Here is a 56,487-nt window from a genome sequence, read left to right on the forward strand (position 1 = left end):
CTCGTGCCCGTCGGCGACCAGGGACCGCACCAGAGCGCTGCCGATGAGACCGGACGCACCGGCCACCGCGATTCGCGAACGTTCCATGAACCCATCCTGCCTTGCCGCGTTTAAGGTGGCCGTCATGCCGGATCCGTACATACGCACCGCCCTGCCGGACGACGACGAGGAATTGAGGCTCCTGGACAAGGCCACCTGGTCGTATCTGCACGCGGTGATGCCCGAGCCGCAGCCGCCCTACGACTCGTTCTTCAACGAGCGCCACGCCCCCGACGACACGCTGGTCGCCGAGCTCGACCGGCGCATCGTCGGCTACATCCGCCTCGGCTTTTCGACCCCGCTCGCCTCGAACGTGCACGTACGGCAGATCCAGGGGCTGGCCGTCCACGACGACGCCCGCGGCAGGGGTGTCGGCCGCGCGCTGCTCCGGGCCGCCCTCGACGAGGCCCGCCGCCGCGGCGCCCGGCGTGTCACGCTGCGCGTCCTCGGGCACAACATCCCCGCCCGCAAGCTCTACGAGTCGGAGGGGTTCGTGGTCGAGGGCGTGCTGCCGGAGGAGTTCCTGCTGGCGGGGGAGTACGTGGACGACGTGTTCATGGGACGTTCCCTCTGACCGTGCTGACCGTGCTGACCGTGCTGACCGTGCCGGCCCCGCTGCCGACCGCTACGAAGTGACCAGGTCCCCCGTGCCCACCGGTGCCGTCGCCGTGGCCGCGCGTCGCGCGTCGGGGGCCACCTCGTTTGCCGTCAGGACGTAGCCCGTCTCGTCGTCGGAGGTGGAGCGGGCGAAGACCACGCCGTACACCCGGCCGTCCGTGGTCAGCAGCGGCCCGCCGGAGTTGCCGGGGCGGACCGTCGAGCGGATCGCGTAGATCTCGCGGGTCACCGTGGCGTCGTTGTAGATGGTGCGGCCGTTCGCCCGCACCCGGTTCGCCACGGTCGCCGCCTGCAGATTCAGATCGCCGTCCTGCGGATAGCCCGCGACCACCGCCGAGTCCCCGCGCCCGGCATGGTCGTCGAACCGCAGCACGGGCGCGCGGAGCCCGGGAACGTACAGCACCGCCACGTCCCGGTTCGGGTCGAAGAGCACCACCCGGGCCTCGTACGACCGCCCGACACCGCCGATCCGCACGCTCGGGCGGTCGATGCCGGCCACCACATGGGCGTTGGTCATCACATGCTCGCGCGCGTACACGAAGCCGCTGCCCTCGCGGCCCTGGTTGCCGGCGGCGCCCTCGATCTTCACCGTGCTCGTCCTCGCGGCCTCGGTGGCGCGCGCCGTGACGCTGTCGCCGGAGGGCTTGGCGACCTCCGCCGTCGACTCGTTCTCGAACGGGTTGAAGACCTGCGGGAAGCCCGCCTCCGTGAGCGCGGACGTGGCGCGCGAGAACCACGAGGGCGTGGTGTCCGGCATCGCGTTCTGCACCGCACCCAGCAGCGCCGAGTCCCGTATCGCCGTCGTCACCACCGTGGACGAGGAGGCGCCCAGCACGCTCGCCGCCACCCAGGCCACGATCAGAACCGCGAGCGAGTTGGCCGCCGCCCCGCCTATCCCGTCCGCCACCCGCAGCCCGTCCCGGCCCGTACGGTCCAGTTCACGCCGTAGCCGCAGTGCGAGGCGCCCCGCCAGCTCGTGTCCCGCCACCGCCGGGACCAGCACCGTCAGCACCGCGGTCACCGTGGCCGCCGTCGACCCCCGCGTGACCAGGTTCATCATCCACGGCAGCACCCACACCCCGAGCACCGCGCCGCCCACGAACCCGGCCAGCGACACGCATCCGGCCAGCAGTCCGCGCCGGTAGCCGGACCCCGCGTACACGAGGATCACCAGCGCAAGAAGGAGGTCGAGCAGGTCCACGGAGCGGCCTTTCTCTCGGAACCCCTAGTACGAGCGGGACGGGCCCAGTGATCAGTCGGGCGAGCGTGGCTCGGGAACCGGCCACGCACGCATGTACCTCCAAAAACGCCTCGGACCGGGACGATGGTTCCACCAGGTGGCACACCACACATCGCGGACGGAGTGGATCACACCCACAGTGGAGCCCATGCGTTTCCTGCGAAGAACGCCTGGGCCGGGAAAACGGCGCGCCGTGCGCCTGCCCGGGCCCGTCCTGGTGCTGCTCGGCTGTCTGCCCGGCCTCGCCGCCGTCCTCGCCCTGGCACTGACCGTGCGCGGCCCCGACCGACCGGTCGCCCCGGCCAGGCCCGCACAGCCCGCGGCGGCCAGCCCGGCGCCGGCGCCGCACCCGGCGGCCAGGCCCCGCATCGTGCCGCGCGATGTCTGGCTGGACGGCAGCACGTCGCCCACGCAGCCGCCCCCGCGGTACGACGACAAGGTCCTCGCGGTCTTCGTCCATCACACCGACTCGCCCAACGGCTACGACTGCGCCGACGCGCCCCGCATCATCCGTCACCTCTACGCGGGCCAGACCGGCGCCCGCAGCTGGGACGACATCGGCTACAACTTCCTCGTCGACCGCTGCGGCACGATCTACGAGGGCCGCGCGGGCGGTGTCGAGCGGGCCGTCACCGGCGCCCACGCCCAGGGCTTCAACCACCGCACCACGGGCATCGCGGCCATCGGCACCTTCACCGCGGGGGTGTCCGTGCCGCGGGCGATGACCGACGCGATCGCCGCCGTCGCCGCCTGGAAGCTCGGCTCCGCCGGCATCGACCCGCGCAGCCGGGTGCGGCTGGTCTCCAGCAACGGCCTCAGTCGCTACGAGGCCGGCACCACCGCCACCCTCCCCGCGCTCGCGGGCCACAACGACGGGTACATGACGAGCTGCCCGGGAGCGGCCCTGGCCGCGCGGCTCCCGGAGATGCGGGAGAAGGCGGCCCGCTTGCAGGGCAGGACACTCACAGCGGCACTCACCCCCACAGCCACGTCATAGGCGGCCCGCAGGTCCCTCAGATCCCCGCGTCCTACGGTCAGGGCAACACAAGCCGACTGGAGGTGGGGATCATGAACAGCAGTCGTAGCGGGGACACCACGGAGATCGTCGGCTGGGCGAAGGCCGCGCGCAGCCCCTGGGTGGTCGTCTGCGCGGTCGCGACGGTGATCCTCGGCCCGGCCGCGGTCACCGCATCCGCCCTCGACCAGGCCAACAAGGCACCCCTGCACCACGCCGTGCGGGCCGACCAGGCGCAGGCCTACATCCCGTCGGACACCGGCCGACGGCGCACCGCGGCCTGACGCTCGCCCCGGGAACTCACGCCCTGAACCGGTCCCACAGCTTGGGGTAGCGCTCCGCGAGCACCCGCTCGCTCTCGAAGTCGACGGGCGTACCCTCCGGTTCGGAGGGCGCGGGCGCGAGGCCCAGGTCCGGGGCGACGGTACCGGTGAGCTGTTCGTACGCCTCGTCCGCGGCGTAGCCCAGCTCCTCGCCGTCCCCGTCGATCTCCTCGTCGAACTCGCCGAGCAGGTCGGCCAGCGCGTCCGGGTCGTGCAGGGCGCCCTCGAAGACGTCCCGGCCCTGACCGATCAGCCAGCAGCGGAAGAAGTCGAAGGCGTCGTCGCTGGCACCGTCGAGCAGCACCCAGGCCGCGCCCCACAGGTCCCAGCGGTAGGCCCTGTTGTAGCGGGACTCGAAGTGACGGGCGAAGTCCAGGACCGACTCCGGGTCCAGCTGGAGCAGCCGCTCCACGAGCAGGTCGGCCTGCTCCTCCGGGTCGCCCTCGGCGGCCTCGCGGGCGGCGTCCACCAGCTCCCAGAACTCCGACTCTTCCATCACGGGTCAAGCATCGGGCCTGAGCGGGTGGGGCGCACGTGGAGTGCGGCGGATTGTTATCGGCCGTAGAGCTCCGCCACGCGCGCCGCGTCGCGGGCGAACCGCTCCCGCAGGCCGGCCGGTGCCAGCACCTCCACTTCCGGGCCGAGCGCCATGAGCTGGGTGTGCGCAACCTCCTCGGACTCCACCGGCAGCGTCGCGGTCACCCACCCCTCGCCGTCCGCCTCGCCCGCGCTGTGCAGCGCCTCGCGCGCGGACACGGGATCGACGACATACGCCAGCCTGCGCACACCCTGAGCGGACAGCCGTACGACGACCTCGTCCCGCAGGATCGCCCGCGCAAACCCCTCGGCCTGCGCCGCCCAGAAACCGGGCAGATCGAACGCGTCGTCCCGCACGAAGCGGGTGCCGTGATCGGCGACGGCGGTGATCCGGTCGATCCGATAGGTCCGAAAGCCATCGACGCCAGGCACCCCACTGCGCCCCGGGCTGCCGCTCGCGCCATCGCTCCGGATACCGCCCGCTTCCCGCCCGGCACCGAAGCCGTGGAGCCCCTCCGCGTCACCCGGGCTGCCCGCGTTGCTGGTGTCGCCTGCTTCATCCGGGCCGTTTGCGGTGCCCGTGTTGCCGGGATGGTCTGCGGGGCCCGGGCCGTCCGCATCGCTCAGGTCGTCCGCGCAGCCCGGACTGCCTGCATCGCCCGGGCCGCCCGTGTCGTGCGGGCCATCCAGACCGCTGGCACAGCGCGGGCCGTCCGCGTCGCCGGCGTCGCCGAGGCGGTCCGCTTCGCCCGCGCCGACCGGGCCGTCCGCGTGGTGCGTGCCGTCCGTGTCGCTCGTGCCGCCTGCTTCATCCAGGCCGCCCGCACTGCCCAGACCATCCAGACTGTTCGCATTGCGCGGGCCGTCCGCGTCGCCGGCGTCGCCGAGGCGGTCCGCTTCGCCCGCGTTGCCCGCATCGCCCAAGCCGCTCGCGCCGCCCCCGCCGCTCGCCCCGCGCATCCCCGTCGCCCCGCGCATCCCGGTCTCGCTGTCCGCCGTGTCCGACGGCAGAACCCGTGCGCACAGGTACCAGACGCCCGCTTTCAGTACGAGGCCGTATGGCTCGACGGTTCGTTCCACCTCCCGTTCGCCGCGTCGGTAGTGGGCGGTGAGGCAGCGGTCGTCCCAGACCGCCTCCGCGATCGTGGGGAGCAACGTGGGTGTCCGCGGTTCGCGGAACCAGGCGGGCGCGTCCAGGTGGAAGCGTTGGGACGCCGTGCGGGGCGCGTCGCGCAGGGAGGGGAGGAGGGCCGCCGACACCTTCAGCCGGGCCGCCGAGGCGGCGTCCTCCAAGCCCATCTCCCGCAGCGCCCCCGGCACCCCGCTCAGGAACAGCGCCTCCGCCTCGCTCCGGGCGAGCCCGGTCAGCCGGGTTCGGTATCCGCCGATCAGACGATAGCCGCCGGCCCGGCCCCGGTCCGCGTACACCGGCACGCCCGCCTCCGACAGCGCCTGTGCGTCCCGTGTCACCGTCCGCTCCGACACCTCCAGCTCGCGGGCGAGTTCGGCGGCGGTCATGGAGGGGCGGGACTGGAGCAGCAGCACCATCTTGATCAGGCGGGCAGCGCGCATACCGTCATGATGCCCGGTCCCAGTGACAGCGAGGGGGTGCGGCAGATGGATGCCGTACCCCCTCGCACCACCACGGGACCTACAGCCCGTACTTCTCCCGCGCTTCCTTCACCGCGGCCGCCTTGACCTCGCCCCGCTTCGCGAGCTGGGCCAGGGCCGCGACGACGATCGACTGGGCGTCGACGCCGAAGTGGCGGCGGGCGGCCACACGGGTGTCCGACAGGCCGAAGCCGTCGGCGCCCAGCGAGGACCAGTCCTGCTCGACCCACTGCGCGATCTGGTCCGGGACCTGGCGCATGTAGTCGGAGACCGCGAGCACCGGGCCCTCGGCGCCGTGCAGGGCCTGCCGGACGTACGGCACCCGCTCCTCGCCGCGCAGCAGGGCGGCGTCCGCCTGCAGCGCGTCGCGGCGCAGCTCGGTCCAGGAGGTCGCGGACCACACGTCGGCCGCGACACCCCACTCCTCGGCGAGCAGCCGCTGCGCCTCCAGCGCCCAGTGGATCGCCGTGCCGGAGCCCAGCAGCTGGATGCGGGGGGCGTTGGCCACGGGGGACAGGCCCGCCGACTCCGCCGTGTTGAAGCGGTACAGACCCTTGAGGATGCCCTCGTCGATGCCGGCGCCGGACGGCTTCGCGGGCTGCGGCAGCGGCTCGTTGTAGACGGTCAGGTAGTAGAAGACGTTCGGGTCCTCGCCCGGCGCCGTCTCGCCGTACATCCGGCGCAGGCCGTCCTTGACGATCGTCGCGATCTCGTACGCGAACGCCGGGTCGTACGACAGCGCCGCCGGGTTCGTCGCCGCGATCACCGGCGAGTGGCCGTCGGCGTGCTGCAGGCCCTCGCCCGTCAGCGTCGTACGGCCCGCCGTCGCCCCGACCAGGAAGCCGCGGCCGAGCTGGTCGCCGAGCTGCCACATCTGGTCGGCCGTGCGCTGCCAGCCGAACATCGAGTAGAAGATGTAGAAGGGGATCATCGCCTCGCCGTGCGTCGCGTACGCGGTCGACGCGGCGATGAAGTCGGCCATCGAACCGGCCTCGGTGATCCCCTCGTTGAGGATCTGGCCGTTCTTGGCCTCCTTGTAGTACATCAGCTGGTCACGGTCGACCGGCTCGTACGTCTGGCCCTTGGGGGAGTAGATCCCGAGGGACGGGAACAGCGACTCCATACCGAAGGTGCGCGCCTCGTCGGGGACGATCGGCACCCAGCGCTTTCCGGTCTCCTTGTCGCGGACCAGGTCCTTGATCAGGCGGACGAAGGCCATGGTGGTGGCCACGTTCTGGGAGCCGGAGCCCTTGTCGAAGGAGGCGAACGCCTTCTCGGCCGGGGCCGGCAGCGGGGCGAGCGGGTGGACCCGGCGGGCCGGGGCCGGGCCGCCGAGGGCCGCGCGGCGCTCCTGGAGGTAGCGGACCTCGGGGGAGTCGGCGCCCGGGTGGCCGTAGGGGACCACGCCGTCGGCGAACCGCGCGTCGGAGATCGGCAGCTCCAGCAGGTCGCGCATCGTCTTGAACTCGTCCACCGCCAGCTTCTTCATCTGGTGGTTGGCGTTCTTCGACGCGAAGCCCTGGCCGAGGGTGTGGCCCTTGACCGTCTGGGCCAGGATCACGGTCGGCGCGCCCCTGTGCTCGACGGCTGCCTTGTACGCGGCGTACACCTTGCGGGGCTCGTGACCACCGCGGGAGAGGTGGAAGCACTCCAGGATCTTGTCGTCGCTCAGCAGCTTCGCCATCTCGACGAGCGCCGGGTCGGTGCCGAAGAAGTCCTGGCGGATGTAGGCGGCGTCGCGGGTCTGGTACGTCTGGACCTGGGCGTCCGGCACCTGGCGCAGCCGGCGTACGAGCGCGCCGGTGGTGTCGAGCGCGAACAGCTCGTCCCAGGCGCTGCCCCACAGGCTCTTGACGACGTTCCAGCCGGCGCCGCGGAACTGGGCCTCCAGCTCCTGCACGATCTTGAAGTTGGCGCGGACCGGGCCGTCGAGACGCTGCAGGTTGCAGTTGATGACGAAGGTGAGGTTGTCCAGCTCCTCACGCGCGGCGAGCGCGAGTGCCGCGGTCGACTCGGGCTCGTCCATCTCGCCGTCGCCGAGGAAGGCCCAGACGTGGGACGCGGAGAGGTCCTTGATGCCGCGGTTGGTGAGGTAGCGGTTGAAGCGCGCCTGGTAGATGGCGGAGAGCGGGCCGAGGCCCATCGACACCGTCGGGAACTCCCACAGCCAGGGCAGCCGGCGCGGGTGCGGGTACGACGGGAGGCCGTTGCCGCCGGCCTCCTGGCGGAAGTTGTCGAGGTGCGCCTCGTCCAGGCGGCCGTCGAGGAAGGCGCGGGCGTAGATGCCGGGGGAGGCGTGGCCCTGGATGTAGAGCTGGTCGCCGGAGCCGTCGGCCTCCTTGCCCTTGAAGAAGTGGTTGAAGCCGGTCTCGTACAGCCAGGCCGCGGAGGCGAAGGTGGCGATGTGGCCGCCGACGCCGTGCTTGCTGCCGCGGGTCACCATCGCGGCCGCGTTCCAGCGGTTCCACGCGGTGATCCTGCGCTCCATCTCCTCGTCACCGGGCACGGGCGGCTCGGCGGCGGTGGGGATGGTGTTGACGTAGTCGGTCTCGGTCAGCCTGGGCAGCGAGATGCCGTTGCCCTCCGCGCGCTCCAGGGTGCGGCGCATCAGATACGCGGCACGGTGCGGCCCGGCTTCCCTGGCCACGGCGTCCAGTGAGGCCCGCCATTCGGCGGTCTCCTCCGGGTCGCGGTCCGGGAGCTGGTCGAGCTCGCTCGGCTGGATGGCGTAGGGGTCGGTCATGTCGCCGCCTTCCTCAGTCGAAGGGGGTTCCCTCATCGGTAAGGGTTCGGGGTGCCCTTGGTCTTTGGCAGGACAGGGCGTGGACTCGGGTGCGGTGTCGATGTGCGACTCCGTCGCGTGCCCGTCGGCGACTGTAACTCGCTGATCGATGATCGATCAAAGGGTTGCGGGGCAAAACTTCTTGATTTCGAGAAAGTAGGCACCCGGTGCCTTCATCGATGGCACCGGGTGACGTGGAATCGCCTTGTTTTCGCAGGTGGGGCGGCGTGTGAGCGGGGGCGCGCTCTCCTGAATCAAGCGCGCGGCGCGCAGCCGAGGACGTGCGCCTTCACCAGCTCCGCGATCTGCGGATCCCGGCGCTTGAAGGCCTGCACCAGCTCCTCGTGCTCCTCCGCGTACGACTGCTGGACCGTGCCCAGCCAGCGGATGGACAGCGCCGTGAAGACCTCGATGCCGAGCCCTTCCCAGGTGTGCAGCAGCACCGAGTTGTCCGCCGCGCGGACGAGTTCGCGGTGGAAGCCGACCGTGTGCCGGACCTGGGCGGTGCCGTCGGCGGTGCGGTCCGCCTCGTACAGGGCCAGCACATGCGGCTCCAGCGCCGAGCAGTCCACGGCGAGACGCTCGGCCGCCAGCTCCGCCGCGATCGCCTCCAGACCGGCCCGCACGGGGTAGCTCTCCTCCAGGTCGGCCGCCGTCAGGTTCCGCACCCGTACGCCCTTGTTCGGCGCGGACTCGATCAGCCGGAGCGACTCCAGCTCGCGCAGCGCCTCCCGCACCGGGGTCTGGCTGACCTCCAGCTCGGTCGCGATCCGCCGCTCCACGATCCGCTCGCCCGGCTTCCAGCGACCGCTCACGATTCCCTCCACGATGTGCTCGCGGATCTGTTCGCGCAGCGAGTGGACGACGGGCGCGGTCATGAGGGCTCCTTAGGGAGGGGCCACAGGCCCCCGGGGCGTTTGACGTTTAGACAATAAGGCCGGACCGCCTTCAGGGAGGGGCGCACGGGGGCGCTTTCGTGCAGGTGAGACGAGACTTACACGCTCTCAGGGCGGCTTGTTCCGTAAAGCCCCGTACCGGGCGAGCCGCGGAGCCGTCACCGCCGTGTCACCACCGGTACACCGGCAGAACCCGCGGCGCCCGATCCGTGTCGCGGTCGGCAGAGGGGTTCCGGCAGGGGCACCCCTCGGCACCACTGGGGGTCGGAATGGACATCGGGGGACGGGCCGGCTGGGCGGTCGTCGCGGTCGCCCTGGCGGCGGTCATGGGAGTGGGAGTCACGGCGTGCCGGCCGATGAGCACGGGCGCGCACCGGCCGGGGCACACCAAGGCCGGGAAGGTGAAGAGCACGATGACGGCCTCGGCCGCGGGGAGCACCGCGGTCCTGGCCGGACGGGGGCAGCCCGCCGGTCCCGGCGGCGCCTGCGTCTTCGTCAAGCCGGACGGCGCCCAGAAGTTCGGCCACGTCGGCTGGGGCTTCCGGATCACCGGCACGAACACCTGGGAGTACGGCGCGGTCGAGAACCCCACCGACAAGCTCTACACCGCGCCTGGAGGGGATATCGGTGCCTGGCACGCGCGGGGGTCGTACGACCGCATGATCGGCGACATGTCCCGCGACGCGTACTACCCCGGCAAGTCGGCCCATCCGTACAGCCGTTACCGCTGCACCTCGTCCTCGACGAGCGACGTGCGGGCGGCCCGGAAGATGATCCGCACCGTCGAGGGCCGCGGCTTTCTCGTAGGGGTCGATCCGAGGACGGGCGAGCTCACCTCGCGGGACTGCCTCGACGCCACCTACGACGTCCTGAAGGCCTACCGCACCGAGGACCTGACACCCTCGCCCCGCCTCTACATCCCGAACGTGTGGGTGGAGACGCTGATCACCTGGTCCGACGCGCGGCTGACGCCCAGGTGATACGACGGTGCCCCGCCCGGAGAGGCTCCGGGCGGGGCACCGCAGGGCAACTGCGAAGGCCTACAGGCCGAGCTCGACCTCGAACTCGCCCGCCTCCAGGATCGCCTTGACCGCCGTCAGGTAACGGGCCGCGTCGGCGCCGTCCACCAGACGGTGGTCGTAGGAGAGGGTCAGGTAGGTCATGTCGCGGACGCCGATGACCGTGCCCTCCTCGGTCTCGATGACGGCCGGACGCTTGACCGTGGCACCGATGCCGAGGATCGCGACCTGGCCCGGCGGCACGATGATCGTGTCGAAGAGCGCGCCGCGCGAACCGGTGTTGGAGATGGTGAAGGTCGCGCCGGACAGCTCGTCGGGCGTGATCTTGTTGGCGCGGACCTTGCCCGCGAGCTCCGCCGTGGCCTTGGCGATGCCGGCGATGTTCAGGTCGCCCGCGTGCTTGATGACCGGGGTCATCAGGCCCTTCTCGGAGTCCACCGCGATTCCGACGCTCTCGGAGTCGAAGTAGGTGATCGTGCCCTCGGCCTCGTTGATCCGGGCGTTGATGACCGGGTGAGCCTTCAGTGCCTGGGCCGCCGCCTTCACGAAGAACGGCATCGGGGAGAGCTTGACGCCCTCGCGCGCGGCGAACGAGTCCTTCGCCTGGGCGCGCAGCCGCATCAGGCGCGTGACGTCGACCTCGACGACCGAGGACAGCTGGGCCTGCTCGTGCAGCGCCTTGACCATGTTGTCGCCGATGACCTTGCGGATGCGGGGCATCTTGACGGTCTGGCCACGGAGGGGGGAGACCTCCAGGGTCGGCGCCTTCCTGGCCGGGGCGGCAGCGGCGGCCGGGGCCGGAGCAGCAGCGGCGGCGGCCTTCGCGGCCTCGGCGGCGGCGATGACGTCCTGCTTGCGGATACGGCCGCCGACGCCGGTGCCCTTGACGGTGGCCAGGTCGACGCCGTTCTCGGCGGCGAGCTTGCGCACCAGCGGGGTCACGTACGCGCCCTCGTCACCGGCGGTCGCGGCCGGGACGGCCGGGGCGGTCGGAACCGCGGCGACCGGGACGACCGGCGCGGGGGCCGGAGCGGCCGGGGCCGGAGCGGCGGCGACCGGGGCGGGAGCGGCCGGAGCCGGAGCCGGGGCGGCCGGAGCCACGGGAGCGGGCGCCGGGGCGGCCGGAGCCGGAGCCGGGGCAGCGGCGGGCGCCGGAGCCGCGGGAGCCGGGGCCGGGGCGGCGGGAGCCGGAGCCGCGGCCGGAGCCGCACCCGGGGCGCCGATGACGGCCAGCTTGGCGCCGACCTCGGCGGTCTCGTCCTCGCCGACCACGATCTCCAGCAGCACGCCGGAGGCGGGCGCCGGGATCTCGGTGTCGACCTTGTCGGTGGAGACCTCGAGCAGCGGCTCGTCGGCCTCGACGGACTCGCCGACCGCCTTCAGCCAGCGGGTGACGGTGCCCTCGGTGACGGACTCACCGAGCGCGGGCAGGACCACGTCCGTGCCCGTGGCGCCACCGGCAGGGGCGGCCGGAGCCGCGGCCACGGGGGCCGGGGCGGGAGCGGCGGGGGCCTCGGCGACCGGCGCCGGCGCGGGCGCCGGAGCCTCGGCAGCGGCCGGGGCCGGAGCGGCGACGGGCGCGCCCGTGCCGTCGTCGATGACGGCCAGCTCGGCGCCGACCTCGACCGTCTCGTCCTCGGCGACCTTGATGGAGGCCAGGATGCCGGACGCGGGGGAGGGGATCTCGGTGTCGACCTTGTCGGTGGAGACCTCGAGCAGCGGCTCGTCGGCCTCGACGCGCTCGCCCTCGGCCTTCAGCCAGCGGGTGACAGTGCCCTCGGTGACGCTCTCGCCGAGCGCCGGAAGGGTTACGGAAACCGCCATGGTTTCGGTTGCTCCTTACGGAAGTGCGGAAGTCTGTGTCGTCGCGTGCGTCGACCGAGGGTCAGTCGTGCGAGTGGAGGGGCTTGCCGGCCAGGGCCAGGTGGGCCTCGCCGAGCGCCTCGTTCTGCGTCGGGTGGGCGTGGATGAGCTGCGCGACCTCGGCCGGCAGCGCCTCCCAGTTGTAGATCAGCTGCGCCTCGCCGACCTGCTCGCCCATGCGGTCGCCGACCATGTGGACGCCGACCACGGCACCGTCCTTGACCTGGACGAGCTTGATCTCGCCCGCGGTCTTGAGGATCTTGCTCTTGCCGTTGCCCGCCAGGTTGTACTTCAGAGCGACGACCTTGTCCGCGCCGTAGATCTCCTTGGCCTTGGCCTCGGTGATGCCCACGGAGGCGACCTCCGGGTGGCAGTACGTCACCCGCGGCACACCGTCGTAGTCGATCGGAACGGCCTTGAGACCGGCCAGGCGCTCCGCCACCAGGATGCCCTCGGCAAAGCCGACGTGCGCGAGCTGGAGCGTCGGGACCAGGTCACCGACGGCCGAGATGGTCGGGACGTTCGTGCGCATGTACTCGTCGACGAGGACGTAGCCGCGGTCCATCGCGACGCCCTGCTCCTCGTAGCCCAGGCCCTGCGAGACCGGGCCGCGACCGACGGCGACGAGGAGGACCTCGGCCTCGAACTCCTTGCCGTCGGCGAGGGTGACCTTGACGCCGTCCTGGGTGTACTCGGCCTTCGAGAAGAACGTGCCGAGGTTGAACTTGATCCCGCGCTTGCGGAACGCGCGCTCAAGAAGCTTGGAGGAGTTCTCGTCCTCGACCGGGACGAGGTGCTTGAGGCCCTCGATCACCGTGACGTCGGAGCCGAAGGACTTCCACGCCGACGCGAACTCGACGCCGATGACGCCGCCGCCCAGGATGATCGCGGACTTCGGCACGCGGTCCAGGACGAGGGCGTGGTCGGAGGAGATGATGCGGTCGCCGTCGATCTCCAGGCCCGGCAGCGACTTCGGCACGGAGCCGGTCGCGAGGAGGACGTGGCGGCCCTGGACGCGCTGGCCGTTCACGTCCACGGAGGTCGGGGAGGACAGCCGCCCCGTGCCCTCGATGTACGTCACCTTCCGCGAGGCGATGAGCCCCTGCAGACCCTTGTACAGGCCCGAGATGACCTCGTCCTTGTACTTGTGGACGGCCGGTACGTCGATGCCCTCGAACGTGGCCTTCACACCGAACTGCTCGCTCTCGCGGGCCTGGTCGGCGATCTCGCCCGCGTGCAGCAGGGCCTTGGTGGGGATGCAACCCCGGTGCAGGCAGGTGCCGCCGACCTTGTCCTTCTCGATCAGGGCGACGTCCAGGCCCAGCTGAGCCCCGCGCAGGGCCGCGGCGTAACCACCGCTACCACCGCCGAGGATCACTAGGTCGAAAACGGTGCTGGCGTCGTTCGCCACGTCACGTCCTCCATGCATGTGCGCCACGCCGGTCTTCGGTGACCGGTCGGCGGCTGGTGTCCGGCCGCTCATTCTTCGGCCCTGTGATGGGGGCCCTGTCCTGCCGGGCTCCATCTTCGCACTTGTCGCTTGAGTTCGAGACGCGGGGCCACAGTGTGAGGCGTCCCACTTGACCGGAGTGTGAGGCGTCCCACTCGACCGAGCGGACCGCGGCGCCCCCCAGCCGGTGGGCGCCGCGGTCCCCGTCCCCGGGGGAAGGTCAGTCCAGTTCGCCGTCGGCGCTCAGCTCGGCCAGCCGCACCAGCGTGCGCACCGCCGAGCCCGTGCCACCCTTCGGGGTGTAGCCGAAGGGGCCCTGCTCGTTGAAGGCGGGGCCGGCGATGTCCAGGTGGGCCCAGGTGATGCCCTCGCCGACGAACTCGCGCAGGAAGAGACCGGCGACCAGGCCGCCGCCCGCGCGCTCACCCATGTTGGCGATGTCGGCGGTGGGGGAGTCCATGCCCTTGCGCAGGTGCTCGGGCAGCGGCATCGGCCACGAGGGCTCGCCGACCTGCTCGGCGGTCTCGTGCACCGTGCTGCGGAACGCGTCGTCGTTGGCCATGACGCCCATGGTCCGGTTGCCGAGCGCCAGCACCATCGCGCCGGTCAGCGTCGCCACGTCCACGATCGCGTCCGGCTTCTCCGCCGAGGCGGCCCACAGGGCGTCGGCGAGGACCAGCCGGCCCTCGGCGTCCGTGTTGAGCACCTCGACCGTCTTGCCGCTGTACATGCGCAGCACGTCACCCGGGCGTACGGCGGCGCCCGAGGGCATGTTCTCGGCCAGCGCCAGCCAGCCGGTGACATTGACCTCCAGGCCCAGGCGCGCGGCCGCGACGACGGCGGCGAACACGGCGGCCGCGCCGCTCATGTCGCACTTCATCGTCTCGTTGTGACCGGCCGGCTTCAGGGAGATGCCGCCCGAGTCGTAGGTGATGCCCTTGCCGACGAAGGCCAGGTGCTTGTTCGCCTTCGGGTTCGTGTACGACAGCTTCACCAGGCGCGGGGCCGCCGCCGAGCCGCCGCCGACGCCGAGGATGCCGCCGTAGCCGCCCTTGGCCAGGGCCTTCTCGTCGAGCACCTGCACCTTGAGGCCGTGCTCCTTGGCCGCGGTCTGCGCGATCGCGGCGAACTGCGCCGGGTTGAGGTCGTTCGGCGGCATGTTGATCAGGTCGCGGGCGCGGTTGAGCTCCTCGGACACCGCGGTGGCGCGGGCAAGGGCCGCCTTGTGCGCCGCGTCGCGGGGCTTGCCGCCGAGCAGGGAGGCCTCGGCGAGCGGCGACCGGCCGCTCTTGGCGTCCTTGCCGTTCTCCTTGTACGCGTCGAAGGAGTACGCGCCCAGCAGCACGCCCTCGCCGACCGCGCCGACGGCGTCGGCGTCGGCGACGGGCAGCGCGAAGGCGGCCTTCTTGGTCCCGGCGAGCGCGCGGGCGGCGACACCGGCGGCCCGGCGCAGCGTCTCGGCGCCGTAGGACGCGTCCTTCTCCGGCTCCGCGCCCAGGCCCACCGCCACCACGAGCGGTGCCTTGAAGCCGGCCGGGGAGGGCAGCTTCGTCAGCTCGCCCTCGGCACCGGTGGCGCCGAGGGTGTCCAGGACGTCGGCGAGCCGGCCGTCGTACGCCTTGTCCACGGCTTCGGCGCCCGGCGCGACGACGGGTCCCTTGGCGCCCTTGGCGACACCGATCACGATCGCGTCGGCCCGCAGGCCGGGCGCCGCGGCGGTGCTGAGAGTAAGAGCAGTCACTGTGGTGAAACTCGCTTCCGATGTGAAGTTGCTGTGGCCGAGTGGGTGGGTCGACCGGGCCCGGGGGAGCCGACCCCGGGCGGGGCGCGTCTCGAGCGGGGCCTTCACCCTGTCGGCGAACACCCGGGACGAGCCTACGCGCGTGTGTGCGTTCACTCATTCCCGCATGCCGTTCACCGGTGCGTGGCGCCATGGTGGGCTCCGGCGCCGGGCGCCTACCAGGACCGCGTCGGCGCCGCCGGACCCGGCGCCACGGCGGCGGGCGCGCCGAGGCCGAACCCGGTGACCGAGGTGCCGGACAGCCGGTCGGCGAGCGAGCGGCGGCCCGGGAGGAGCACCGGCACGGCGTTGACCAGGAACAGCACCACCGCCAGCACCCACACCAGCACCGACAGCGCGAACTGACCCTCGATCAGCAGGACGCAGGCGACCGCGTACACGGCGACGTCGGCCGCGGTGGTGACGGCGGCCCGGCGGGCGGCGTGCCGGGACAGCCGCGGGGTGACCCGGAGCCCGAGGAGCCCCTTGCCGACGGTGCGGCCGAGGAACGCGAGGCAGGCCCACTGGTAGAGGAACGTGACGACGACGAGTGCCGCGAAGGCCTCCTCCACGTCCAGCACGACCTTGTCCCACAGCGAAAGGCCCAGGTCGGTGGAGGCGTCGAGGACGTCACCGCGGGAGGTCAGCAGGTCGAACCCGCCGCGGGTCGCCAGCTCCGGAACGTCGGTGACGAGCGCGGATATCCGGTGGAAGGTGAGCACGGCGAGCAGCGAGGCCGCCGCGATCACCAGCCCGAAGTCGATGAACCAGGCCACGGCACGGCGCAGCTTCGGCATGGAAGTCCCCCGATCACACGTACTTGTCCATGTCGGCGGACGAGCCTAGCGCCCCAGCGAGAGAACCACGAGAGCCGTCGTGGCGGCCGTCTCCGCGAGCCCGCCGAACACATCACCGGTGACCCCGCCGAGGCGGCGCGTGCAGTGGCGCAGCAGGAGTTCGGCCACGACGACGGCGGCGACGACCGCGAGGGCGGTACGGGCGATGTCGTACGGCCCGAAGAAGGCGCCCCCGGCCGCGGCGAGCGCGACGACGGCGAGCGCGACGGCCGCCGCGCCGCCGCGCGGCACCACCCCGGCGACCGCCGCCCCCAGTCCGTCCGGCCGGGCGGCCGGTATCCCGGCGCGGGCCGCGAGGGTCAGCGCCAGCCGGGCGGCGGCCGCCGAGACGATCGCGGCGAGCGCGCCCCGGGCCCACGAGCCGCCGTACGCCTGGGCCAGCGCGGCCACCTGGGTCAGCAGGGCGAAGAGGAGGGTGATGACCCCGAACGGGCCGATGTCCGACTGCTTCATGATCCTGAGCGCGTCCTCGGCGGGCTTGCCGCTGCCCAGCGCGTCCGCGGTGTCGGCGAGACCGTCGAGGTGCAGGCCCCGGGTGAGGGCGGCGGGTACGGCGGCGGTGGCGACGGCCGCGAGCAGGGGCCCGGCGCCGAGGAACAGCAGCAGGCCGCCGAGCGCCGCCGCGCAGCCGCCGACCACGAGCCCGGCCAGCGGGGCGCAGAGCATGCCGCCGCGTGCGGCCTCCCGGTCCCAGCGGGTGACACGCACCGGGAGCACGGTGAGGGTGCCGAAGGCGAAGCGCAGGCCGTCCGGCCAGGGGATCTTGGACACCGGCGCAGGTTACCCGGCGGCCGGACCGACCCGTACGGCCGCCGGGGAGACCGGGCGGGATCGCCGGGACACTCAGCGATAGACCTGACATCCAGGGATAAAGTGCGCACATGGGGCACTGGTTGGAGCGGAACATCATCGAACCCGGCAAGCTTCCGCTGCTCCTCGCGCTGGCCGCCTTCGTCCTGACCTTTCTGATCACCCGGGTCATCACCCGTCTGATCCGGGCGGGCAGAGGCCCGTTCGGCAATGTGAAGGCGGGCGGGCTGCACATCCACCACGTCGTGCCCGGTGTCATTCTCACCGTCGTCGGGGGGTTCGGGGCCGTCGCCGCCGCCGACCGGCACGGCGTCGGGGCGGCCTTCGCCGCGGTCGTCTTCGGTGTCGGCGCCGGGCTGGTCCTCGACGAGTTCGCGCTGATCCTGCACCTCGCGGACGTCTACTGGACCGAGGAGGGCCGCAAGAGCATCGAGGTCGTCGTCGTCACCGCCGCCCTCGTCGGGCTGCTTCTCGCGGGCTTCGTGCCGTTCGGCGTCAACGACCTCTCGCAGGAGGAACTCCAGGACCGCGGCACGGTCATCGTGACCATCACGGTCAACTTCGTCTGCGCCCTCGTCGCGCTCTCCAAGGGCAAGTTGCGCACCGCGCTGTTCGGCGTGATCGTGCCGGTGGTCGCCCTCGTCGGCGCGATCCGCCTGGCCCGCCCCGCCTCCTCCTGGGCCAGACGCTTCTACCGCAACCGCCCCCGGGCGCGGGCCAGGGCCACCCTGCGCGCCTACCGCCACGACCGCCGCTGGGCCGGTCCCAGCCGCACCCTGCAGAACTGGATCGCCGGCAAACCCGACTCGAACCCGCCGAGCCTTCCCGGCCGCCGCTGAGGACACGGCGGACACGGCCGTCGGCTCGGGCTCAGGTGCTCAGCGGCGGCAATTCCCGGTCGGATCCCGCTCGTCTCCTCAGGCGTACCAGGGCGTGGCGGTGGCGGTGCAGCAGGGCCGTCGCCCCGCACAGTGCCGTGACGCCCACGATCGCGGCCAGATGCTCCTTGCCCGCGAGGTTCTCCCTCACCACGACCTCGGCGATCATCGCCATGGCCACTCCGGCGGCCGTGACATGGGCGCCGTAGCGCCACCCCACGTACACGGCGAGCCCCACCACGGCCGCCGACGGACCGGCGTCCACTACCAGCGCGTCCGAGGCCGGCAGGCCCAGCGGGGCATGCGGGCCCAGGGCGATGCCGAGGCGGGCGTACAGGGTTCCGGCGAGTGTGGCGACGTATGCGATGGCCAGCGTCCGCCACCAGCCGAGGCAGATCTCGGCGATCCCGAACACGAACAGGATCTGGGCGAGCGCACCCCACACCGGCAGGTCCAGGGCCGGCACGAACAGCGACAGCGGAGTCCGCAGGAGCCCTAGCCACAGCGGGTCCTCGGCGCGCACGGCCCCGATGTTCTGCACGAACCGGTAGCCCCACGACTGGTTCTGCACGAACTGCAGCGCCGCGGTCAGACAGACCGCCGCGAGCGTCATCGGGAGCGCCCTCCCCCAAGCTCTCAACTCCGTTCGAGCAGGGAGGTACCCCCATCGCCGTTTGAGCAGCGGCTCGCGCACGGTGACCCAGAGCAGTCCCCATTCGGCGCGGACCCAGCGGGCGAGTGTCCTCATCTGTATGTCTCCAGGTGCTTGCGGTGCAGCCACTTCGGCAGTCCCGGCGCCGTGGGGCCTGTCGTCGGATTCCCGCCTGCCTCGCGGCGACTGGCACGCACGCTCGCCGCGTTGCCGAACCGCCCACGTGGCTCCGCCACGAAGGCGCTCCGGCGCCTTGCGATCGCACGCACCAGTCGCCGCGAGGCCCGCCCTCCGGGCGGACGACGGGAATCCGACGACAGGCCCCCCAGGAACCCCTCCGCGCGCGCCGACGCCAGGCCGATGCGCGGCAGGTCCGCGCTCTTCTCGAAGAGCAGGAACCGGGGCTCCCAGATGGGCCGGTACTTCGCGTTGGCGCGGTACAGCGACTCGATCTGCCACCAGCGTGAGAAGAAGCTGAGCAGCGACCGCCACAGCCTCAGTACCGGCCCGGCACCGAGGCGTGCGCCACGCTCGAAGACCGAACGGAACATCGCGAAGTTCAGCGAGACCTGAGTGATCTTGATCTCCCGGGCCCGCCGCAGCAGTTCGATGACCATGAACTCCATCAGCCCGTTGTCGGAGTCCCGGTCCCGCCGCATGAGGTCGAGCGACAGCCCGTGCGGACCCCAGGGGACGAACGACAGCAGCGCCTTCAGCTCGCCGTTCGCGTCCGTGCACTCCAGCATCACGCACTGCCCGTCGGCGGGGTCCCCGAGCCGCCCGAGCGCCATGCTGAAGCCGCGCTCGGTCGCCCCGTCCCGCCAGTCGTCGGCCCGGCCGACGAGGTACGCCATCTCGTCGGCCGGAATGTCCGCGTGCCGCCGGATGCGCACCTCGTACCCGGCCCGCTTCACCCGGTTGAACGCCTGTCGGACGGTGCGCATCGCCCGCCCCTCCAGCGTGAACTCGGCCACCTCCACGATCGCCTCGTCGCCGAGCTCCAGCGCGTCGAGCCCGTGCCGTGCGTACACGGTCCCGGCCTCCTCGCTCGCCCCCATCACGGCCGGGATCCACCCGTGCTCGCGTGCCTGGGCCAGCCACGGCACGATCGCCCCGGGCCAGGCCTCCGGGTCGCCGATCGGATCCCCGGAGGCCAGCGACACCCCGCCCACCACCCGGTAGGCCACGGCGGCCTTCCCGGTCGGCGACCACACCGCGCTCTTCTCCCGGCGCAGCGCGAAGTACCCGAGCGAGTCCCGCTCGCCGTGCCGGTCGAGCAGCGTCCGCAGCCGCTTCTCGTCGTCCTCGGTGAGCGGGTCGACCGCGCGCCGGGAGCGGAAGGCGGCGTAGAGGACGGCGAGGACGAGGATCGTGCTGAGCACGTTGATGACGACGTTGACCCAGTTGGGCGTGGAGATCCCGGGGAAGCGCGACTCGTCGGCGGCGACCGAGATCAGCCGCAGCGTGCCGTAGTGCCAGCGCTCCGTGAACGTCGAACGGGCCGCGTCCGGCGCCTGGTTGGTGACCGTCACCAGGAGCGCGGCCAGCAGGGAGGCGAGCAGCCCGCCGCCGACCGCGACGGTGGCGGCGAGCTTGGGGTTGGACCGGTCGCCCTTGGCGTAGAACTCCCGCCGCCCCACGAGCAGCGCGCCGACGAAGGCGGCCGTGAGGACGAGGGAGATCCAGTTCTGCGCGTACTGCCGGATCTCCGGGAACGCCATGGCGAGGACGAACAGGGCCAGGAACACCCCGCTCAGCACCAGGTTCAGGATCCACGCGGCCCGCTTGCGGCGCCGCATGGTGATCGCCAGGAACGCGGTGAACACACCGGAGGCGAAGCCGGCCGTCAGCAGATACGGGGTGAAGAAGTTCTCCTGGTTGTGCCGCCGCACGTCCTGCCCCAGGGACACCCACACCGCGCTGAGGAAGTTGATGAAGGCGACGGCACGCAAGTACCAGACGGCGAGGGCGGCGGCCCGCCGGGAGGCCCCGGTGGACCGCCGCTCCGTGTCACCCGGGCGCCCCGGGCCGGCTTCCTGTTCCGCGGCAATTCGGGCATCTCCCATGGGGGAGGATCATATGGGCGCGGACACGGCGAACCGCGTCATTCAGGCCGGACCGCGCTCTTCGGAGTCCTCTTCGACGCCCTTCTCGGCGTCCTTCGCGGCGTCCGCGTCGGAGCCCCCGGTGTCCCCCTCGGCGTCCTTCTCCGGCTCCTTCTCGGGAAGCTCCGCCGCCAGCGCCGCCGCGGCCTGCACGAGCGGCAGCGCGAGCAGCGCCCCGGCGCCCTCCCCGACGGTCACCCCCTGGTCGAGCAGCGGCTCCAGGGCCATCCGGTCCAGCGCCTTCGCCTGCCCCGGCTCCCCGCTGCCGTGCCCGGCCAGCCACCAGTCCGGCGCCCGGAATGCGACGCGCTGCGCGACCAGCGCACACGCGGCCGCCACGACCCCGTCCAGGATCACCGGCAGCTTCCGTACGGCGGCCTGCAGCAGGAACCCGGTCATCGCGGCGAGGTCGGCCCCGCCCACGGTGGCGAGCAGTTCCAACTGGTCACCGAGCACCGGCCGGGCCCGGCGCAGCGCGTCACGGACGGCCGCGCACTTGCGCATCCAGGTCAGGTCGTCGATCGCGAGCCCGCCCCGCCCGGTGACCACCGACGCGTCGGTCCCGCACAGCGCCGCGACCAGCACGGCCGCCGCCGTGGTCCCGCCCACGCTCACATCGCCGAGCACCACCAGATCCGTACCGGAGTCGGCCTCCTCGTCGGCCACCGCGACCCCCGCCCGGAAGGCGGCCTCCGCCTCCTCCGCGGTGAGCGCGTCCTCGATGTCGATACGACCGCTGCCGCGCCGCACCCGGTGCCGTACGACGTCCTGCGGCAGCGCGTCCGGCTCGCAGTCCAGCGCCATGTCCACGACCCGCACCGGCACACCGAGCCGCCGCGCGAGCACCGACACCGGGCTGGCGCCCTCCAGCACGGACCGCACCAGCAGCTCGGCGCTGCCCGCGGGCCGCGCGGAGACGCCCAGTTCGGCGATTCCGTGGTCACCGGCGAAGAGAACGACCCGCGGCCGTTCGACCGGTCGTACCGGCACCGCGCCCTGCGCGGCCGCCAGCCACTCACCCAGTTCGTCCAGGCGCCCCAGCGACCCGGGCGGCACGACCAGACGTTCCCGTCGCGCCTCGGCGTCACGGCGCACGCCCCCGTCCGGGCGCTCGATCAGATCGGTGAAGTCGTCGAGATTAAGCGAGCTCATTCGCCGAACAGTACCGGCAGAGAACCAACGGTTCCGCGCCACATCGCCACCCCACCCGGACGGCGTCTTGGCACCCAAGATCGGAATCCCATACGTTCCGTTTTGCAGCGGATTGTCGTACAGGGAGCCGCCCATGCCGCCCTTGCCCCCCACCCCGCAGTCCACCGACGGATTCCACGAGCCGCGCCGCGAGGACTGCCCCTGGTGCGGTTCGAGACGCCTGCGCACCCGGCTGCGCGCGCCCGACTTCACCCGGCACAGGCCCGGCACGTTCGTCGTCGACGAGTGCCGCGACTGCGCCCACGCCTTCCAGAACCCACCGCTCACCTCCGAGGGACTCGCCCTCTACCACCGGGACTTCTACGAAGGGCACTTGGAGGACTTCGCCGAGCGCGTCCTGGCCGGTCGGCGGCGCCACCGGGCCGCGGCCCGCGCGATGCTCGCCCTGCCCGAGCCGGAGAGCTGGCTGGACGTCGGCACGGGCCACGCCCGCTTCCCGGAGACGGCGAGGGAACTCTTCGCCTACACGTCCTTCGACGGCCTGGACCCGACTCCCCGTGTGGAGCGGGCCCGTGCGGCCGGCCGTATCGAGGAGGCCCACCAGGGCCACCTCACCACCCCCGCCGTCCTCGCCCGGCTGCGCTCCCGCTACGACGTGGTCAGCATGTTCCACCACCTGGAGCACACCCCCGACCCGCGCGCCGAACTCCGCGCCGCCCTCACCGCCCTGCGCCCCGGCGGCCATCTCCTCGTCGAAGTCCCCGACCCCCACAGCGCGTTCGCCACACTGCTGGGCAAGTGGTGGCTCCCCTACAGCCAGCCCCGACATCTCCATCTGATGCCCCTGGACAACCTGCGCGCGGAACTGGAGTCCCAGGGCTGCACCATCGTCACCACGGACCGCAGAGCCCCGCACATCCCCTACGACCTGTCAGCGGCCCTCTCCCTGGCCCTGACCCACGTCCTGCCCAGGGCATGGCGGCCGGCGACCACCCCCCTGGTGACCGCCGCGACAGCCCTCGACCACACCCTGGCCCCGCTCCTGCGCCGCACCCGCTTCTCGAACGCCTACCGCATCATCGCCCGCAAGGACCCGGCACAACTCCCGTAGCCTCACGGCCGCAGCACCAGAGCCTGCCCCGCCACCACCAGCAGCACCTGCTCGCACTCGGCCGCGAACGCCGCGTTCAGCCGACCCAGTTCATCCCGGTAGCGCCGCCCGGACGCGGTGGCCGGCACGATCCCCGAACCCACCTCGTTCGACACGGCGACCACGGTCCGCCGGGCGGCCCGCACCGCGGCCGCCAGCTCCCGCACCCGCTCCCGCAACGCCCGTTCACCCCCGGCCGCCCACTCCGCGTCGTCCCACGCCCCGACCGAGTCCATCGCATCCGTCAGCCACAACGACAGACAGTCGATCAGCAGCGGCGGCCCGTCCTCCGCCAGCAGGGGCACGAGGTCGCAGGTCTCCGTCGTACGCCACGACCCCGGCCGCCGCTCCCGGTGCGCGGCCACCCGGGCCGCCCACTCGGTGTCCCCGTTGCGCGAACCACCCGTCGCCACGTACAGCACATCAGGAAATGCCTCCAGCCGCCGCTCGGCCTCCACGGACTTCCCCGACCGAGCGCCACCGAGGACCAGCGTGCGCCGCGGCACGTCGGGGACCTCCTCGTACGCCCCCACCACCAAGGTCGCCCCGTCGGGCACCGCCCGCGCCCCCGCGGCGGCCAGCCTGCGCCGCAACTCCGCGCCCGGCGGCACATCGTGGTCCAGATGCACGGCGACCACATCGGTCGTCGGCCCCACGGCCCCCACCGCCCGCAGCTTGGCCAGCGCGTCCGGCCGCCCCACGACGTCCGCGAGGACCAGGTCGTACACCTCGGCGGGAACCGTCCCCTCCTCCAGCCCTGCGGGCGCGGACCCGGGCGGCAGATACAGCAGCCGCTGCCCCGCCGGCCCGGTCACCGCATACCCCGTGCCGCCCGCGTCCATCGCCAGCGCCCGCACCCGATGCCCCGTCAGCAGCGCCAACTCCCGCCCGTCAGGCACCCGCACCGGCTGCGGCAGCCCGGCCGGCACCTCCACGGCGGGCCCGTCGTGCGGATGCGACAGCAGCACCTGCCGCACACCCCCCAGCGAACGCCCGGCCCGAGCGGCCGCGAACGCCGCCCCGGGCGTGAGATCGAGCAACAGCGCCCCGTCCACGAGCAGCGCGGCAGCCGCCCGCGCATCCGGCCCCAACGCGGTCGCACAGACGGCACAGGGACATGCGGGGCGGGGCAGTCCCGCGGGGGCACCGGTTCCGAGCAAGGTCACTTCCACGGACCGATTTTCGCTTGTAGCCGCAGGTATCGCGCATCCGCAGCCCCGACAGGGGCGCGGGGCTGTGACATCAGCGGCTCCGCCGCGGGGCGCGACAAGCCCCCACCGGCCGCCAGATCATCGACAACCCGCGCCCTCTCACCGCCAACCCAGCGGAGCGAATAGGCTGGCGCGCGCAGGAGCCGATCAAGATTCCGGCCCCTGATCTGCACGTGCCGACACCTTGGAGGCGTACATGGCGGCATGGACGTGGCGGTTCGAGAAGGCCGACGGGACGGAGGTCCAGCCCGCGGTGCAGCCCGAGGAATTCACCACGCAGGGGGATGCCGAGTCATGGATCGGTGAGCACTGGAAGGCCCTTGTCGAGGGCGGCGCGGACCAGGTGCGGCTCTTCGAGGACACCACGGAGATCTACGGGCCGATGAACCTGCACGCCGAAGAGTCGTAGGACCGCCAGGTCGGCTCTCACGGGGCGGTCCCGCCGACGCGGCCGCCCCGTTCCGTTTCGCCCCGGCGGCTCAGCCCCGCACGCCGCACAAATGCAGCAGCGCCGCGACCCCCCGGTAGGGATCCGTCCGCCCGGCCCGCTCCTCGGCGGCCAGCAGCGTGTCCAGGTCGGCCGGGATCTCCGTGCCGTCCGCGGCCGTGTCGGTGAAGACCCGTACGCCGTACCAGGAGTGCAGCGGGGCGCCGATCCCGGCCAGCGTGGCCGTCAGCGTCTCCAGCCGGTCGGCCCGTACGTCGAGCCCCAGCCGGTTCCGGTAGGCCGTCGTGTCGAACGCGCCCAGCGCCCCGGCCCAGTCGCCGGCCAGCCCCGGCCGCATGGCCAGCGCGTCCCCGTTGCGCACCAGCAGCGACAGCAGTCCGCCCGGGGCGAGCATCCGGGCCAGCCCGGCCACCAGCGGGTCAGGCTCCTCGACGTACATGAGCACGCCATGGCAGAGCACCACGTCGAAGCTGCCCGGCAGGAAGTGGACGCCGGTGTCCCGCCCGTCGCCCTGGACGATCCGCATCCGCTCGCGGATCCCCTCCGGCTGCCCGGACAGGACCTCACGGGCGGCCGCGATCATGGTGGCGTCCTGCTCGACGCCGGTCACATGATGCCCGGCCCGGGCCAGCCGCAGGGCCTGCGTGCCCTGGCCCATCCCCACGTCGAGCACCCGCAGCCGCTGCCCGACCGGGAACCGCCCGGCTATCTGCTCGTCGAGCTGCCGGGCCACCAGCTCCTGTCGTACGACATCACGCAGACCGCCCAACCTGCTCAGCCAGGCATCGGCCGCACCCCCGGAGAAAGCCTCTGCGCTCAGGGCCGCTCTCCGCGCTTGACCTGCGGCTTCGGCAGCCGGAGCCGACGCATCTGGAGGGAGCGCATCAGGGCGTAGGCGACCGCGCCCCGACGGTTCTGGTCCGGGAAGCGCTCGCCCAGCCGCTTCCGCAGCCGGAACGCCGAGACGATCGAGTCGAGCACGATCAGCACGATCACCACGAGCCAGAGCAGCAACGCGATGTTCTGCAGCGAGGCCACCCGCACGACGCTCAGCACGAGGATGACCACGGCCAGTGGCAGGAAGAACTCCGCCACGTTGAAGCGCGAGTCGACCCAGTCGCGGGCGAACTTGCGGACCGGGCCCCTGTCGCGGGCGGGCAGATAGCGCTCGTCGCCGCCGGCCAGCGCCTGACGCTGCCGCTCCATCTGGGCGCGGCGCTCGTCGCGCTGTCGCTTGGCGGCCTCCTTGCGGGTCGTCGGCGTGTTGGCGACGCTGCGGCGCTGGGACTGGGCCTCACTGCGCTTGGGCGTGGGCCTGCCCTTGGGGGCCTGCGGGTCACGGGGCTGCGTGGAGTCGGTCACCGGCACCTTGTCGGTGGGCGCCTTCTCGTCCTTTGAACGGCTACGAAACACAAAACCCAAGGGTACGGGGTGGCGGGGCATGGACCCCAGCGGAGCGGGGAACGATCCGGCAACACCAGTCGTCTGTAGGGGGACAGAGGGGACGTTGCAGGCGGTTCACCCGGGGGTCACCTCGGGGGCCACCTACTCCCTACGCCGGAGCGGGACCGTCCGTAGTCGTCCTTGGGGATGAGCGCATCCGTCCCCGAACAGTGCGGTAATGGAGTCAGGGCCCGTACTGTGGGTTCTGTCGCAGATCTGTGAGCTGGAGTCCGTCAGAAGGGGGCGCGCGAAGCCCATGAGCGGTGTCATGAAGCGTATGGGGATGATCTTCCGCGCGAAGGCGAACAAGGCCCTTGACCGGGCCGAGGACCCGCGCGAGACCCTCGATTACTCGTACCAGAAACAGCTGGAACTGCTCCAGAAGGTCCGCCGCGGCGTCGCGGACGTGGCGACCTCGCGCAAGCGTCTGGAACTCCAGCTCAACCAGCTCCAGCAGCAGTCCACCAAGCTGGAGGACCAGGGCCGAAAGGCGCTCGCGCTGGGCCGGGAGGACCTGGCCCGCGAGGCGCTGTCCCGCCGCGCCGCCCTCCAGCAGCAGGTCACGGACCTGGACACGCAGCACACCACGCTCCAGGGCGAGGAGGAGAAGCTCACCCTCGCGGCCCAGCGCCTCCAGGCCAAGGTCGACGCCTTCCGCACCAAGAAGGAGACGATCAAGGCGACCTACACCGCGGCCCAGGCCCAGACCCGCATCGGCGAGGCCTTCTCCGGCATCTCCGAGGAGATGGGCGACGTCGGCCTGGCCATCCAGCGCGCCGAGGACAAGACGGCCCAGCTCCAGGCCCGCGCCGGCGCCATCGACGAACTCCTCGCCTCCGGCGCCCTGGACGACCCCTCCGGCATGGCCAAGGACGACATCCAGGCCGAGCTGGACCGGCTCTCCGGTGGTACGGATGTAGAGCTGGAACTGCAGCGCATGAAGGCGGAGCTGGCCGGCGGCTCGCCCCAGCAGGCGATCGAGGGCGGCACCGGCCAGTCGCAGTCCCAGCAGCAGCCGCAGGACACCCCGCGCTTCGACAAGCAGTAGCCACAAGCCTGGAGGGCCGAGATGGCGGACATGATCGTACGGATCATGGGGGAGGGTCAGGTGAGGCTGGCCGGCAGCCACCTCGCCGAACTCGACAAGCTGGACGACGAGCTCCTGTCCGAGATGGAGAACGGCGACGGCCCGGCCTTCCGCCGCACCCTCCAGGCGCTCCTCACCAAGGTCCGCGACCTGGGCGAACCGGTACCCGACGACTCCCTGGCCCCCTCCGACCTGATCCTCCCGTCACCCGACGCGACGCTGGAGGAGGTCCGGGAACTGCTGAGCGACGACGGTCTGATCCCGGGGTGACGGGGCTGGGGGCGGCGGCATCCCGCGACGTACTGTTCACCCCGTGAGCACCCTGGAACGCGCCCGCAGCCGGCTGAAAGCGCACCCCCTCGCGCTCGACGCGGCGATCGCGGCGGGCGCTCTGGTGTGCATGGTCGTCGGCTCCTTCGTGGACCCCCACGGGGAGGCCGACGTCATCTGGGGCATCCGCAGCCCGGACCTGCTCAGCCTCGTCCTCATGACCGTCGGTGCCGCCGCGCTCGTCTTCCGCCGCAGCGCCCCCAAGACGGTCCTCGCGATCACCGGCACCGTCGCCTTGGTCGAGTGTGTCACCGGTGACCCCCGCGCACCGGTCGCGATGGCCGCCGTGGTCGCCCTCTACACCGTCGCCTCCACCACCGACCGGCCCACCACCTGGCGCATCGGCCTGCTCACCATGACCGTGCTGACCGGCGCCGCCATGCTCGCCGGCCCGCTGCCCTGGTACGCCCAGGAGAACCTCGCCATCTTCGCCTGGACCGGCATCGGCGCCACCGCCGGAGACGCCGTCCGCAGCCGCCGTACGGTCGTCCGGGCCATGCGGGAGCGCGCCGAGCGCGCGGAGCGCACCCGGGAGGAGGAGGCCCGGCGGCGCGTCGCCGAGGAGCGGCTGCGCATCGCCCGCGATCTGCACGACGTCGTCGCCCATCACATCGCCCTGGTCAACGTGCAGGCCGGGGTCGCCGCCCATGTCATGGACAAGCGCCCCGACCAGGCCAAGGAGGCCCTCGCGCATGTGCGCGAGGCCAGCCGCTCCGCGCTCAACGAGCTCCGCGCCACCGTCGGTCTGCTCCGCCAGTCCGGCGACCCCGAGGCCCCCACCGAGCCGGCCCCCGGCCTCAGCCGGCTCGACGAACTCGCCGGCACCTTCCGCAGCGCCGGCCTCCCGGTCCAGGTCGCCCGCGCCGACCAGGGCACCGCACTGCCCGCCGCCGTCGACCTGGCCGCGTACCGGATCATCCAGGAGGCCCTGACCAATGTGCAGAAGCACGCGGGCCCCGAAGCCAGGGCCGAGGTCAGCGTCGTACGCGTGGGACCGAACGTCGAGGTCACCGTCCTCGACGACGGCTCCGGGGACGACGCCACCGTCGAGGTGGGCGGCGGCCACGGACTGCTCGGCATGCGGGAACGCGTCACGGCCCTGCGCGGCACCCTCACCACGGGTCCCCGCTACGGAGGCGGCTTTCGCGTGCATGCGATCCTTCCGGTCAAGACCCGCACCGCCGCGACGGGGGAGACCGCATGACGATCCGTGTCCTGCTCGCCGACGACCAGGCACTGCTCCGCAGCGCGTTCCGGGTGCTCGTCGACTCCGAGCCCGACATGGAGGTCGTGGGCGAGGCGTCCGACGGCGCGGAGGCGGTACGGCTGACCCGGGAGCGGCAGGCCGACGTCGTCCTGATGGACATCCGGATGCCGGGCACCGACGGCCTCGCGGCCACCCGCCTGATCAGCACCGACCCTTCTCTCACGGAGGTCCGTGTGGTGATCCTGACGACCTTCGAGGTCGACGACTACGTGGTGCAGGCGCTGCGCGCGGGCGCTTCCGGCTTCCTCGGCAAGGGGTCGGAGCCCGAGGAGCTCCTCAGCGCCATCCGGATCGCCGCGGGCGGCGAGGCCCTGCTCTCGCCGACGGCGACCAAGGGCCTGATCGCCCGCTTCCTCGCCCAGGGCGACGCGGGGGGCGACGGCCGTGACCCCGCCCGCTCCGACCGGCTGAACGCCCTCACGGGCCGGGAGCGGGAGGTGCTGGTCCAGGTCGCCGGCGGCCACTCCAACGACGAGATCGCCGAGCGTCTGCAGGTCAGCCCGCTGACGGTGAAGACGCACGTCAACCGGGCCATGGCCAAACTGGGCGCCCGCGACCGGGCGCAGCTCGTGGTGATCGCGTACGAGTCGGGCCTGGTGCGCCCCAGAACGGACTGACTCCGCCGTCTCGCGGGCCGGAAAAAGCGGTGCCCCTCGTCATGAGGGGCACCGCTCCGGTCTATGCGGGGTGCTTCTTTTACGGCAGCGCCAGCATGCGCTCCAGCGCCAGCTTGGCGAACGCCTCGGTCTCCTTGTCGACCTCGATGCGGTTGACCAGGTTGCCGTCGGCCAGGGACTCCAGGGCCCAGACCAGGTGGGGCAGGTCGATGCGGTTCATGGTCGAGCAGAAGCAGACCGTCTTGTCGAGGAAGACGATCTCCTTGCCCTCGGGCGCGTAGCGGTTCGCCAGCCGGCGGACCAGGTTCAGCTCCGTGCCGATGGCCCACTTGGACCCGGCCGGGGCGGCCTCCAGGGTCTTGATGATGTACTCCGTGGAGCCGACGTAGTCGGCGGCGGCCACGACCTCGTGCGTGCACTCGGGGTGGACCAGGACGTTCACACCGGGGATCCGGGCGCGCACCTCGTTGACCGAGTCCATGTTGAAGCGGCCGTGGACCGAGCAGTGGCCCCGCCACAGGATCATCTTCGCCGCGCGCAGCTCGTCGGCGGTCAGGCCGCCGTTCGGCTTGTGCGGGTTGTAGACGACGCAGTCCGCGAGGGACAGGCCCATGTCGCGGACGGCGGTGTTGCGGCCCAGGTGCTGGTCCGGCAGGAACAGGACCTTCTCGCCCTGCTCGAAGGCCCACTCAAGGGCCCGCTTGGCGTTCGAGGAGGTGCAGATCGTGCCGCCGTGCTTGCCCGTGAACGCCTTGATGTCCGCGGAGGAGTTCATGTACGAGACGGGCACGACCTGCTCGGCTACGCCGGCCTCCGTCAGCACGTCCCAGCACTCCGCCACCTGCTCGGCCGTGGCCATGTCGGCCATGGAGCAGCCGGCGGCCAGGTCGGGCAGGACGACCTTCTGGTCGTCGGACGTCAGGATGTCGGCCGACTCGGCCATGAAGTGAACGCCGCAGAAGACGATGTACTCGGCCTCCGGGCGCGCCGCCGCGTCCCGCGCCAGCTTGAAGGAGTCGCCCGTGACGTCGGCGAACTGGATGACCTCGTCGCGCTGGTAGTGATGGCCGAGCACGAAGACCTTGTCACCGAGCTTTTCCTTGGCCGCGCGGGCGCGCTCGACCAGGTCCGGGTCGGACGGCGCGGGCAGGTCGCCGGGGCATTCGACGCCGCGCTCGCTCTTGGGGTCGGCCTCACGGCCGAGGAGCAGCAGGGCGAGGGGAGTCGGCTGTACGTCGAGCTCCTGGGTCTGGGCGGTGGTCACGACACGCACCCTTTCTTCTTTTCGTCTAACTGACGCTATCTATCATAACCGGTTCACGTCAGTTTGACGATGGCGATAGCGTCGATGTGACGTGAATCCCGCCGGGCCGGACCCGGGTTCACTGTTCGCTCCACGACGCGTGTGCGAGCATGAAGAGGAACCGAAAACGCAAGTGCTCGGCCTGGAATGAATTCGTGGGCCCCGCCGGTTGCACTGTCGGCAAGCAGTCTCCGTACAACCCGGGAGAGATAGATGTCCGTATCGGACGAGACCACCACCGTCACCGACGGCATCGTTCTGACCGACGCCGCGGCGTCCAAGGTCAGGGCCCTGCTCGACCAGGAAGGCCGTGACGACCTCGCGCTGCGCGTCGCCGTCCAGCCCGGCGGCTGCTCCGGCCTGCGCTACCAGCTGTTCTTCGACGAGCGTTCGCTCGACGGCGACGTCGAGAAGGACTTCGACGGGGTCAAGGTCGTCACCGACCGCATGAGCGCCCCGTACCTGGGCGGCGCCACCGTCGACTTCGTGGACACGATCGAGAAGCAGGGCTTCACGATCGACAACCCGAACGCGACCGGCTCCTGCGCCTGCGGCGACTCCTTCAGCTGAACCGCACCCCGAACACCGCGAAGGCGGCGGCCCCCTCCGACGGGGCCGCCGCCTTCGCGCATCCCCGCGCCGCGGCTAGCGCGTCGCCGAGGACGGCTGTGGCAGCCGTGCTCCCGGCTTCCGCAGCGGGATCTCCTTGTCGTCCGAGCCGACGACCTTGCGGGTGCCGAGAGGTTCGTCCAGTTGGACGGTCTGCTGGAACTGCTTGGCGATCATGATGCAGATCTTGTTGGGCCACGGCTTCTCGGTCACGGTGACCGTCACCCGGTCCGCGCTCTCGTCCGCGGAGGCCGTGTAGTCGGCGCACACCCCGCCCATGAAGCTCACGGTCAGTTCCTTGTCGTCGGCCGTGTAGCCGTCGACGTGGACGTCCCTCGTCTTCGGCGCCGAGCTCGGCTCACCGCCCGGTGCGGTCGGTTCCGTGGCCGGCGCCGACGAGGTCAGATACTTCGGGTCGACCGCCGGGTACGTCACCGTGAAGGAGCCCCGCGCCTGCGACCCCGCCACCTCGAACAGCCAGGACGGCACCAGCGCCTGCCGCCCCTCGACCGAGTGCGAGGCCAGCCCGAACACCGCGCGGTCCACCATGACCGTGGACGGGTCCTGCGCCGGGGTGGGAGTCGCCGACAGCGGCGAGGTCGGTGCCGACGTCGACGCGCTGCAGGGCTGTTCGAGCCGGTCCTTCAGCGGTACGGGGGTGGCACAGCCGCCGATGCCCATGCGCGCGTCGGTCCGCGGTGCCGAGTTCATCAGGTCCAGCGTCTTCCGCGCGCTCAGCACGGGATACGTGTCGCCCTTGACCGGCGTCTTCAGCAGCCCGTAGCCGCCGATCACCTCACCCTGCCTGCCGACGGTCAGACCGGTCGTCCAGCCGTAGGTGGGCAGGCCGCCGACCACCGGATCGGCGTTCACCACCCGCTGGGCGCCCATCACCTGGCTCGCGTCGGCCTTCGCGTCGTCCTGGCCCAGCGCCTTCAGGATCGGTGCCGCGGCCTTCTGCGCGGCCGCCACGCTCACCGGGTCGCCGGCCGGGGCCCCGGGGTCCTGGGCGCAGACCAGGGTGCTCTTGCAGTTGTCGGTGCCCGGCGCGTACCGGCTGAAGGTCCAGCTGCCCGGCGCCTGCCTGTTCACCTGCAGACTCGGCCCCGAGCCGTCCTTGTCCGGCCCGACCCGCCAGGTCTGCCCCTCGGCCACCGGCGTCCCGTCGATCCCGAACGGCTCGGCCAGCCGGGCCACCTCGTCCTTGGTGACCTCCCCGGCCGGCCGGTACACGGCCGCCGAGCCGGGCCCGTCGGGCAGCTTGCCGCTCGCCTCGTACGTCACGCCGTACGGATTGGGCTCACCGGGCGCGATGCCGTTCGTACCGCCCGACGCGGAGGCATAGCCGTCAAGGGCGAGCGGCGGGGGAGTCCCTTCCCCCCCGGGCGCCCCCGACCCGCTGCTCCCTCCCGGGCCACCACCGGCATGCGCGGCCAGATACGCCCCACCACCACCGACCAGCAACACGGCGGCCGCAACAGAAGCAACGAGCGCCACCGACCGCCGCCGCCCGCTCCGCTCATCCCCGCCGCCGAAGCCGTGTGCGACCTCGGGAACCTCACGGCCCGCCCCGAAACCGACACGCTCCGCCCCAGCGACTTCAGTCCCCGCGTCGACCGACGGCACGCCGTCGGCGCCGACGGCGCTGTCCGCGCCCGTGCGCCCGGCCTCCGGCCCGGCGGGCTCGTCGTCCGCCGTCCTGTGCCCGGCTGCGGCCTCGGTGGCGTCGGTGCCTGGAGCCTGGGCTTCGGTCGTCGGCGCAAGGGCGGCGCTGTCCGAATCCGTGCGCCCGGCCTCCGGCCCGGTGGCCTCCGCGCCCGCTGTTCCGCGTGCGGCCCGGGGCCCGGCGGCCTCGGGCTCGGCGTCTTCACCGTCACCGGGCGCTTCGCGCGTGGCCTCCGGTCCCGTGGCTTCGCCGTCCTGCGCCCCCGGGGCAGCGGACGTACCGGCGGACGCCTCCGCGACCTCGCCGGCCGTTGCTTCGAGGGCCGTGCCCGGCGCCTGCGTCGTCTCCGAGTCGCCCGTGGGAGTTCCGTCGCCGGGCTCCGTGTTCCGCGGCCCGCCGGAGGCCTCCGCGTCGTCGTGGTCGGGTCGCTCGGTGTTCACCGCATCGCTCCTCGCTGGGTCGTATCCCGCATCCCCTTCACGGGGGACGGCAATGGGACGCAGCGGGGGAGCGCGCGGTTCCCTGAAAGGCGCCGGGGCGGATCAGGGGGCGTACTTCACTTGGGGCACCACTCAGTCGCCGTAGTCGGACATCGCGTCCAGCAGCCGGGCGGACCTGGCCGGGACCTTCACGCCGTGGATGAGTGACGGGGAGACCGGACGGGCATCGATGTGCTCGGGAGCGGCCCAGTGGGGAGCCATCCGCGCACAGTCCCCGCGCAGCGACGCCAGGTCGCCGTCGAGGTCGGCCGGAGCGGAGGCATGGACCTTCAGGTTCGTCATGGCGGAACCGTAAGCACGTCGAGCCGCGCGAAGAAAGATCTACTATCGGGTAGTTTTGCCAACTTCAGAGCCCAGCCCGAACCCGGTAGCGTGAACTGTCAACCCGCCTCCCTCCAGGAGAGTCCCCGCCGTGCGCATCGCAGTCACCGGCTCCATCGCCACCGACCACCTCATGACCTTTCCCGGCCGCTTCGCCGACCAGTTCGTCGCGGACCAGCTGCACACGGTCTCGCTCTCCTTCCTGGTCGACAACCTGGACGTACGCCGGGGCGGCGTAGCCGCGAACATCGCCTTCGGCATGGGACAGCTCGGCTCGAAGCCGATCCTGGTCGGCGCCGCGGGCTTCGACTTCGACGACTACCGTGCGTGGCTCGACCGGCACGGTGTCGACACCGAGTCGGTCCGTATCTCCGAGACCCTGCACACCGCCCGCTTCGTGTGCACCACCGACGCGGACCACAACCAGATCGGCTCCTTCTACACGGGCGCGATGAGCGAGGCCCGCCTCATCGAGCTGAAGACCGTCGCGGACCGCGTCGACGGCCTCGACCTGGTCCTGATCGGCGCCGACGACCCGGAGGCGATGCTCCGCCACACGGAGGAGTGCCGCTCCCGTTCCATCGCGTTCGCCGCCGACTTCTCCCAGCAGATCGCCCGCATGGACGGCGAAGAGATCCGGATACTGCTGGACGGCGCGAGGTACCTCTTCTCCAACGAGTACGAGAAGGGCCTCATCGAGTCCAAGACCGGCTGGACCGACGAGGAGATCCTCGGCAAGGTCGGCCACCGCGTCACCACCCTCGGCTCCCGCGGCGTCCGCATCGAGCGGGCCGGCGAGGACCCGATCGAGGTCGGCTGCCCGGAGGAGGAGCGCAAGGCCGACCCCACCGGCGTCGGCGACGCCTTCCGCGCCGGCTTCCTCTCCGGCCTCGCGTGGGGTGTCTCCCTGGAGCGCGCCGCCCAGGTCGGCTGCATGCTCGCCACCCTCGTCATCGAGACGGTCGGCACCCAGGAGTACCAGCTGCGCCGCGCCCACTTCATGGACCGCTTCACCAAGGCGTACGGCCATGACGCCGCCGCCGAGGTCCAGGCGCACCTGGCCTGATCAGGACACCCGGCGGACCACGTACGCCGACCCCTGGTCCGCCGGCTCCTCACCCACGTACTCCTGCCCCCGCATCTCGCACCACGCGGGAATGTCCAGCCGGGCCGCCTCGTCGTCCGACAGGACCCGCACCGTGCCGCCCACCGGCACATCCCCGATGACCTTGGCCAGCTCGATCACCGGGATCGGGCAGCGCTTGCCGAGGGCGTCCACCACCAGCTCCTCGGCCCGCACCACGGTCGCCGGAGCCGGCGCCCCCAGCTTCTCCCGTACCCCGGCCACCGCCCCCGCGAGCACCCCGAGGAACCGCTCGACGTCTTCCTCGGCCGTCCCCGGCGGCAGCGACACCCGTACGTTCCCCTCGCTCAGCACCCCCATCGCCTTCAGTACATGGCTCGGCGTCAGCGTGCTGCTCGTGCAGGACGATCCGGACGATACGGAGAAACCCTCCCGGTCCAACTCGTGCAGCAGGGTCTCTCCGTCGACATAGAGACAGGAGAAGGTGACGATCCCGGGCAGCCGGTGTTCCGGATCGCCGACCACCTCCACGTCCGGCACCAACCGCGGTACCCGCGCCCGGATCCGCTCCGTCAGCTCCCGCAGCCGTACCGCCTCGGCGGCCGCCTCCGCCCGTACCGCCCGCAGTGAGGCGGCCGCGGCCACGACGGCCGGGATGTTCTCGAACCCGGCCGCACGCCCCGACTCCCGCTCGTCCACGGGCCCTTGGGAGGCGAACCGCACTCCCTTGCGCACGACGAGCAGCCCGACCCCGGACGGCCCGCCCCACTTGTGGGCGCTCGCCGCAAGCAGCGACCAGTCGCCCTCCACCCGCCCCCAGCCCAGCGACTGGGCCGCGTCCACCAGCAGTGGCACCCCGGCCGCCCGGCACGCCTCGGCCACCGCCGCGACCGGCTGCTCGGTCCCCACCTCGTGGTTGGCCGACTGCAGACAGGCCAGCGCGGTGTCCGGCCGCAGCTCCTTCTCGTACGACTCGACGCTCACCGCACCCGAACGCAGCACCGGCACCCGCGTCACCGTCCCGCCGTCCGCCTCGAACGCCTCCGCCGAATGGAGCACCGAGGAGTGTTCGACCGCTGACACGATCAAGTGACGTCCGACCCGCCGACGCCCGGCCAACGCACCCGCGACTCCCATGTGCACGGCACGCGTACCGGACGATGTGAACACCAGCTCATCACCCCGACACCCCACAGCCTCGGCAGCCGCCTCCCGCGCGGCGTCGAGCAGCAGCCTGGCCCTGCACCCTTCCCGGTAGAGCCGGGAGGGATCGGCCCACCCCTCGTCGAGAGAGGCCAACAACGCCTGACGGGCAACAGGATGAAGGGGAGCGCCGGAGGCGGCGTCGAAGTAGGACATACAGCAACGTTAAAGCTTGGGGTACGTCGACCAGGGGCGCGGGGAACTGCGCAACCAGCCGAGACGATCCCGCACCCGCCAAACCACCCGAACCTCCGAGCTACTCGGCGCTTTCGGGTGACCCGCAGCGCGTATGGCACCCTCCCCTCGAACCCCCGGAGGGCGTCGGCTAGGGTTTGGTCCGCATAAACATCAAACCCCTGCCCGACGCAGGACGGCGACCGACCAGCGAGAAGGCCGCAGCCAACCGCGCGGGCGAGACTCTCGGGAAGGCGCTACGTGAGTCCCAACGGCTCCGACCGCTCGCCGCGGCGCCCGATGCGGCGGAAGCTGCTGCAGGCAATGACCGCGGGCCTGGTCCTGGCGACCGCTACCGGTTGCACATACAAGGACTTCCCCCGCCTTGGTATGCCCACCCCGGTCACGGAAGAGGCTCCGCGGATCCTCTCCCTGTGGCAGGGCTCCTGGGCTGCCGCGCTCGCCGTCGGCGTGCTGGTGTGGGGCCTGATCCTCTGGGCGGCCATGTTCCACAGGCGCAGCCGCACCAAGGTCGAGGTACCTCCGCAGACCCGGTACAACATGCCGATCGAGGCCCTGTACACGGTGGTCCCGATCATCATCATCTCGGTTCTGTTCTACTTCACGGCCCGGGACGAGACGAAGCTCCTGGACCTCTCCAAGAAGCCCGACGTCACGGTCAACGTGGTCGGCTTCCAGTGGAGCTGGGGCTTCAACTACGTCGCGGACGTGCCCGGTTCCACCGGCAACGCCAAGACGTCCCCGGAACTGCTCGCCATTCCGGACCGGTTGAAGAAGGACTTCCCGGCGAACGCCGGCGGTGTCTACGACGTCGGTACGCCCGGCACGAAGAACCCGCAGACCGGCAACCCCGGCCCGACCCTCTGGCTCCCCAAGGGCAAGACGGTCCGTTTCGTCCTCACCTCGCGTGACGTCATCCACTCCTTCTGGGTGGTGCCGTTCCTGATGAAGGTGGACGTCATCCCGGGCCACACCAACGCCTTCCAGGTGATTCCCACCCAGGAGGGCACGTTCCTCGGCAAGTGCGCCGAGCTCTGCGGCGTCGACCACTCCCGGATGCTGTTCAACGTGAAGGTCGTCTCTCCCGAGCGTTACGAGCAGCACCTCAAGGACCTCGCCAAGAAGGGGCAGACCGGTTACATTCCCGCCGGCATCGCGCAGACGCCGCACGAGAAGAACCGGGAGACGAACAACCTGTGAGCATCCTCAACGAACCCCAGGGTGCCGCGGCAGCTGAAGACTCGTACGAGAACGAGCTGCCGGTCAGGCGCAAGCAGCCCGGCAACGTCGTGGTGAAGTGGCTGACGACCACCGACCACAAGACGATCGGAACGCTGTACCTCGTCACGTCGTTCGCGTTCTTCCTGATCGGCGGCGTGATGGCACTGCTCATGCGTGCCGAGCTGGCCCGTCCGGGCCTGCAGTTCATGTCGAACGAGCAGTTCAACCAGGCGTTCACGATGCACGGCACGATCATGCTGCTGATGTTCGCGACGCCGCTGTTCGCCGGCTTCACGAACTGGATCATGCCGCTCCAGATCGGTGCCCCCGACGTCGCCTTCCCCCGCCTGAACATGTTCGCCTACTGGCTGTACCTGTTCGGCTCGACGATCGCGGTCGGTGGCTTCCTCACCCCGGACGGCGCGGCCGACTTCGGCTGGTTCGCCTACTCCCCGCTGTCGGACGCGGTCCGCTCGCCGGGCATCGGCGCCGACATGTGGATCATGGGTCTGGCCCTGTCCGGCTTCGGCACCATCCTCGGCTCGGTCAACTTCATCACCACGATCATCTGCATGCGCGCCCCGGGCATGACCATGTTCCGCATGCCGATCTTCGTGTGGAACGTGCTGCTGACCGCGCTGCTGGCCCTGATCGTGTTCCCGGTCCTCGCGGCCGCGCTGTTCGCCCTGGAGGCGGACCGCAAGTTCGGCGCCCATGTATTTGATTCCGCCAACGGCGGAGCCCTGCTGTGGCAACACCTCTTCTGGTTCTTCGGCCATCCAGAGGTGTACATCATCGCGCTGCCGTTCTTCGGCATCATCTCCGAGGTCATCCCGGTCTTCTCCCGCAAGCCGATGTTCGGCTACATGGGTCTGATCGCGGCGACCATCTCGATCGCCGGTCTGTCCGTGACCGTGTGGGCCCACCACATGTACGTCACCGGCGGTGTGCTGCTGCCGTTCTTCTCCTTCATGACCTTCCTGATCGCGGTCCCGACCGGGGTGAAGTTCTTCAACTGGATCGGCACCATGTGGAAGGGCTCGCTGTCGTTCGAGACACCGATGCTCTGGGCGACCGGCTTCCTGATCACCTTCACGTTCGGTGGTCTGACCGGTGTCATCCTGGCCTCGCCGCCGATGGACTTCCACGTCTCGGACTCGTACTTCGTGGTGGCGCACTTCCACTACGTGGTGTTCGGCACGGTCGTCTTCGCGATGTTCTCCGGCTTCCACTTCTGGTGGCCGAAGTTCACCGGCAAGATGCTGGACGAGCGTCTCGGCAAGATCACCTTCTGGACGCTGTTCCTCGGCTTCCACGGCACGTTCCTGGTCCAGCACTGGCTGGGCGTCGAGGGCATGCCGCGCCGTTACGCGGACTACCTCGCGGCCGACGGGTTCACCGCCCTGAACACGGTCTCGACGATCAGCTCGTTCCTGCTCGGCCTGTCGGTCCTGCCGTTCCTCTACAACGTGTGGAAGACGGCCAAGTACGGCAAGCCGGTCGGCGTCGACGACCCGTGGGGCTACGGCCGCTCGCTGGAGTGGGCGACCTCCTGCCCGCCGCCGCGCCACAACTTCCTCACCCTGCCGCGGATCCGCAGTGAATCCCCGGCGTTCGACCTGCACCACCCGGAGATCGCCGCCATGGAGCAGCTGGAGCTCGCCGGTCACGGCAGCAGCGCCATCGCGGGCAACAAGGAGGCCGGCAAGTGAAGATCCAGGGCCGGTTGTTCATCTGGCTGAGCGTCTTCTTCCTCGCCATGGCGGTCGTCTATGGCGTGTGGTCGAAGGAGCCGGCCGGTACCACGGCGCTCTTCCTGGCCTTCGGCCTGAGCATCATGGTCGGCTTCTACCTGGGCTTCACCGCCCGGCGGGTCGACGCGGGTGCCCAGGACAACAAGGAGGCCGACGTCGCGGACGACGCGGGCGAGCTGGGCTTCTTCAGCCCGCACAGCTGGCAGCCGCTCGCCGTAGGCATCGGTGGCGCGCTGGCCTTCCTCGGTGTCGCGGTCGGCTGGTGGCTGCTGTACTTCTCGGCGCCGATCATCCTGATCGGCCTGTTCGGCTGGGTCTTCGAGTACTACCACGGTGAGAACCGCACCCAGTAGCACGGCGCCGCGCCAACAGGGGAGCCCGGACACTCCGTCAGGAGGTCCGGGCTCCTTCCTTTGCGGTGCGGGGGCGCCCCGCGCCCGTCCCCCGTTCGGCCTCACCCACCGCGCCGCGGGCGACGAAGCTTCTTAGCGTGAGGCCATGAGAACCTCTCCGCGCACCCGCACCGTCGTCGTCGGCTGCACGCTGCTGGTGACCGCCCTGGGCGCCGGCGCCACCGCGTGTGGTTCGGACGAAAACCCGCTGGCGGCCGAGCCGTACGACGCAGCGGACCAGATCTCCTTCAACAGCCCCACCGGGGCGGGGAAGAAGGTCGACCCGGACAAGCCCCTGGAGGTCACCGCGGAGGACGGTGAGGGACGCATCACGGACGTCACGGCCACCGACTCGACGGGACGCTATGTGGCGGGTGAACTGGCCGCAGACGGCAGCCGCTGGCACAGCACCTCCCCGCTGGCCGCGGACGCCCACTACACGGTGCGGGTCAGCACCGAGGACGAGGACGGGGCCCCCGGCCGCAAGGTCCTCACCTTCGACACCAGCAAGCCCACCACCAAGAAGACCCTGGACGTCACCTTCGGGCCCAAGGCGGGCCAGTACGGCGTCGGGCAGCCCATCACGGCCGACCTCAACCAGCCCGTCAAGGACAAGGCCCAGCGGGCCGTCGTCGAGCGCGCCCTCAGGGTGGACTCCACGCCCGCCGCGGACGGCACCTGGTACTGGGTGAACGACAAGCAACTGCACTTCCGCCCCAAGGACTACTGGCCCGCCCACGCGACCATCCTGGTGCACAGCAACCTGGAGGGCGTGAAGATCGGCGACCGGCTGTGGGGCGGCAAGGCCAAGCCGCTGACGATCACCACGGGCGACAAGATCCTGGGCGTCACGGACGCCTCGGCGCACTCCATGACGGTCTACAAGAACGACGCGCTGATCAACACGATCCCGGTCACCACCGGAAAGCCCGGCTTCGAGACCCGCAACGGCGTCAAGGTGGTGCTGGAGAAGCAGTACTTCGTACGGATGCGCGGGACCACCGTCGGTATCTCCGAGGACAGCTCCGACTCCTACGACCTGCCGGTGTACTACGCGACCCGCGTCACCTGGTCCGGCGAGTACGTGCACGCGGCACCCTGGTCGGTGGGCTCCCAGGGGTCCGCGAACGTCAGCCACGGCTGCACCGGTATGAACACCAGCAACGCCGAGTGGTTCTTCGACACGTTCCACCCCGGCGACCTGGTCAAGGTCGTCAACTCCAACGGGCACGAGATGGAGCCGTTCGGCAACGGCTTCGGCGACTGGAACCTCGACTGGGCCAAGTGGCGCACGGGCAGCGCCCTGACCAACGGCAAGCAGGACGCCCCGAAGCCCCAGGACGCGGACCGCCTCCGGCCGACGGCGGTATGACCGCCCCGGGACGCCCCCGGGCTCCTAGGCGCTCTGGAGCCTCTTCTGCCGCAGCAGGGACGCCAGGGCACCGGCGAACTCCACCGGCTCCACAGGGAGCGTCACAGCCGCGTCGGCGCGGCTCCAGGTGGCCAGCCACGCGTCCTGCGGGCGGCCGATCAGCAGGAGCACCGGCGGGCAGTTGAACACCTCGTCCTTGATCTGGCGGCACAGGCCCATGCCCCCCATGGGCACGGCCTCGCCGTCCAGCACGCAGACGTCGATGCCACCCTTGTCCAGCTCCGTCAGAACGGCCGCGGGAGTCGCGCATTCCACGAACTCCACCACAGGGACATCCGGAGCCGGCCTGCGTCCGGTGGCGAGCCGCACCTGCTCGCGGGTGTTGGAGTCGTCGCTGTAGACCAGCACCGTGGCGGTCGGCTGCATTGTTCCTCCGGGACGTCAGCGTCGTACGGACAGGACCGATGGGCCGGATGCTACCCCTTCCGACACCGTGTCAACAGCGGCTCGGACAGGACTTCGAAAGACCGCTGGATGGGCCATCCGGGCAGTACACACGGTACGGACACTCCGAACGGCACCCCCCGGAGTGAGGGCGGGATAAGCGACCGACATAATGTCGGTCGTGGCGACAGCAACGACAGTAGATACCGGGCACGCGCACCCGTCGGTCAATCGGCCGAACCTCACCAGCGTCGGAACCATCATCTGGCTGAGTTCCGAGCTGATGTTCTTCGCGGCCCTCTTCGCGATGTACTTCACCCTTCGATCGGTGACCGGTCCCGAGCACTGGAAGCACATGGCCGAGGCCTTGAACTTCCCGTTCTCGGCGACGAACACCACGATCCTGGTGCTCTCCTCCTTCACCTGCCAGATGGGCGTCTTCGCCGCCGAGCGCGGTGACGTGAAGAAGCTCCGGGCCTGGTTCACCGTCACCTTCATCATGGGTGCGATCTTCATCGGCGGTCAGATCTACGAGTACACCGAGCTGGTGAAGAAGGACGGGCTCTCGCTCTCCTCCGACCCGTACGGCTCGGTGTTCTACCTGACCACCGGCTTCCACGGCATGCACGTGACGGGCGGCCTCATCGCCTTCCTGTTCGTCCTCGGCCGCACCTACGCGGCGAAGAGGTTCACCCACGAGCAGGCGACCGCGGCCATCGTCGTGTCCTACTACTGGCACTTCGTCGATGTCGTCTGGATCGGCCTCTTCGCCACGATCTACATGATCAAGTAGCCGGGGCCGTTCCCGCACGCGTTTCTCGAAACGCACATCCCAGAAGCATCGACGCAGAAGATCCTGACACCGGGGTAATCCGTGAAAAAGCTCTCCGCACGACGACGCCATCCGCTGGCGGCGGTCGTCGTCCTACTCCTCGCGCTGGCGGCCACGGGGGGGCTGTACTCCGCGTTCGCGCCCGCGAGCAAGGCGCAGGCCGATGAAACCGCCCAGTCCCTGACCATCGAGCAGGGCAAGAAGCTCTACTCGGTCGGCTGCGCCAGCTGCCACGGCACCGGTGGCCAGGGCTCCTCCGACGGGCCGAGCCTGGTGGGCGTCGGCGCCGCGGCCGTCGACTTCCAGGTCGGCACCGGCCGTATGCCCGCCGCCACCTCCCAGGGCGCCCAGGCTCCGCGCAAGAAGCCCATCTACACGCAGGCCCAGATCGACCTGCTCGCGGCGTACGTCGCCTCGCTGGGTGCCGGTCCGCAGGTGCCGACGGGCGAGCAGTACAGCCCCGAAGGCGCGGACATCTCCAAGGGCGGTGAACTGTTCCGCACCAACTGCGCGCAGTGCCACAACTTCACCGGCAAGGGCGGTGCGCTGACCGATGGCAAGTATGCGCCGAGCCTTGAGGGCGTCGACCCGAAGCACATCTACGAGGCCATGCTCACCGGCCCGCAGAACATGCCGTCCTTCCCCGACACGACCCTGTCGGAGAAGAACAAGAAGGACGTCATCGCGTACCTGAACGCGGTCGACAGCGACCAGACGGAGAACCCCGGCGGCCTCGAACTGGGCGGCCTCGGGCCGGTCACCGAGGGCCTGTTCGCGTGGATCTTCGGTCTCGGCGCATTGATCGCGGTCGCCGTCTGGGTCGCCGCTCGGACCGCAAAGGCCAAGAAGTCATGAGTAGCCAAGACATTCCAGAAGAGAACCTGCCCGCTGAGCAGGAGACCGCGCACGGCGCGGTGAGCATCGCGGACGAGAAGGACCCGTTCGCGGACCCGGGCCTGCCGCCCCACGAGCACCGGATCCAGGACATCGACGAGCGGGCCGCCAAGCGGTCCGAGCGCGTCGTCGCCCTGCTGTTCACGGTCTCGATGCTCGCCACCGTCGCCTTCATCGCCTCGTACGTGGCGATCCCGCACGACAAGTCGATCTTCGTCTTCCCGATCGGTCACCTCAGCGCGCTGAACTTCGCGCTGGGTCTGACGCTCGCCGTGGCGCTGTTCTGCATCGGCGCGGGCGCGGTCCACTGGGCCCGCACCCTGATGTCCGACGTGGAGATCGCCGACGAGCGTCACGCGATCTCGGCGCCGCCGGAGGTCAAGGCGAAGGTCATCGCCGACTTCAAGCAGGGTGCCAAGGAGTCGGCGATCGGCCGCCGCGGGCTGATCCGCACCACGATGTTCGGCGCGCTCGCCCTGGTGCCGCTCTCCGGCGTCATGCTGCTGCGTGACCTCGGCCCGCTGCCCGGGACCTCGCTGCGGCACACCCTGTGGGCCAAGGGCAAGCTGCTCGTCAACATGAACACCAACGAGCCGCTGCGTCCCGAGGACGTCGCCGTCGGCTCGCTGACCTTCGCCAAGCCCGAGGGCCTGGAGGAGACCGACGAGGAGTTCCAGGAAGAGATCGCCAAGGCGGCCCTGATGATCGTCCGGCTCCAGCCGGACAACATCAAGGACAAGCGCGAGCTCGCGTGGTCGCACGAGGGCATCGTGGCGTACTCGAAGATCTGCACCCACGTCGGTTGCCCGATCTCGCTGTACGAGCAGCAGACGCACCACGTGCTGTGCCCCTGCCACCAGTCCACCTTCGACCTCTCCGACGGTGCCCGGGTGATCTTCGGCCCCGCCGGTCACGCCCTGCCGCAGCTCCGCATCGGCGTGAACGACGAGGGCTACCTCGAGGCGCTCGGCGACTTCGAAGAGCCCGTCGGTCCTGCATTCTGGGAGCGCGGATGAGCACCAACGAGAACAACGAGCGACGCGGCAAGGCGCCCGCCGGCGAGCGCGTCGCCGACTGGGCCGACGGCCGGCTCGGGATCTACTCCCTGGCCAAGTCCAACATGCGCAAGATCTTCCCCGACCACTGGTCGTTCATGTTGGGCGAAGTGTGCATGTACAGCTTCATCATCATCATCCTCACGGGTGTGTATCTGACGCTGTTCTTCCACCCGTCGATGAACGAGGTGGAGTACCACGGCAGCTACGTCCCGCTGCAGGGACAGCTGATGTCCGAGGCGTTCAGCTCGACCCTGCACATCTCCTTCGACGTGCGCGGTGGTCTGCTCATCCGGCAGATCCACCACTGGGCCGCGCTGATCTTCCTCGCCGGCATGTTCGTGCACATGATGCGCGTGTTCTTCACCGGCGCGTTCCGCAAGCCGCGTGAGATCAACTGGCTGTTCGGCTTCCTGCTGTTCGTCCTGGGCATGTTCACCGGCTTCACCGGTTACTCGCTCCCGGACGACCTGCTCTCCGGCACCGGTGTCCGCTTCATGGAGGGCGCGGTCCTGTCCGTGCCGATCGTCGGCACGTACCTGTCGTTCTTCCTCTTCGGCGGTCAGTTCCCCGGCCACGACTTCGTGGCCCGGTTCTACTCGATCCACATCCTGCTGCTGCCGGGCATCATGCTCGGGCTGATGGTGGCCCACCTGATCCTGGTCTTCTACCACAAGCACACGCAGTTCGCGGGTCCCGGAAAGTCCGAGAAGAACGTCGTCGGCATGCCGCTGCTGCCGGTGTACATGGCCAAGGCCGGAGGCTTCTTCTTCCTGGTCTTCGGTGTCATCGCGGCCATCTCCGCGATCGCGCAGATCAACCCGATCTGGGCCATGGGCCCCTACCGTCCGGACCAGGTGTCCACCGGCGCCCAGCCCGACTGGTACATGGGCTTCTCCGAGGGCCTGATCCGCTTCATGCCGGGCTGGGAGGTCAACTTCTGGGGTCACACGCTCGTCCTGGGCGTGTTCATCCCGCTGATGATCTTCCCGCTGGTCCTGGTCGCGATCGCGGTCTACCCGTTCATCGAGTCCTGGATCACCGGGGACAAGCGCGAGCACCACATCCTGGACCGCCCGCGCAACGCCCCGACGCGCACCGCGCTCGGTGTCGCCTGGATGACGGTGTACCTGACGCTGCTGGTCGGCGGTGGCAACGACCTGTGGGCCACGCACTTCAACCTGTCGATCAACGCGGTCACCTGGTTCGTCCGGATCTTCGTCTTCGTCGGACCGGTCCTGGCGTTCCTCCTCACCAAGCGGATCTGCCTCGGCCTGCAGCGCCGGGACCGGGAGAAGGTGCTGCACGGTCGCGAGACCGGCATCATCAAGCGCCTGCCGCACGGTGAGTTCATCGAGATCCACGAGCCGCTCAGCCAGGAGCAGCTGCACACCCTCACGGCGCACGAGCAGTACGCGCCGGCCGAGATCGGCCCGACGGTCGACGAGAACGGTGTCGAGCGCAAGGTGCCGGGCTCGCAGAAGCTGCGCGCCAAGCTCAGCGACGCGCTCTACGGCGAGGAGTCCCAGATCCCGAAGGCCACCGTCGAGGAGTACAAGGAGATCACGAGCGGCCACGGCCACCACTGATCGCTGCGCACGCCACGCCACGGCAGGGGCCCCGTCCGGTGTTCGGACGGGGCCCTTCGCCATGCCCGGCGGCTGGATAGGGTGGACCTTGTTGAGATTCGCGTCCCGGAATCCGGGACCTCACCCAGGAGCGGCTTATGAGCGCTGTGACCCCCGCTGGAGGCGACACCGCGGCGGGCCGTTCCTGGCCCGAGGTACTGAACGCCCTGCTGGACGGTCGTGACCAGAGCGCCGACGCGACGGCCTGGGCGATGGACCGGATCATGCGCGGCGAGGCGACCGACGCGCAGATCGCCGGCTTCGTGGTGGCACTGCGGGCCAAGGGCGAGACCGTCGAGGAGATCACGGGTGTCGTCCGCGCGATGTACGAGCACGCCAAGGTGATCGAGGTGTCCGGCCGCACGGTCGACATCGTCGGCACGGGCGGCGACGGCGCGAAGACGGTGAACATCTCCACGATGTCGGCGCTGGTGGTGGCCGGCACCGGCGCCAAGGTCGTCAAGCACGGCAACCGGGCCGCCTCGTCGGCGTCCGGCTCCTCCGACGTCCTGGAGAAGCTCGGCGTGAACCTCGACCTGACGCCCCAGCGCGTCGCCGAGGTCGCGGAGGAGGCGGGCATCACCTTCTGCTTCGCCGTGAAGTTCCATCCGGCGCTGCGCCATGTCGCCGCGGCCCGCGGCCAGTTGGGCATCCGTACGGTCTTCAACGCCCTCGGCCCGCTGACCAACCCGGCCAAGGTCAGGTCCCAGGCGGTCGGTGTCGCGGACCCCCGGCTGGCGCCGATGATCGCGGGCGTCCTGGCCGAGCGCGGCAATTCCTCCCTGGTGTTCCGCGGCGACGACGGGCTCGACGAGCTGACCACGACGTCCACCTCCCGCGTCTGGGTCGTCCGGGACGGCAAGGTCACCGAGGAGAGCTTCGACCCGCGGGACGTCGGCCTCGAACTGGTGCCGGTGGAGGCGCTGCGGGGCGGGGACCCGTCGTACAACGCGGAGGTCGCCCGGCGGCTGCTGGACGGCGAGAAGGGCCCCGTACGAGACGCGGTGCTGCTGAACTCGGCGGCCGCCCTGGTGGCCCTCGACCCGGGCCCCGGCACCCTCGCCGAGCAGCTCGGCGCCCAGATGGCCAAGGCCGCGGAGTCGATCGACTCGGGGTCGGCCAAGCGGGTGCTGGAGCGGTGGGTGGCCGCCAGCAACGCATGACATGAGCGGTCGGCGGTCCCGCGATCCGGACACGGGTTGCGGGACCGCGATCACTTCACGTACTTTCCTGTCCAGGTCATGAGTGACAGTCATGAGGCCCCGGCCGACTGTCCGGCAACCCTCCGTCCGTGGCGGGGTGCCCCGGGTGAGGACCAGGTCGTAGGCAGCGAGGTCTACGGCAAGCGCGGACCCCTCGTACACCAGGGGTCCTGGTCGTCGAGGGAGCCTTCTGTGAGCAAGCGAATGCGATAGGGCGTAGAGCCCCGCCTCCGCGTACCCCTTTCACCTTCCCCACGCTTGAGCCGTGCGCGCTCGCGTGGTGGTTCCGCCTTGCTTCTCACGGGAGTTCACCATGTCCGTCTCCACCGCTGCCGCCGTCCAGACCGTTTGTTCCCCGCTGCCCGTTCTGGGGGAGGATGTCACCGTCCCGCTCGTCACGGGCGGCGAAGTCACCTATGCCGCGCTCGACTACGCGGCCAGCGCCCCCGCCCTCCAGCGCGTCTGGGACGACGTGGCGGCCTACGCCCCCTACTACGGCAGCGTCCACCGCGGCGCCGGCTACCTCTCCCAGCTCTCCACCGACCTCTTCGAGAACGCCCGCAGGACCGTCGCCGAGTTCCTCGACTGCCGCGACGCCGACCAGGTGATCTTCACCCGGTCCACCACCGACTCCCTCAACCTGCTCGCCGCCGCGCTCCCCGCCGACTGCCATGTCTTCGTCTTCGAGACCGAGCACCACGCCTCGCTGCTGCCCTGGAAGGACGCCCGGGTCAGCTACCTCGACGCCCCGCGCAGCCCGCGCGAGGCGGTCGCGACCCTGGAGCGGGCCCTCGCCGACCGTACTGTGTCCATTGAAGGCGGCCACGGCCCGGCCCTCGTCTGCGTCACGGGCGCCTCCAACGTCACCGGCGAGCTGTGGCCGGTCCGCGAACTGGCCGCCGCCGCCCACGCGCACGGTGCCCGGATCGTCCTGGACGCCGCCCAGCTGGCCCCCCACCACCCGGTGTCGGTCCAGGACCTGGACGTCGACTGGGTCGCCTTCTCCGGCCACAAGCTGTACGCCCCCTTCGGCTCCGGTGTGCTGGCCGGCCGCGCCGACTGGCTGCGCGCGGCCGAGCCGTACCTGGCGGGCGGCGGCGCCAGCCGCGGGGTCAGCCGCCGTGCGGACGGGGGAGTGGCCGTGGAGTGGCACGAGACCGCTGCCCGCCACGAGGCCGGCTCCCCGAACGTCATCGGCGTCTACTCCATCGCCTCCGCCTGCAAGGCCCTGACCGAGGCCGGTTTCGACACCCTGGTGGCCCGCGAGGAGTACCTGATCCGCAAGGTCAGGCAGGGACTGGCCGAGGTCCCGCAGGTCCGCGTCCTCTCCCTCTTCGGCGACGACGCCCCGCGCGTCGGCGTGATCTCCTTCGTCGTCGAGGGCTGGAACAGCTCGCACTTCGCCGCGGCGCTCTCCGCCGAGTACGGCATCGGGGTCCGCGACGGCCTGTTCTGCGCGCACCCACTCGTCCGCACCCTGCTGGGCAGCGACCCGCAGACCCAGGGCGAGTGCGGCGCTCCGGAGGCCGCGCCCGGCGAGAAGTCCCTCAACGCCGTCCGCGTCAGCTTCGGCGCGGGCACGCCGGACGAGCACGTCGACCGGTTCGTGAACGCCGTGAAGGAACTGGTCCGGGACGGCGCCAAGTGGCAGTACCGCACCGAGGACGGGCGCTGCGTCCCGGCCGTCTGATCGCCGTACGTCACCGCGGTATACGCTCCCCCTGTCAGCCGGACTCTTGACGGGGGAGCACGGGGTGGACGCGCTGCGCGCGGCGGATCCGCGGCGGATCGGGCCGTACGAGGTCCTGGGCAGGCTCGGCGCGGGCGGGATGGGCGAGGTGTATCTCGCCGAGTCGCGCACCGGACTCAGGCTCGCGGTGAAGGTGGTGCGCGCCGAGCACGCCGAGGACCGCACCTTCCGGGCCCGGTTCCGTCATGAGGTGCGGGCCGCGCAGACCGTCGGCGGGGCGGGCACGTACACCGCGCGGGTGGTGGACGCCGACACCGGCGCGGAACGGCCCTGGATGGCAACGGAGTTCGTGGAGGGCCCGAACCTGCGGGACGCGGTGCTGGACGGGGGCGCGCTGCCCCGGTCGGCGGTACGGGTCCTGGCGGGGGCCCTCGGGGAGGCGCTCGCCGCCATCCACGCCAAGGGGATGGTCCACCGCGACCTGAAGCCCTCCAACATCCTGCTGGGCGCGGACGGCCCCCGGGTCATCGACTTCGGGATCGTACGGGCCCTGGAGGCCACGGCGCTGACCCGCACCGGCGCGGTGGTGGGCTCGGTCGGCTATGTCTCGCCCGAGCAGATCCGCAACGGCGGCCAGGTGGGACCGCCGAGCGACGTCTTCTCCCTGGGCGCGGTCCTGGCCTACGCGGCGGCCGGACGCGAGCCGTTCGGCGAGGGCCAGGACTCGGTGATCCTGCTGCGCATCCTGACCCGCGACTTCGACCTGTCCGGGGTGCCGGAAGACCTACGCCCGCTGGTGGCGGCCTGCCTGCGAGAGGACCCACTGGAGCGCCCGACCCCCGCGGACCTCCTGACGTCCACCGGCCACACCCCGGCCTCACTGCGCACCGGCATCCGCCCGGGCTGGTACGCGGCCACCCCCGACCCCACACCGCCCCACGCCACACCCCACTGGATCCCGGCGGCCCACGCGACCGGCGTGGAGTACGCGGCCCCGCACACCCCCACACCGCCGACTCCCGCGTTGGCGCCGGGGGCTGCCGTGCCCGGCACGGATGCTGCCGCGTCCTTGATCGACGCCGGTGTGCCGGGGGCTCACATGGTCGCGTCCGGGCCTGGCGGCAGGGTTTCTGCGTCCGGCGTTGCCGCGCCTGCGACGGATGTCGATGCGTCTGCGTCGCACGGTGCCGTGTCCGGCGCGGGTGGTGCCGCGTCTTTGATCGACGCCGGTGTGCCGGGGGCTGACAGCACCGCGTCCGTGACTGATGCCGACCAGTCTGCGACCGGAAGTGCCCTGCCCGTCGCCGACATCGCCGCGTCCGTGGCGGATGGCGCCGCACCGGTGGCCGAGGCAGCCGCATCCGCGCCCGATGTTCCCGCGTCCGTGAGCGCTGCCGTTGCTCCGCCCGTGGCTGAAGTCCCCGTGCCCGATACGTACGCGAGCTCCGTCACCCCGGCCGGTGCGGTGGCTCCCGGGCGGCGGCGGTTGTTGAAGGTCTTGGCCGGTGGGGCCTTCGTTGCCGCGGGGGCCGGGGTCGGAGGGTGGCTCTGGCAGCGGGGGGCGGGGAGTGAGGGCGAGGGAGGAGGCACGTCCGTGGGGGCGCCCCGACCGAGCGGGGACCGTACCGGCGGGCCCGCCGTGCTGCGGTGGCAGTACGACGTCGGCGGCCTCGGCGGGCTGGACGGCCCCTGCGTCGCCCTCTCCCCGGACGGCTCCGCCGTCTACGTAGGCAGCTCCAGCGGCACCCTGCACGCCGTCTCCCGCACGGGAAGCCGCCGCTGGAAGATCAAGCTCGGTGACGACGTCTCGACCCCCGTGGTCACCGCGGCCGGTGTCTACTGCGTGACCTGGGACCACGACCGCAACCTGCGCCGCCTGCGCGCCGTGGCCCTCGACGGCACCCCGAAGTGGCAGCAGACCCTCGGCGACCACGGTTACGGCATCCCGGTCCTGCTCGGCGACCACGTGCTCGTCGTCATGGGCAGCACCGACGCGGGAGGCCTGCGCTGCGTCGCCCCCGACGGCAGCGAGCGCTGGCTCGTGACGACCCCCGCCGGCCCCACCGGCATCCCGCTGGTCGCGGGCGGCGTGGTCTACACCGGCAGCTACGGAGACCGGCTGCTGGCGCTGGACGCCACGGACGGCTCCCGGAAGTGGTCGGTGCCGGGAGGGGCCGACGTGACGGTGTCGGTGCTGGCCGGCACGACGCTGCTCGCTGACTCCGCCCCCGGCCTGCAGGGCTTCCGTAGCACGGACGGCAGGCGGCTGTGGCGCAATCCGGACAGCAGCCCGACGGCCCCGGTCCCCGGCAACCGGTCCCTCGCCGTCGCCACCGAGAACGGCGGCGTCTACGCGCTGCGGGCCGCCGACGGCACCAAGGCGTGGACGCGCCAAGTCGGCGACGGCACCTCTTCGCTTCCCGGCGCGGTGGTGTCCGGCGACACCGTGTACGCCCGCGTCGACAACCGCATCCAGACCCTGGCCCTGGTCGACGGCAGGCCACGCTGGAGCGCGGACATCGGCCGGAGTCAGGGCGACGACCAGCACACCCCGGTCGTCCGCGCCGGCCGCCTCTACGTCCCCTCGGGCACGGGGATCGCGGCGGTCGACGTGACCATCTAGCCGTCCCGACCGAGCGGGCTAGTTGTCCAGCCCGATCGAGAACGCCGCCTCGAGGTCGTGCTGCGAGTACGTGCGGAAGGCCACGTGCGTGTCCGTTCCCTCCACCCCGGGGATCTTGCTGATCCGGCCCGGGATGACCTCCGCCAGCTCCTCGTGCTCCTTGACCCGCACCATCGCGATCAGGTCGTACGTACCGGTGACGGAGAAGACCTCGCTCACCGAGTCCAGCGAAGCGATCTGCTCCGCGATCTCGGGGATCCGGTCCACGCTGGTCTTGATGAGGACGATCGCGGTGATCACGGCTGTTTCTCTCCCTCGGGGGCCTCGCTGGGGATCTCACCCTACTCGCGGTCCAGCCGGCTCGGTCGTTCTGCCGGGGGTCCGGGGGCCGCCCCCCGGGAAGACACGGCAGTCGTCCGCCCGAACCGCACCCACGCGAAGACGAAGCCCAGCGAGAAGCCCACCAGATGGGCCAGATAGGCCACCCCCGGGCCCTGGGAGGCGCGGCCCGCCGCCAGCCACTGGATGGCCGCCCAGAAGGGCAGGACGACCCAGGCCGGGAAGCGCAGTGGGAGGAAGAACAGGAAGGGGAGGAGACTGGTGACACGGGCATCGGGGAACAGGTACAGGAACGCTCCGAGCACCGCCGAGATCGCCCCGGACGCGCCCACCAGCGACTGCTGGGACGAGGCGTTGGCGGCCGCGTAGCCGATCAGCGCGAGATAGCCGCAGCCGACGTAGAACAGCGTGAACTGCACGCGGCCCATCCGCTCCTCGGTCATCGCCCCGAAGACGTAGAGGAAGAGCATGTTGCCGAGCAGATGCACCCAGCTGCCGTGCACGAACAGGGCCGTGGCGGGAGTGAGGGCCTCCTGCGCCGGCTGCTCGAACAGCTTCGCGGGGACGACCCCCCAGTGCCGGAAGTACGCCCGCTGCACGGCGAGCAGCGCGTCCCCCGTGCCGTACGCCGGATTGAGCCCGGACGCCGGACCCATCACGAAGATCAGGCAGCACAGGGCGATGAAGGTGTACGTCATCGGCGCCGGCGTGCCCCGAACCGCCCTGAAGGTCCTCGCGGCCACCGTGCTCCAGTTGCTGATCATGGACACAGAGCATGACGTAAGGGGACGCACTCCCGCAGACCGCCTCGCCGCCATGGACGCACCAGCGACGAGTCCCCACCAGGCCGTAGGGTTACGAGCCACACGCGTCGGGCAGATGGCGCGTCACGGACACTAGAAGGAAGCGAACAGCCACGATGCCGGTTCCCCTGCCTACCGCCACGACGCGGTGGCGCTGCTCCCTCTGCGGCAACCTCACGCGTTTCGACGTGACGCGCGCCTCGAAGGTCGTCGAGTACGTCCATCTCGACCTGGCCGGAGAGCCGAAGGTCGAGGAGCGCGAGGTGGTCAGTGAGACCATCGAGTCGGTCCGCTGCCGCTGGTGCAACGCGGTGGACCAGGTGGAACTGGTGGACAGGCCGGGCGCCGACTCCTGACCGGGAGCGGCCCCGTACGGATATTGGGGTGTGACGGATGGTGGAGACCGCAGGCGGGGGGCCGGGCGACGGCACCGCTGAGGTGCTTGACCGTCCGCTGCCCGACGGCGTGCGACGCCGTGTCGTACAGATCGTCTCGGACGGTTTCGGCGGGCTGACCGTCGGCGAACTGCCCGCCCAGTTGCGGCAGTACGCCCGGTTCGCCCCGAACCGCCGGGCGAAGTTCGCCGGGAACGCCATGGCGGCGGCCCTGGAGACCGACGCCCTGTTCCGGCAGCGCATCGGCGAGAAACTGAGAGAGGCCCAGCCGGAACTCGCCGGCGCCCTCGACTCCGGCTCGCCGCCCCCGGCCGCGGACCCGCTCGACGTGGCGGCCGCGGCCTATGTACTGCGCCCCACGGGCTGGGTGAAGCTGGTCACCGCGGCCGGCGAGGAGGCCCAGCGGGCGGACGCCGAGCGCGCGGACGAGGAGAGCCGGGCCGAACTGGAGCGGCTGCGCGAGGAGCTCGACCGTGCCCGGGAGCAGACCCGGGCCGACACCGAGCGACTGCGTACCGAGCTGGAGACGGCGAAGAAGGAAGCGGAATCGCTTCACCGCAAGCTCCGGGCGGCCCTGAGCGACGTCAAGCGCGGCGAGGCGGCCCTGCGCAAGGTCCAGGGCGAGATCGAGGCCGTGCGGGCCGAGGGGCAGGCCCAGGTGTCCGCCGCCGAGAGCGAGACCCGGCGGCTCAAGGCCCGCCTGGGGGAGGCCGAGGCCGCCCTGGAGGCGACCCGGCGGGCCGCCCGGGAGGGGCGCAGCGTCGAGGACATGCGGGTACGGCTGCTGCTCGACACCGTGCTGGAGGCGGCCCAAGGGCTGCGCCGGGAACTGGCGTTGCCGCCCGTCTCGGTCCGTCCGGCCGAGACCGTGGATGCGGTCGAACCGGGACGAATGACCCCGAAGGACATTGCCGCGCGGGCCTTGTCGGACAGTGATCCGGCCATTCTCGACCAGCTTCTCGCCCTGCCGCAGGCGCACTTGGTGGTCGACGGCTACAACGTCACCAAGACCGGCTATCCGCAGATGCCGCTGGAGAAGCAGCGCCTGCGGCTGCTCGGCCAGCTCTCGCAGCTCGCCGCGCAGACCGGCGCCGAGGTGACCTGTGTCTTCGACGGCGCCGAACTGGCGGCGCCGGTCCTGCTCGCCCCGCCGCGCGGCGTCCGGGTGCTGTTCTCCAAGCCGGGCGTCACGGCCGACGAGCTCATTCGCCAGCTGGTGCGCGCGGAGCCGCCGGGGCGTCCGGTCATCGTCGCCTCGACCGACCGCGAGGTGGCCGACGGGGTCGCCAGGGCCGGTGCCCGACCCGTCGCGTCTGCGGTGCTTCTGAAGCGACTGTCCTGAACATTCAACGTGCATATGCAATGCCCGAATTGACCGGACTGTCGCTCAACGTAGCGTCAATCGGAGATCACTGCATGTGAGTTGTGTGCAAAGAATGCCCTGCGGGACGGGATTTTTTGGTGTGAGGATTTGAACTGATCACAGCAAGGTCACTAGGGTCAGGGCTCGAACCTCCACACGGGTGATCACTCAAAAGAAGGAGCCCGTCTCCGTGGCGTCCCACCGTCGACCGAAGCAGCCGAGCCGCACGCGCGTGACCGTGCTGACCACCGCAGCCGCCGCCGCCGTCGCCCTGAGCGCGAACGCCGCCAACGCGGCACCGAGCGAGAAGCTCAGCAAGGGCGAGGTCAAGGCGAAGGTCGACAAGCTCTACGAGCAGGCGGAGCAGGCCACCGAGAAGTACAACGGGGCCAAGGAGAAGCAGGAGAAGCTCCAGAAGGAGATCTCCACCATCCAGGACAACGTCGCCCGCGGCCAAGAGGACCTCAACAAGCTGCGCGACGGCCTGGGTTCGATGGCCAGCGCCCAGTACCGCTCGGGTGGCATAGACCCGTCCGTCCAGCTCTTCCTCTCCTCGAACCCGGACGACTACCTCGACAAGGCGTCCACGCTCGACCAGTTGAGCAGCCAGCAGGTCGAGGCCCTGAAGAAGATTCAGGACAAACAGCGCGAACTCGCCCAGGAGCGGGCAGAGGCCACCGACAAGCTCAAGGACCTCTCCTCCACCCGCACCGAGCTGGGCAAGAAGAAGAAGGAAGTCCAGGGCAAGCTCGCCGAGGCGCAGAGGCTCCTCAACACGCTGACGGCCAAGGAGAAGGCGGCGCTCGCCGCCGAGCAGAGCCGCGCCAGCCGCTCCTCCACCGAGCGCGTGGACCTCGGCAACGACACCTCCGCCTCCGGCCGGGCCTCCGCCGCGTTCTCCGCCGCCCAGAGCAAGATCGGCTCGCCCTACGTCTACGGCGCCTCCGGTCCCTCCTCCTTCGACTGCTCGGGCCTGACCTCTTGGGCCTACGCTCAGGCCGGCGTCTCCATCCCGCGCACCTCCCAGGCCCAGGCGGGCTACGGCGCTCACCTCTCCATGAGCCAGCTCCAGGTCGGCGACCTGGTGTTCTTCTACGGCGACCTGCACCACGTCGGCCTCTACGCCGGTAACGGCCAGGTGCTGCACGCCCCGCACACCGGTGCCGTCGTGCGCTACGAGTCGATCAACAACATGCCGTTCCAGTTCGGCGTCCGCGTCTGACCCTGCGGCTGCCGCCCGAACGGGCGATTCGCGACAACCGAAACTGACTTCACGACCCGCTCCTGACCTGCGTCGGCGGCGGGTCGTCGCGTTGTGTGACCGGTCGACGGGCTTTGGACGCTACGTGTCCGCGCGGCTACTGTCTGGCGAGTTTCCGAACAGTCAGCCGTCCGCCAGCGGAAGGAGCGCGGCTTCCCGTGGGGTCCCATCGCCGCCTTGTACCGTCCGGGTTCAACCGGGGCGCCGTCGTCCTGTGCGTCCTGTCCGCCGCCGCCGCGGCCCTCGGCGCCGTACCCGCGGCCGCCGCGCCGCACGGCGACCCCCGTGCCGAGGTGGACCGCCTCTACCAGGAGGCGGAGAAGGCGACCGAGGCCTTCGACAAGGCCGGCGAACGCGCGGGCGTGCTGCGCAGGCAGGTCAGCGACGCACGGGACCACATCGCCCGTCAGCAGGAGCGCATCAACACCATGCGGGACGAGCTCGGTTCGCTGGCCGGCGCCCAGTACCGCTCCGGCGGCATCGACCCCACCGTGGCCCTGCTCTTCTCCGACGACCCGGACGACTACCTCGACAAGGCGTCCACGCTCGACCGGATCGGCGCCCACCAGGCCGGCCGGCTCAAGGAGCTCCAGTCGGCCCTGCGTGAACTCGCCCAGGAGCGCAGCGAGACGGTCGGCAAACTCACCGAGCTGGAGCGGAGCCGCAAGGCCGTCGCCGTGCACAAGCGGACCGTCGAGAAGAAGCTCGCCGAGGCCCGCAAGCTCCTCAACTCCCTGCCGGACGCGGAGCGCGCCGCCTACGAACGGGCCACCCGCGGCGCCCGCCAGTTCATGCCGGAGCTCTCGGGCGCCGCCGCCCCGGCCGGCCGCGCGGCCGCCGCCCTCGCCGCCGCCCGCTCCGCCCTCGGCCGCCCCTACGTCTGGGGCGCCAACGGGCCCTCCGGCTTCGACTGTTCGGGGCTGATGCAGTGGTCGTACGCGCACGCCGGGGTCCAGCTGCCGCGCACCTCGCAGGAGCAGAGGTACGCGGGGCGGCGGATCCCGCTCTCCCAGGTGCGCCCCGGTGACCTGGTCGTCTACCGCTCCGACGCCGGTCATGTGGCGATGTACGCGGGCAACGGCCAGGTGATCCACGCGCCCCACCCCGGCGCACCGGTGCGCTACGACCCGGTCGGGATGATGCCCATCTCCTCGGTCA

51 protein-coding genes, 2 pseudogenes and 1 riboswitch (2 of these 54 cut by a window edge) are annotated in these 56,487 nt (G+C 71.2%); of the genes and pseudogenes, 28 read left to right on the forward strand and 25 right to left on the reverse strand.

All coding sequences use genetic code 11. The features are described from left to right. Positions 1–87, reverse strand: the start of a protein-coding gene (locus ACZ4EG_RS14550; RefSeq protein ID WP_467790877.1) for a TIGR01777 family oxidoreductase. The gene continues 813 nt to the left of window position 1, outside the view; the window shows 87 of its 900 coding nt (coding positions 1–87); it begins with the start codon at positions 85–87; the stop codon falls past the left edge of the window. Between the two features lie 37 nt (positions 88–124). On the opposite strand from ACZ4EG_RS14550, the gene ACZ4EG_RS14555 reads away from it, so the two are divergent. Then, complete coding sequence (locus ACZ4EG_RS14555; protein ID WP_467790878.1) at positions 125–613, forward strand: GNAT family N-acetyltransferase; 489 nt, start codon at positions 125–127, stop codon at positions 611–613. A gap of 51 nt (positions 614–664) precedes the next feature. Here ACZ4EG_RS14555 and ACZ4EG_RS14560 read toward each other — a convergent pair whose 3' ends face one another. Next, complete coding sequence (locus ACZ4EG_RS14560) at positions 665–1,858, reverse strand: MarP family serine protease (protein ID WP_467790879.1); 1,194 nt, start codon at positions 1,856–1,858, stop codon at positions 665–667. 187 nt (positions 1,859–2,045) lie between these two features. Between ACZ4EG_RS14560 and ACZ4EG_RS14565 the strand changes: the two genes are divergently transcribed. Together ACZ4EG_RS14565 and ACZ4EG_RS14570 are read left to right on the forward strand one after the other, a co-directional pair. After that, positions 2,046–2,894, forward strand: a complete 849-nt coding sequence (locus ACZ4EG_RS14565; protein ID WP_453558557.1) for a peptidoglycan recognition protein family protein — start codon at positions 2,046–2,048, stop codon at positions 2,892–2,894. A gap of 71 nt (positions 2,895–2,965) precedes the next feature. Further along, entirely contained in the window at positions 2,966–3,196 is a 231-nt protein-coding gene (locus ACZ4EG_RS14570; RefSeq protein ID WP_467790880.1) for a hypothetical protein, read from the forward strand. Between the two features lie 16 nt (positions 3,197–3,212). On the opposite strand, the gene ACZ4EG_RS14575 is transcribed toward ACZ4EG_RS14570, so the two are convergent. From ACZ4EG_RS14575 to ACZ4EG_RS14595, 5 genes and pseudogenes are all read right to left on the reverse strand, one after another. After that, a complete protein-coding gene (locus tag ACZ4EG_RS14575; protein WP_453558760.1) occupies positions 3,213–3,731 on the reverse strand; it encodes a DUF4240 domain-containing protein in 519 nt (172 codons plus the stop codon). 56 nt (positions 3,732–3,787) lie between these two features. Further along, a pseudogene (locus ACZ4EG_RS14580) lies at positions 3,788–4,198 on the reverse strand (WYL domain-containing protein); the annotation flags it as partial. A 585-nt stretch (positions 4,199–4,783) separates the two neighbouring features. Then, positions 4,784–5,344: pseudogene (locus ACZ4EG_RS14585) on the reverse strand (helix-turn-helix transcriptional regulator); the annotation flags it as partial. 79 nt (positions 5,345–5,423) lie between these two features. Next, positions 5,424–8,126: a pyruvate dehydrogenase (acetyl-transferring), homodimeric type gene (aceE, locus tag ACZ4EG_RS14590; RefSeq protein ID WP_467790881.1), complete on the reverse strand. Its 2,703-nt coding sequence runs from the start codon at positions 8,124–8,126 to the stop codon at positions 5,424–5,426. A 293-nt stretch (positions 8,127–8,419) separates the two neighbouring features. Beyond that, positions 8,420–9,043 carry a GntR family transcriptional regulator gene (locus ACZ4EG_RS14595; protein ID WP_363298794.1) on the reverse strand — a complete coding sequence of 208 codons (624 nt, stop codon included), beginning with the start codon at positions 9,041–9,043 and terminating at the stop codon, positions 8,420–8,422. Between the two features lie 287 nt (positions 9,044–9,330). Between ACZ4EG_RS14595 and ACZ4EG_RS14600 the strand changes: the two genes are divergently transcribed. Then, a complete protein-coding gene (locus ACZ4EG_RS14600) occupies positions 9,331–10,041 on the forward strand; it encodes a hypothetical protein (RefSeq protein WP_467790882.1) in 711 nt (236 codons plus the stop codon). Positions 10,042–10,101: 60 nt separating this feature from the next. On the opposite strand, the gene sucB is transcribed toward ACZ4EG_RS14600, so the two are convergent. From sucB to ACZ4EG_RS14625, 5 genes are all read right to left on the reverse strand, one after another. Then, positions 10,102–11,904, reverse strand: coding sequence for a 2-oxoglutarate dehydrogenase, E2 component, dihydrolipoamide succinyltransferase (gene sucB / locus ACZ4EG_RS14605; RefSeq protein WP_467790883.1), 1,803 nt, complete (start codon positions 11,902–11,904; stop codon positions 10,102–10,104). A gap of 61 nt (positions 11,905–11,965) precedes the next feature. Next, positions 11,966–13,354 carry a dihydrolipoyl dehydrogenase gene (gene lpdA / locus ACZ4EG_RS14610; protein WP_390709239.1) on the reverse strand — a complete coding sequence of 463 codons (1,389 nt, stop codon included), beginning with the start codon at positions 13,352–13,354 and terminating at the stop codon, positions 11,966–11,968. A gap of 259 nt (positions 13,355–13,613) precedes the next feature. Further along, on the reverse strand, positions 13,614–15,134 hold the full coding sequence (locus ACZ4EG_RS14615) for a leucyl aminopeptidase (RefSeq protein ID WP_467790884.1): 1,521 nt from the start codon (positions 15,132–15,134) through the stop codon (positions 13,614–13,616). Positions 15,135–15,349: 215 nt separating this feature from the next. Then, the gene (locus ACZ4EG_RS14620; RefSeq protein WP_467790885.1) at positions 15,350–15,970 is read right to left on the reverse strand and encodes an RDD family protein; all 621 of its coding nucleotides are present in this window, start codon (positions 15,968–15,970) and stop codon (positions 15,350–15,352) included. 45 nt (positions 15,971–16,015) lie between these two features. Next, complete coding sequence (locus ACZ4EG_RS14625; protein ID WP_390730888.1) at positions 16,016–16,801, reverse strand: adenosylcobinamide-GDP ribazoletransferase; 786 nt, start codon at positions 16,799–16,801, stop codon at positions 16,016–16,018. A gap of 110 nt (positions 16,802–16,911) precedes the next feature. Between ACZ4EG_RS14625 and ACZ4EG_RS14630 the strand changes: the two genes are divergently transcribed. Continuing rightward, positions 16,912–17,679, forward strand: coding sequence for a hypothetical protein (locus tag ACZ4EG_RS14630; RefSeq protein WP_467790886.1), 768 nt, complete (start codon positions 16,912–16,914; stop codon positions 17,677–17,679). Between the two features lie 31 nt (positions 17,680–17,710). Here the strand turns inward: ACZ4EG_RS14630 and ACZ4EG_RS14635 are convergent, their stop codons facing one another. The 3 genes from ACZ4EG_RS14635 to cobT are packed head-to-tail and all read right to left on the reverse strand — an operon-like array spanning position 17,711 to position 21,627. After that, a complete protein-coding gene (locus tag ACZ4EG_RS14635) occupies positions 17,711–18,466 on the reverse strand; it encodes a hypothetical protein (protein WP_453558529.1) in 756 nt (251 codons plus the stop codon). Continuing rightward, positions 18,463–20,436: a phosphatidylglycerol lysyltransferase domain-containing protein gene (locus ACZ4EG_RS14640; protein WP_467790887.1), complete on the reverse strand. Its 1,974-nt coding sequence runs from the start codon at positions 20,434–20,436 to the stop codon at positions 18,463–18,465. The genes ACZ4EG_RS14635 and ACZ4EG_RS14640 overlap by 4 nt, the downstream gene beginning before the upstream one ends. A gap of 42 nt (positions 20,437–20,478) precedes the next feature. Beyond that, complete coding sequence (gene cobT, locus ACZ4EG_RS14645; RefSeq protein ID WP_467790888.1) at positions 20,479–21,627, reverse strand: nicotinate-nucleotide--dimethylbenzimidazole phosphoribosyltransferase; 1,149 nt, start codon at positions 21,625–21,627, stop codon at positions 20,479–20,481. A 133-nt stretch (positions 21,628–21,760) separates the two neighbouring features. Between cobT and ACZ4EG_RS14650 the strand changes: the two genes are divergently transcribed. Then, positions 21,761–22,738, forward strand: coding sequence for a class I SAM-dependent methyltransferase (locus ACZ4EG_RS14650; protein WP_453547816.1), 978 nt, complete (start codon positions 21,761–21,763; stop codon positions 22,736–22,738). Positions 22,739–22,740: 2 nt separating this feature from the next. Here the strand turns inward: ACZ4EG_RS14650 and ACZ4EG_RS14655 are convergent, their stop codons facing one another. Beyond that, positions 22,741–23,949, reverse strand: coding sequence for a bifunctional adenosylcobinamide kinase/adenosylcobinamide-phosphate guanylyltransferase (locus tag ACZ4EG_RS14655; protein ID WP_467790889.1), 1,209 nt, complete (start codon positions 23,947–23,949; stop codon positions 22,741–22,743). A 235-nt stretch (positions 23,950–24,184) separates the two neighbouring features. On the opposite strand from ACZ4EG_RS14655, the gene ACZ4EG_RS14660 reads away from it, so the two are divergent. Further along, a complete protein-coding gene (locus ACZ4EG_RS14660; RefSeq protein ID WP_263207924.1) occupies positions 24,185–24,397 on the forward strand; it encodes a hypothetical protein in 213 nt (70 codons plus the stop codon). Positions 24,398–24,467: 70 nt separating this feature from the next. Here the strand turns inward: ACZ4EG_RS14660 and ACZ4EG_RS14665 are convergent, their stop codons facing one another. Together ACZ4EG_RS14665 and ACZ4EG_RS14670 are read right to left on the reverse strand one after the other, a co-directional pair. Further along, on the reverse strand, positions 24,468–25,169 hold the full coding sequence (locus tag ACZ4EG_RS14665) for a class I SAM-dependent methyltransferase (protein ID WP_453548613.1): 702 nt from the start codon (positions 25,167–25,169) through the stop codon (positions 24,468–24,470). 83 nt (positions 25,170–25,252) lie between these two features. Further along, positions 25,253–25,879, reverse strand: a complete 627-nt coding sequence (locus ACZ4EG_RS14670) for a DUF3043 domain-containing protein (protein WP_467790890.1) — start codon at positions 25,877–25,879, stop codon at positions 25,253–25,255. A gap of 256 nt (positions 25,880–26,135) precedes the next feature. On the opposite strand from ACZ4EG_RS14670, the gene ACZ4EG_RS14675 reads away from it, so the two are divergent. From ACZ4EG_RS14675 to ACZ4EG_RS14690, 4 genes are read left to right on the forward strand one after another with little or no spacing between them, the layout of a single operon-like run. Next, positions 26,136–26,927 carry a PspA/IM30 family protein gene (locus ACZ4EG_RS14675; RefSeq protein WP_453547822.1) on the forward strand — a complete coding sequence of 264 codons (792 nt, stop codon included), beginning with the start codon at positions 26,136–26,138 and terminating at the stop codon, positions 26,925–26,927. 30 nt (positions 26,928–26,957) lie between these two features. Next, positions 26,958–27,236 (forward strand): PspA-associated protein PspAA, encoded by a 279-nt coding sequence (pspAA, locus tag ACZ4EG_RS14680; RefSeq protein ID WP_390709347.1) that lies wholly within the window; start codon positions 26,958–26,960, stop codon positions 27,234–27,236. A 43-nt stretch (positions 27,237–27,279) separates the two neighbouring features. After that, the gene (locus tag ACZ4EG_RS14685) at positions 27,280–28,500 is read left to right on the forward strand and encodes a sensor histidine kinase (RefSeq protein ID WP_467790891.1); all 1,221 of its coding nucleotides are present in this window, start codon (positions 27,280–27,282) and stop codon (positions 28,498–28,500) included. Beyond that, positions 28,497–29,180, forward strand: coding sequence for a response regulator (locus ACZ4EG_RS14690; RefSeq protein WP_453547826.1), 684 nt, complete (start codon positions 28,497–28,499; stop codon positions 29,178–29,180). The genes ACZ4EG_RS14685 and ACZ4EG_RS14690 overlap by 4 nt, the downstream gene beginning before the upstream one ends. A gap of 79 nt (positions 29,181–29,259) precedes the next feature. On the opposite strand, the gene nadA is transcribed toward ACZ4EG_RS14690, so the two are convergent. After that, positions 29,260–30,444: a quinolinate synthase NadA gene (gene nadA / locus ACZ4EG_RS14695; RefSeq protein ID WP_453547828.1), complete on the reverse strand. Its 1,185-nt coding sequence runs from the start codon at positions 30,442–30,444 to the stop codon at positions 29,260–29,262. Between the two features lie 252 nt (positions 30,445–30,696). Between nadA and ACZ4EG_RS14700 the strand changes: the two genes are divergently transcribed. Next, a complete protein-coding gene (locus ACZ4EG_RS14700; protein ID WP_363296976.1) occupies positions 30,697–31,053 on the forward strand; it encodes a HesB/IscA family protein in 357 nt (118 codons plus the stop codon). Positions 31,054–31,128: 75 nt separating this feature from the next. On the opposite strand, the gene ACZ4EG_RS14705 is transcribed toward ACZ4EG_RS14700, so the two are convergent. Then, the gene (locus tag ACZ4EG_RS14705) at positions 31,129–33,198 is read right to left on the reverse strand and encodes a hypothetical protein (protein WP_467790892.1); all 2,070 of its coding nucleotides are present in this window, start codon (positions 33,196–33,198) and stop codon (positions 31,129–31,131) included. Positions 33,199–33,330: 132 nt separating this feature from the next. Continuing rightward, positions 33,331–33,540, reverse strand: a complete 210-nt coding sequence (locus ACZ4EG_RS14710; protein WP_453547832.1) for a hypothetical protein — start codon at positions 33,538–33,540, stop codon at positions 33,331–33,333. 130 nt (positions 33,541–33,670) lie between these two features. Between ACZ4EG_RS14710 and ACZ4EG_RS14715 the strand changes: the two genes are divergently transcribed. Continuing rightward, positions 33,671–34,645 (forward strand): carbohydrate kinase family protein, encoded by a 975-nt coding sequence (locus ACZ4EG_RS14715; protein WP_390709221.1) that lies wholly within the window; start codon positions 33,671–33,673, stop codon positions 34,643–34,645. Here the strand turns inward: ACZ4EG_RS14715 and ACZ4EG_RS14720 are convergent, their stop codons facing one another. Continuing rightward, positions 34,646–36,022, reverse strand: coding sequence for an aminotransferase class V-fold PLP-dependent enzyme (locus ACZ4EG_RS14720; RefSeq protein WP_467790893.1), 1,377 nt, complete (start codon positions 36,020–36,022; stop codon positions 34,646–34,648). Positions 36,023–36,301: 279 nt separating this feature from the next. Between ACZ4EG_RS14720 and ctaC the strand changes: the two genes are divergently transcribed. The 4 genes from ctaC (at position 36,302) to ACZ4EG_RS14740 (ending at position 40,800) form a co-directional block, all read left to right on the forward strand. Continuing rightward, on the forward strand, positions 36,302–37,261 hold the full coding sequence (gene ctaC / locus ACZ4EG_RS14725) for an aa3-type cytochrome oxidase subunit II (protein ID WP_467790894.1): 960 nt from the start codon (positions 36,302–36,304) through the stop codon (positions 37,259–37,261). After that, complete coding sequence (gene ctaD / locus ACZ4EG_RS14730; protein ID WP_453547838.1) at positions 37,258–38,994, forward strand: aa3-type cytochrome oxidase subunit I; 1,737 nt, start codon at positions 37,258–37,260, stop codon at positions 38,992–38,994. Before ctaC ends, ctaD begins: the two co-directional genes overlap by 4 nt. Next, positions 38,991–39,389 carry a cytochrome c oxidase subunit 4 gene (locus tag ACZ4EG_RS14735; RefSeq protein ID WP_453547841.1) on the forward strand — a complete coding sequence of 133 codons (399 nt, stop codon included), beginning with the start codon at positions 38,991–38,993 and terminating at the stop codon, positions 39,387–39,389. Before ctaD ends, ACZ4EG_RS14735 begins: the two co-directional genes overlap by 4 nt. A gap of 145 nt (positions 39,390–39,534) precedes the next feature. Then, positions 39,535–40,800 (forward strand): L,D-transpeptidase, encoded by a 1,266-nt coding sequence (locus ACZ4EG_RS14740; RefSeq protein ID WP_453547843.1) that lies wholly within the window; start codon positions 39,535–39,537, stop codon positions 40,798–40,800. A gap of 24 nt (positions 40,801–40,824) precedes the next feature. Here ACZ4EG_RS14740 and ACZ4EG_RS14745 read toward each other — a convergent pair whose 3' ends face one another. Next, positions 40,825–41,226: a response regulator gene (locus ACZ4EG_RS14745; RefSeq protein WP_390709215.1), complete on the reverse strand. Its 402-nt coding sequence runs from the start codon at positions 41,224–41,226 to the stop codon at positions 40,825–40,827. A 190-nt stretch (positions 41,227–41,416) separates the two neighbouring features. On the opposite strand from ACZ4EG_RS14745, the gene ctaE reads away from it, so the two are divergent. From ctaE to ACZ4EG_RS14780, 7 genes are all read left to right on the forward strand, one after another. Further along, positions 41,417–42,037, forward strand: a complete 621-nt coding sequence (ctaE, locus tag ACZ4EG_RS14750) for an aa3-type cytochrome oxidase subunit III (RefSeq protein WP_390709214.1) — start codon at positions 41,417–41,419, stop codon at positions 42,035–42,037. 81 nt (positions 42,038–42,118) lie between these two features. After that, entirely contained in the window at positions 42,119–42,931 is an 813-nt protein-coding gene (gene qcrC, locus ACZ4EG_RS14755) for a cytochrome bc1 complex diheme cytochrome c subunit (protein ID WP_453547845.1), read from the forward strand. Then, entirely contained in the window at positions 42,928–43,986 is a 1,059-nt protein-coding gene (gene qcrA / locus ACZ4EG_RS14760; protein WP_453547847.1) for a cytochrome bc1 complex Rieske iron-sulfur subunit, read from the forward strand. The genes qcrC and qcrA overlap by 4 nt, the downstream gene beginning before the upstream one ends. Continuing rightward, positions 43,983–45,614: a cytochrome bc1 complex cytochrome b subunit gene (gene qcrB, locus ACZ4EG_RS14765; protein ID WP_453547850.1), complete on the forward strand. Its 1,632-nt coding sequence runs from the start codon at positions 43,983–43,985 to the stop codon at positions 45,612–45,614. Before qcrA ends, qcrB begins: the two co-directional genes overlap by 4 nt. A gap of 137 nt (positions 45,615–45,751) precedes the next feature. After that, entirely contained in the window at positions 45,752–46,816 is a 1,065-nt protein-coding gene (trpD, locus tag ACZ4EG_RS14770; RefSeq protein ID WP_363296989.1) for an anthranilate phosphoribosyltransferase, read from the forward strand. Between the two features lie 74 nt (positions 46,817–46,890). Then, a riboswitch (SAM riboswitch) is annotated at positions 46,891–47,007 on the forward strand. A gap of 161 nt (positions 47,008–47,168) precedes the next feature. Beyond that, complete coding sequence (locus tag ACZ4EG_RS14775) at positions 47,169–48,545, forward strand: aminotransferase class V-fold PLP-dependent enzyme (RefSeq protein ID WP_467790895.1); 1,377 nt, start codon at positions 47,169–47,171, stop codon at positions 48,543–48,545. 64 nt (positions 48,546–48,609) lie between these two features. Next, positions 48,610–51,168 carry a protein kinase domain-containing protein gene (locus ACZ4EG_RS14780; RefSeq protein WP_467790896.1) on the forward strand — a complete coding sequence of 853 codons (2,559 nt, stop codon included), beginning with the start codon at positions 48,610–48,612 and terminating at the stop codon, positions 51,166–51,168. Positions 51,169–51,186: 18 nt separating this feature from the next. Here the strand turns inward: ACZ4EG_RS14780 and ACZ4EG_RS14785 are convergent, their stop codons facing one another. After that, positions 51,187–51,468: an Lrp/AsnC family transcriptional regulator gene (locus tag ACZ4EG_RS14785; protein WP_363296992.1), complete on the reverse strand. Its 282-nt coding sequence runs from the start codon at positions 51,466–51,468 to the stop codon at positions 51,187–51,189. A 41-nt stretch (positions 51,469–51,509) separates the two neighbouring features. Then, positions 51,510–52,271, reverse strand: coding sequence for a rhomboid family intramembrane serine protease (locus tag ACZ4EG_RS14790; protein WP_467790897.1), 762 nt, complete (start codon positions 52,269–52,271; stop codon positions 51,510–51,512). Between the two features lie 155 nt (positions 52,272–52,426). On the opposite strand from ACZ4EG_RS14790, the gene ACZ4EG_RS14795 reads away from it, so the two are divergent. The 4 genes from ACZ4EG_RS14795 to ACZ4EG_RS14810 form a co-directional block, all read left to right on the forward strand. Further along, positions 52,427–52,666, forward strand: coding sequence for a hypothetical protein (locus ACZ4EG_RS14795; RefSeq protein ID WP_263207863.1), 240 nt, complete (start codon positions 52,427–52,429; stop codon positions 52,664–52,666). Between the two features lie 37 nt (positions 52,667–52,703). Then, positions 52,704–54,047, forward strand: coding sequence for an NYN domain-containing protein (locus tag ACZ4EG_RS14800; RefSeq protein ID WP_467790898.1), 1,344 nt, complete (start codon positions 52,704–52,706; stop codon positions 54,045–54,047). A 211-nt stretch (positions 54,048–54,258) separates the two neighbouring features. Beyond that, a complete protein-coding gene (locus ACZ4EG_RS14805; RefSeq protein WP_467790899.1) occupies positions 54,259–55,290 on the forward strand; it encodes a C40 family peptidase in 1,032 nt (343 codons plus the stop codon). A gap of 197 nt (positions 55,291–55,487) precedes the next feature. Next, positions 55,488–56,487 carry the 5' portion of a C40 family peptidase gene (locus ACZ4EG_RS14810; protein ID WP_453547865.1) on the forward strand. Its footprint extends 11 nt past the window's final position, so only the first 1,000 of its 1,011 coding nucleotides appear in the window; it begins with the start codon at positions 55,488–55,490; its stop codon lies off the right edge, out of view.

The organism is Streptomyces sp. NPDC025638 (assembly GCF_055558775.1).

Bases quoted from the DNA above. Each gene is read 5' to 3' on its own strand.
- ACZ4EG_RS14555 (WP_467790878.1), top strand. From the start codon at position 125: ATGCCGGATCCGTACATACGCACCGCCCTGCCGGACGACGACGAGGAA.
- ACZ4EG_RS14565 (WP_453558557.1), top strand. From the start codon at position 2,046: ATGCGTTTCCTGCGAAGAACGCCTGGGCCGGGAAAACGGCGCGCCGTG.
- ACZ4EG_RS14570 (WP_467790880.1), top strand. From the start codon at position 2,966: ATGAACAGCAGTCGTAGCGGGGACACCACGGAGATCGTCGGCTGGGCG.
- ACZ4EG_RS14575 (WP_453558760.1), bottom strand. From the start codon at position 3,731: ATGGAAGAGTCGGAGTTCTGGGAGCTGGTGGACGCCGCCCGCGAGGCC.
- aceE (WP_467790881.1), bottom strand. From the start codon at position 8,126: ATGACCGACCCCTACGCCATCCAGCCGAGCGAGCTCGACCAGCTCCCG.
- ACZ4EG_RS14595 (WP_363298794.1), bottom strand. From the start codon at position 9,043: ATGACCGCGCCCGTCGTCCACTCGCTGCGCGAACAGATCCGCGAGCAC.
- ACZ4EG_RS14600 (WP_467790882.1), top strand. From the start codon at position 9,331: ATGGACATCGGGGGACGGGCCGGCTGGGCGGTCGTCGCGGTCGCCCTG.
- sucB (WP_467790883.1), bottom strand. From the start codon at position 11,904: ATGGCGGTTTCCGTAACCCTTCCGGCGCTCGGCGAGAGCGTCACCGAG.
- ACZ4EG_RS14620 (WP_467790885.1), bottom strand. From the start codon at position 15,970: ATGCCGAAGCTGCGCCGTGCCGTGGCCTGGTTCATCGACTTCGGGCTG.
- ACZ4EG_RS14630 (WP_467790886.1), top strand. From the start codon at position 16,912: ATGGGGCACTGGTTGGAGCGGAACATCATCGAACCCGGCAAGCTTCCG.
- ACZ4EG_RS14635 (WP_453558529.1), bottom strand. From the start codon at position 18,466: ATGAGGACACTCGCCCGCTGGGTCCGCGCCGAATGGGGACTGCTCTGG.
- ACZ4EG_RS14640 (WP_467790887.1), bottom strand. From the start codon at position 20,436: ATGGGAGATGCCCGAATTGCCGCGGAACAGGAAGCCGGCCCGGGGCGC.
- cobT (WP_467790888.1), bottom strand. From the start codon at position 21,627: ATGAGCTCGCTTAATCTCGACGACTTCACCGATCTGATCGAGCGCCCG.
- ACZ4EG_RS14650 (WP_453547816.1), top strand. From the start codon at position 21,761: ATGCCGCCCTTGCCCCCCACCCCGCAGTCCACCGACGGATTCCACGAG.
- ACZ4EG_RS14660 (WP_263207924.1), top strand. From the start codon at position 24,185: ATGGCGGCATGGACGTGGCGGTTCGAGAAGGCCGACGGGACGGAGGTC.
- ACZ4EG_RS14670 (WP_467790890.1), bottom strand. From the start codon at position 25,879: ATGCCCCGCCACCCCGTACCCTTGGGTTTTGTGTTTCGTAGCCGTTCA.
- ACZ4EG_RS14675 (WP_453547822.1), top strand. From the start codon at position 26,136: ATGAGCGGTGTCATGAAGCGTATGGGGATGATCTTCCGCGCGAAGGCG.
- pspAA (WP_390709347.1), top strand. From the start codon at position 26,958: ATGATCGTACGGATCATGGGGGAGGGTCAGGTGAGGCTGGCCGGCAGC.
- ACZ4EG_RS14690 (WP_453547826.1), top strand. From the start codon at position 28,497: ATGACGATCCGTGTCCTGCTCGCCGACGACCAGGCACTGCTCCGCAGC.
- ACZ4EG_RS14700 (WP_363296976.1), top strand. From the start codon at position 30,697: ATGTCCGTATCGGACGAGACCACCACCGTCACCGACGGCATCGTTCTG.
- ACZ4EG_RS14710 (WP_453547832.1), bottom strand. From the start codon at position 33,540: ATGACGAACCTGAAGGTCCATGCCTCCGCTCCGGCCGACCTCGACGGC.
- ACZ4EG_RS14720 (WP_467790893.1), bottom strand. From the start codon at position 36,022: ATGTCCTACTTCGACGCCGCCTCCGGCGCTCCCCTTCATCCTGTTGCC.
- ACZ4EG_RS14740 (WP_453547843.1), top strand. From the start codon at position 39,535: ATGAGAACCTCTCCGCGCACCCGCACCGTCGTCGTCGGCTGCACGCTG.
- ACZ4EG_RS14745 (WP_390709215.1), bottom strand. From the start codon at position 41,226: ATGCAGCCGACCGCCACGGTGCTGGTCTACAGCGACGACTCCAACACC.
- ctaE (WP_390709214.1), top strand. From the start codon at position 41,417: ATGTCGGTCGTGGCGACAGCAACGACAGTAGATACCGGGCACGCGCAC.
- qcrA (WP_453547847.1), top strand. From the start codon at position 42,928: ATGAGTAGCCAAGACATTCCAGAAGAGAACCTGCCCGCTGAGCAGGAG.
- qcrB (WP_453547850.1), top strand. From the start codon at position 43,983: ATGAGCACCAACGAGAACAACGAGCGACGCGGCAAGGCGCCCGCCGGC.
- trpD (WP_363296989.1), top strand. From the start codon at position 45,752: ATGAGCGCTGTGACCCCCGCTGGAGGCGACACCGCGGCGGGCCGTTCC.
- ACZ4EG_RS14775 (WP_467790895.1), top strand. From the start codon at position 47,169: ATGTCCGTCTCCACCGCTGCCGCCGTCCAGACCGTTTGTTCCCCGCTG.
- ACZ4EG_RS14790 (WP_467790897.1), bottom strand. From the start codon at position 52,271: ATGATCAGCAACTGGAGCACGGTGGCCGCGAGGACCTTCAGGGCGGTT.
- ACZ4EG_RS14795 (WP_263207863.1), top strand. From the start codon at position 52,427: ATGCCGGTTCCCCTGCCTACCGCCACGACGCGGTGGCGCTGCTCCCTC.
- ACZ4EG_RS14800 (WP_467790898.1), top strand. From the start codon at position 52,704: ATGGTGGAGACCGCAGGCGGGGGGCCGGGCGACGGCACCGCTGAGGTG.